The sequence below is a fragment of the Marinococcus sp. LNHM3E3-2.2 genome, assembly GCF_056034385.1.
This window is the reverse complement of the sequence record NZ_JBQLIC010000006.1, coordinates 57672-113969: the sequence shown is the minus strand read 5'-3', so window position 1 is coordinate 113969 and position 56298 is coordinate 57672. Positions and strand designations below refer to the sequence as shown.

Genomic DNA, 56298 nt, shown 5'->3' with positions numbered 1-56298 from the left:
CACGGTTTAAAGCCGTGTGATTTTGGTTTGAGTGATTACACGTGCATGAGCGGTGATAAGCGGCTTTCAGTTATAATTACCTATATTCCTCTTGCATTTCTGTCCAAAAGCGTGTATGGTCAATGGTGAATTTGGATACTGGTTTGCGTAAATTATGGAAATGAAGACAAATTTGTCTGAAATTCTGATCACAATGAGGGATAATTGGTTATGTTGATTAAGTATAAACAATCCTATAAAAAAATAGCGATGGGGCTTCTTTCGTACATGCCGGAAGAAAAGGATGTAAAAAAGCTCCAGGAAACGGTCCAGCAGTATGAAGAAACAGATGACTGGCAGCTGTTTATGTGGAAGGAAGACGATGATATTGTCGGAGTCGTCGGTCTGCGATACACCGAAAACGGAGAAGCAGAGCTTCGCCATGTATGCGTGAATCCATCCTACCGGGATGAAGGGATCGGCAAAAAAATGGTGCAGGCGGTCAGAGGGCGTCTCGACCAGGACCTGGTTGCGAGCAAGGAAACGGTCCAGTTCCTGCAGGTGTGCGATGAACACCAAAAGGATATTCTGGAAAATGAAGTGAACTAATACCCACCCGCCGGTACACGGCGGGTTTTTTAATGGAAATACGCAGAAGATGTGATTACAGACCGCCGCTCCGGCGCTGCTTATCCCGGATGCGGAGCTGCTTATCGCGTTCATGAACGATATCGGTGCGGTCACGGAGCACGTGCTTGTGGACGAGATCCGTATCTTCAAGCGGAGAGGCCTGCAGCCAGGGAATGTTTTTTTGTTCACACATACGGATGCACTCGGCTTCGAGTTCGGAATCCCTCATCGGCAGGTTCATGTCCCGGAACGGCTCTCCGAGATGTTCGAGCTGCTCCTCGATAGCCTGCAGAAGCCTCTCGGCGTCGAGCCCGAGTGCCTGCAGACGGTGCGCAAGCGGCCCGAGAATCACGCCGGCGTTTTTCAGGCACTTGGAAGCACCGGTAAGATTTCCCCTCCGCTCGTGGTACAGACCAACAGCGATCTGAATCAGTCCGGGCCATACAGGGTCACGCTCTCCGGAAGGGGCTTCTTTCCAGTGGTCCTCAAGTATTTCGTGGCATTCAAAGTAATCGCGGGTGCTGTGAAATTCGACAAGAAACAGAATGTAGGCGTCTGGATACATACGGCGGTTTCTCCTTTCAAAAATCATTGATAGAACTGATTGTATCAAAAACGTACGGGGAAAACGCATGCCCTGCTTACAGCGGATATGATATACTTGCAACAGCACTCAACAAGTGATGAAGGATGGGAACTATGTCCGAGCAGTATAAAGTGAAAATTGATCAATTTGAAGGGCCGCTTGATGTGCTGCTTCATTTTGTCCAGCAGGCGGAGATGGATATTCAGGATATTCCGCTCGCTGCAATCACGGATCAGTATTTGCAATATGTCCGGACCATGCAGGAGCTTGAGCTCGATGTGGCGGGGGAGTACCTCGTGATGGCCGCTACGCTTTTGCAGATCAAAAGCCAGACCCTGCTGCCTGTGACGGCTGATGAGGAGGCCTGGATTGAGGAAGAAGACCCGAAGGAACAGCTGATTGAGCAGCTTGAAGAATACAGGCGCTATAAAGAAGCAGCCGGGAAGCTTCAGCAAAAAGAACAGCAGCAGCAACAGGTGTACAAAAAACCGCTTAGCGAATGGAGTACCGGTGAAGAAAAGGAAGAAAGTCTTCCGGAGGGGCTGACGGTGTATGATATGGTGGCAGCTTTTCAGAAGATGAAGGAACGGGCGAAAAACGCCCATCCTCCGCAGGCCACTGTCCGGGCGGATGAATATTCGGTGGAAGACCGTATGACAGAGGTAATGGGAGAAGTCGAACGACTCGATGCCTGTTCGTTTTACCAGCTGTTTGAAGAAACAAGAACCAAGCCGCAGATGGTGGTAACATTTCTTGCTCTGCTCGAGCTAATGAAACAAAAGCAAATTCGCTGCGAGCAGGCGCACAATTTTGATGATATAACGATTCAACTGGCAGAAAAGGTGAAGGTATGAAAAAGGAAAAAACGATTGAGGGGAAGCTGGAATCGCTGCTGTATATTAGCGGGGATGAAGGCCTGGAGGCAGAACAGGCCGCCCAAGCCCTCGGTTTAGAAAACGAGACTGCCCGCGAACACTTAATCTCCTTAAAGAATGCCTGGGCGGAGCGGGAAGGCGGGCTGCAGATTACCCAGGCGGAAAATACATTTTTCTTCGCCACGGTGCCCGGGGCGGCGGAAGCGATTGAGCAGTTCAGTGAGCAGCAGAACCGGCAGACGCTCAGCCAGGCAGCCCTGGAGACACTTGCTATTATTGCGTACAATCAGCCGGTACTGCGGGCAGACATTGACCAGGTGCGCGGAGTAAAATCGGACCGGGCGCTGCAGACCCTGCTCACCAAAGGACTCGTCAAAGAATTTGAGCGTACCCAGAAGCCGGGGAGACCGATGTCCTTTGTAACGTCCACCCGCTTTTTAGAGTATTTTGGACTTGAAACCCTGGAAGAACTGCCGCCGCTCGAGGATGAAGAACAGCCGGAACAGGCGGATCTGTTTTTCCGGGAACTGTATCAAGATGAAGAATAAGTGAAAAGCGCTGATAAGCGCTCTGCTTCCTGGTACAGTGACTTAGTGGCGGCGTGGACAGTTTCCCAACTGTCAGCGCCGTTTTGTGCGTTTGACACAAATACCGTTTTCCAGCTGCTCGTACCGGTTTTCCAGTACGAATCAAGGTATGTACGGTAGCGCTGGAAAAATTGCCGCAATTCCTCTGCTTCGCGGGACGAAAAGGCAGTGTGAAGCTGTTTTTCCGAAAAATGCAGAGCGTGCTCGGACTCCCGGACAGCCCGTGGGTGCGGTGCATTGAACTGCCGGAACAGAGCATCTTTCACCGTTATGAACCGTATGTAGATGTCCTGCTCGACGGAGGCCGTATAGGCCTGGGTCCGGGTGATTTCTGCTGCGGTCTCGAGCCGGTTTATACGCAGGTCCACTTCCCGCAGCTGTCTGTATGTACGGTAGGTGCGGACAGCGGACCAGGCGGTTATACCGGTAAGAAGCAGCAGAGCGGCATAAAGAATCAGAAAATGAAATGTCATGTGGAACGCTCCTTTCTCCGTATTGTAGCGGAAGCAGGACGAAAATAAAATAAGCAGAAAAAACTGTATGAGGAGGCCTATTTATGGAAAGATTACAAAAAGTGATTGCCCAGGCCGGCATCACTTCAAGAAGAAAAGCAGAAGACTATATTACGGACGGCCGGGTAAAGGTGAACGGCAAAACTGTCAAAGAGCTTGGCAGTAAAGTCGGTATCAATGACCAGGTGGAAGTGGACGGCATTCCGCTCACGAAGGAAGAACCGGTCTATTATTTACTATACAAGCCGAAGCAGGTTATTTCCGCGGTAGCGGATGATAAAAACCGCAAAGTGGTCACCGATTTCTTTCCCGAAGTAAAGGCGCGTATTTTCCCCGTCGGCCGGCTGGATTATGACACTTCCGGGCTGCTGCTTTTAACTAATGACGGCGAATTCGCCAATAAAATGATGCACCCAAAAAGCAATGTAAAAAAGACGTACATCGCAAAGGTGACGGGCAAACCGTCCGCAGAAAAGCTGCAGCTTCTCCGCCACGGCATCGAGCTTGACGGGGTAAAAACGGCCCCTGCAAAAGTGAACGTTAAATCCGCCAACAAAAAAGGCAACAGCTCGATTATTGAAATTGTGATCCATGAAGGAAGAAATCATCAGATCCGCCGCATGTTCGAAAAGATCGGACACCCGGTGGAAAAGCTGAAGCGCGAGCAGTACGCCATGCTCGATCTGCTCGGAATGAATCCAGGGGAAACCCGTCCGCTGAAGCCAAAAGAAGTTAAGCAGCTCAAGGATCTGGCCTAAAAGTTCATCAATGTTTCAGACCTGCCGCTTGGAATCTCAGTCTGGCGGCGGGTAAAATGAATGCATAAGCTTTTTAAACAGGGAGAGGATTTCATGGACCAGCAGACAACAATATTAGTCGTAGACGATGAAGCCCGGATCCGCCGGCTTATCCGGATGTATTTGGAGCGCGAAGATTTTTTAATTGAAGAGGCGGAAAACGGGGAGGACGCTCTTGCGATGGCCCTGGAAAAGGATTACGACGTTATCCTGCTTGATTTAATGCTTCCCGGCATGGACGGCGAAGAAGTATGTGAACAGCTGCGTGAAACAAAAGCGACGCCGGTTATTATGCTGACAGCTAAAGGGGAGGAATCCAACAGAGTACAGGGATTTGAAGTAGGGGCTGATGACTACATCGTCAAGCCGTTCAGTCCACGCGAGGTAACGCTGCGCGTAAAAGCGCTGCTCCGGCGTTCATCGTCCACTAAATACATGAAGCCGGAAACATCTGCCAATGAAGTGCTCGTTTTCCCGCATTTAACGATTGATAACGATGCCCACCGGGTAACGGTGGACAATAAAATCATCGGGCTGACGCCGAAGGAGTACGAGCTGCTGCTGTATCTGGCCCAGTCGCCGGACAAGGTATTCTCCCGGGAGCAGCTGTTGAAAGACGTATGGAAATATGATTTCTTTGGGGACCTCCGGACAGTGGATACGCACGTAAAGCGACTGCGTGAAAAGCTTAATAAGGTTTCTGAAGACGCTGCAGACATGATATCAACAGTTTGGGGCGTTGGTTATAAATTCGAGGTGGAGCAAAAGCAATGATCTGGCGCAGCGTCGTCGGAAAGCTCTGGCTGACTATACTGGGACTGTTAACGGTAGTCCTGTTAATTCTTACCATCCTGCTGCTCCAGTTTTTCGAACAGTTTAATATTTCGGAAGCAGAAAACCAGTTAACGAACAATGCTGAGATCATTGCTACATCGCTGCAGGAAGAAAATACCCTGGAGAGCTCGCAGCCGGTCATTGATCAAATTGCCGGCACGTACAATTCGGAAGTGATGGTGTTTATCGATGGAGACCTCTGGTACGGCTCTGGGGGCGGGGACGGTCTGGCAGCCGCTGATATTCAGAACAGCAATGAACTCGGCCGGGTGGCCGGAGAACGCGAGCAGGTTACGGTTCACGACACCTTTTCCATGGATGGCGGCGAAGATGAGATTTTTGCTGTTGGTGAGCCATTTACCACAAATGACGGCCGTGAAGGGGAAGTGTATGTGTATCAGTCGCTCTCGGTCATTGAAGAGACCACCGGGGAAACAAAGCAGATAATTCTGCTTTCAGCCGGTATTGCGATTATTTTAACTACCGTTTTTGCTTTTTTTCTGAGTACCCGTATTACAGCACCGCTCCGGAAAATGCGTGAGCTTGCCCTCAATGTGCTGAAGGGGGATTTCGACTCCAAGGTGCCTGTAGTCAGCAACGATGAGATCGGGCAGCTTGGCAACGCATTTAACCGGATGCGCCGGGAATTGTCGCATAACCTCACAGCGTTAAATCAGGAAAAAGAACAGCTGAGCCGCATTCTCCACAGCATGGCTGATGGGGTGATCACCTTTGACCGGGGAGGGACGATGGTGCTGACTAACCCCCCGGCGGAATACTTCATCCGCTTGAACCAGCTCGAGGATAAAAAGGAAGCGAGTTCACTTCCGGCGGAAGTTACCAGCCTGTTTGAAAAAGCAGTGGAAACAGAAATGGAACAGCTTGATGAGTTTGAGGTACAGGGGCGCAGCTTTGCGGTGCTGGTCACCCCGCTTTATGGCAACGAAGACGTACGCGGGGCGGTAGCAGTAGTCAGGGATATGACAGAAGAACGTCGGCACGATAAGCTGCGTAAGGACTTTATCGCCAACGTATCCCACGAGCTGCGGACACCGATCAGCATGCTCCAGGGGTACAGTGAGGCCATCGTGGATGATATTGCAGCGACAGAGGAAGAAAAGAAAGAAATCGGACGCATCATTTACGATGAATCGCTGCGCATGGGGCGTCTGGTGAATGAACTGCTTGATCTTGCCCGGATGGAAGCCGGCTACCTGAAGCTCGAAAAAGAGGAGGAGGAAGTGACATCCTTCTTTCAGCGGGTGGAACGGAAATTCCAGGGACTTGCTGATGAGTCTGAGGTGCAGCTTGATCTGGATCTGCATGCCCCGGAACCATACGCCTATATTGATGTTGACCGGGTAGAGCAGATTCTGACAAACCTGGTTCATAATGCGATTCGTCACACCGAAGCAGGGGGAGCTATCACTATCAGGGCTGTGAACGGGGAATCGCTGCATATGGAAGTCAGCGACACAGGCAGCGGAATCTCAAAAGAGGACCTCCCATATGTATTTGAACGTTTTTATAAAGCAGACAAAGCAAGGACGCGGGGCAAGGGAGGCACCGGGCTCGGACTTGCCATAGTTAAAAATATTGTCGACGCCCATCACGGGGCTATTGCAGCAGAAAGTGAGCCGGGGGAAGGGACGACGTTTTATATTGATCTGCCGAATAAGTAAAGCCAGAGGAGCGGTTCAGCATGAAAGCTTGGTACGAAGAGCACTTTCAGGAAGACTATTTGCGGGTGTACGACCACCGCGATGAAACAAAGGCGGCCAGTGAATTAAACACGATCATGGAAAAAGTCCCATTGACGCCGGGCGCCAAGGCTATTGATCTTTGCTGTGGAAACGGGCGTCATGCCCGCTGGCTCGCGAGAAAAGGTGTGGATGTTACCGGCATCGATCTCTCGCCGGCACTCCTGAAAAAAGCAATTGAATTGACGAACGGACTGGCGGTGCAATACCAACGGGGTGATATTCGCAACGTGCATATCCGGAAAGAATACGACTTGGCTTTTAATTTGTTTACAAGCTTCGGCTACTTTCCGGACGATGAGGAAAATGAGTTAATATTCCAGCAGGCGGCCTCTGCGTTAAAGCCGGGTGGATGGTTTGTTTTTGATTATTTGAACCCCGAGTATATTAAACAGCATATTGTTCCCCGGGATGAGACGGTGAAGGATGGACTGAAAATTTATCAGGAGCGGAGCATTCAGGATGAATTTGTTGTAAAGCGCATCAGTATCGTAGAAGGAGATTCCACCAGAAGATACATGGAAAAAGTGAAAATGTATCAGGAAAGCCAGCTTCGCAGCATGATGGAAGCGCACGGACTGAAGATCCATGCTTTTTACGGTGATTACGATGCTTCTCCTTTTCAATTCGAAACTTCCCCAAGGCAGATATTTATCGCCCAGCTTGCAGAATAATAAGCAGGAAGGAAGAACATGGATGAAATTCAAAGCACTGATGATGATAATCCCGGCAGCAGGGGCGCTTGCTGCCTGCAGCACTGATGAAGAAAGCGGCAGTCAGGGCGGGGACGGGGACAGCAGTAATGAAAATACGGAAGCGATTGAAGTTACGGACGCTTCCGGAGAAACAGTGACGCTCGACGGGGCGCCTGAAGAAATTGTCAGTCTGATACCGAGCAACACAGAAATAGTTTATGAGCTGGGAGCGCTCGACCGGGTCGAAGCAAGAACCGATGCGGATACATATCCGGAGAAAGTTACAGACATCGAAAGCGTTGGTTCAGGCCTTGAACCAAATATTGAAGAGATTATTTCCATGGAGCCGGACGTGGTGCTTGCCCACGCGTCCTCCGGCATTGAAGACTCTCTTTCCCAGGTGGAGGAAGCGGGCATTCCGGTAGTTACCGTCCCGGACGCGCAGTCGTTTGAAGCTGTATATGAGAGCATCGAATTGATTGGGAGCACCATCGGAGAAGAAGAGGAAGCCGCTGAAGTTATCGATGGAATGAAAGAAGACGTCTCAGAAGTAAAGAAAGCGACCGAAGAAGCAGATACTGACCGGCAGGTGTATGTGGAAGTAGGGGCCTCCCCTGATCTGTATACCGCAGGAAGCGGCACGTTTATTGATGAAATGCTTGCTGCTGTCCATGCTGGGAACGCTGCCGGCGAATTGGAAGGGTGGTCGATGGTGAGTGAGGAAGAAATCATTGACGCTTCCCCGGATATCATTTTAACGACGTACCCGACCGAAGAGGAGCCGCTTGAAACGATTGCTTCAAGAGAAGGCTGGGAGACTCTGCCTGCAGTGGAAAATGAAGAAGTGTACGCATTGAGCAGCGATAAAGTGAGCCGTCCGGGTCCACGTCTTACTGAAGGGCTTAAAGAAATGGCAGAAAGAATTCATCCGGATGCGATGGCTGAGAACTAATTACGCCAGCGCGTATCTTCTGATGCTCGCAGCGTTTGCCGGGGCGCTGGTGCTCGCTGTTTCCATGGGGAGCGTAGCGGTACCTTTGTCTGTAAGCATCAAAGCGGTAGTGAGCCAGTTTTTTCCATTTCTTCCTATCTCACTTGAAACAGAAACCGGTGCTGCAGCGATTATTCAGGAGGTGCGGCTGCCGCGCGTACTCCTGGCGTCCGCAGTAGGAGGGGCTCTGGGGCTCGCCGGGGCTGTTTTTCAGGGACTGCTGCGGAACCCGCTTGCCGATCCTTATACGCTCGGCGTTTCCTCGGGATCTTCGCTCGGGGCGGTGGCCGTATTGTATTTCGGATGGCAGATACCCCTGCTTGGCGGATTTACCCTGCCGGTAGTCAGCATCGTCTGCGGTTTTTTAACGCTTGTTGTCCTGCTTCTTTTTGTTTATTCCGTGGAACGGGCCGTGCGCACTGAAACGATGATTCTTGCGGGCATTATCATCACCGCATTTCTCAGCGCGTTTATGTCGCTTTTGATTGCGTTCAGCGGAGAAGAACTCCGGCAGATTATTCAGTGGCTGCTTGGCAGCGTGAGCCGCAGAGGATGGGATTATTTTCAGCTGATTATTCCGTTTCTGCTGGCAGGAGTGCTGCTTCTGCTTCCGCATGCCCGCGCCCTCAACGCGTTTGCGTTTGGGGAGGACAGTGCTTCCTCGGTAGGGGTGAACGTACCGAGGATAAGGCTGCTGGTTTTAATCGGCGCATCCGTACTAACAGGAGGAGCGGTCGCTGTTTCAGGCACTATTGGGTTTGTAGGGCTCGTGATTCCGCATATGATCCGGCTCCTGTGGGGCCCGGATCATAAACATCTGCTGCCGCTGTCTTTTGGCGGCGGAGCAGTGTTTTTAATGCTGGCGGATTTGATTGCACGCACGGCGGCTGCTCCGGCAGAGGTGCCGGTCGGGGTGATTACGGCACTGGCTGGAGCTCCTGTATTTGCTCTGCTTTTATTTTATCAGCGAAGAAGGCGGTGGCAGTAATGGCAGAAGTCCAGGTTGAAAGCGTAACTGCCGGTTACGGGAAAAGCAGTACGGTCGTTGAGCGTATCTCCTTTAACGTTGAGGCTGGGGAGATGATCGGCATCGTTGGCCCGAACGGCAGCGGAAAGTCTACACTGCTCCGCGTGATGGCCGGTCTGCATGAGGTGTCGTCCGGAAGCATCCGGTATAAAAACAAACCTCTGAGCTCGTTCACTTCTTCGGAACGGGCTAAGACTGTCGGCTACCTGCCGCAGTTTGACGAACTGACAGCAGCCTATTCGGCGCGCCAGGTCGTAGAAATGGGAAGGTATGCGTATCAAAAAGGCCTGTGGCCGGCAGCAAGCAATAAAGAGGATGAACGAGTCATTCAAAACGCGATGCAGCAGATGCACGTATGGTCCAAAAGATTTCATTCGTTTCACGCTTTAAGCGGTGGTGAAAAACAGCGGGTGCTGCTTGCAAGACTGCTTGCGCAGGAACCGGAATGTCTGCTGCTTGATGAGCCGACTAACCACCTGGATATACACTATCGCATTGAATTGTTAAACTACATTCGCAGCTGGGCTTCGGAACAAAACCGGACTGTGGTAGTCGTAATGCACGATATTCAGGCGGCTGCTCTATACTGCGACCGGGTGCTGATGCTCTCAGAGGGCCAAACGGAAGCGTTTGATGAACCGGCGGCTGTTTTTACCGAAAAACGGCTGTCGGAAGTGTACCAGGCTGATATTCATGTCAGCCTGCAGCATGAAATAAAAGCACCAGCCGTGCACTGGCGACCGCCACAGCCGGAAGGTAATGACCCGGACGCACCGCTTTCATGGTCGGAAACAGCGTATCAAGCCGAAGCAGTTTCACGTTCAGCTTTAAACGTGTACGCTCCTTCGTTAAAAAAGCTGGTTTATGGAGCGGTGCTTTCAGTGGACAAAATAAAAGGTGCTGTGCATATTTTCACTGACGAAAGCCGCAACAAGCGGCCGGCCCATACCATCCAATGCTCCCCAGGGATGCAGGTATGGAGAAAAAGCGCAGGCAGCCGGGAGGCTGTTTTTGGCTCCGGACAGTCATGCTTTTTGTGGATCCACATGGCCGAAGGCTGGCCAGCCGAGGAGGTTTCATCTTTACAGCTTTACATACAAAGAAAGGCCTTTGAATGGATGTATGACCGCGGGTGTACCGGGCTTTCCCACGGGAAGCTCAAAGAGATTATGGTGACAGCACCGATAAAGAAGAATGAAGCATTCCCGGAAGAACAGTTACATTGGCACTACCTTCACACCGGAAAATTGATAGAATCATTGTTAGATGAATATAATTCGGCTTCCGGATAGAAAGGGTGAAAAACATGAAGCTGTATACCAAGCAGGGAGACCGCGGAGACACCTCCGTGGTAGGCGGAAAAAGAAACAAAGGCGATGCGAGAATTGAAGCGTTTGGAAGCTTTGAAGAAGTAAACGCATTGATTGGCAAGGCACGGCTGATGGCGGCGGAGGAAAAAAGCGGATCAGATCTGCAGAAGGATCTTGAGCGTATTCAGCATGAATTATTTGACTGTGGCAGTGATACAGCTGACATTCGCCCGGAAGCTATAAAGAAGGTCACAGCTTCAACGGTGGAATGGCTCGAGCACCGGATTGACCAATATACGGAGGAGGCCCCGGCGCTGAAAAAATTTATTCTTCCCGGAGGCACGCCGTTATCGGCAGAGCTTCATCTTGCCCGTACCGTCTGCCGGCGGGCGGAACGGGAGCTTGTTCGCGCAGGCGAAGCTGAAGACGTGCCCGCCCCGGTGCTTATGTATATGAACCGTCTGTCGGATTATCTGTTCAGCGCCGCGAGAATTGCGAACAGCCGGACGGGGGCAGTGGACGTTGAATACGAACGAAGCGCAGAAGTATTTACGACTGAGCAGGATAGGGAAAATAAGAAATGAAGCAGCTTCCGGCACAGACTATTCAAACACAGCTCAGTGGTGAAGATATTTTCATTGACGTCGGGCTGCTCCGCTGGCTGAATGAGCAGAGCGGGCCAGTAGAACGGGACAGCTGGCTGCTCTCTGCATGTTTGTTTTTTCTGACCCGTCTGAGGGTGCATGGACGTATCCGGCTTGATGAGGAAGGGCATATTCACCGGCGTTTCTGGAAGGTTATGGAGAAATCGCTGAAATTGGAGAAGCACGGTAAGCATATCAAAACGAAACATATTTTTATCTACTGCTTTTTGGAGCAGATGGCTATGCAGAAGCAGTGGATTCAAAAAGACGGGAATTATGCATTTATTACCCGGAGCGGCGATATTTTTTTGAACGAAAACCGGGAAAAGCAGCTTAACGAGCTGCTTGGCTATTTGTGGCCGAAAGCATAAAAAAGTGACAGCGGCGGGCCCGGAGCTCGTCTTTTTTTATCACTAAACGAATTTAAATTGAAGATTTCAATAAAACTGAATATATTTAAGACAGCTAGAAGCGATTCACCGTTAATGCAGCGGAGCATTACAGATCCGGAAAGGAGGAGTTTTCCTATGATGGTTACCTGTCAGCGGCTGGAGCACGATGGGGCGGGAGTAAAGCAGATGAGGAAATTGAACGAGCTTTATGCTGAAGCGTTTGAAGAAAAGGAGATGTACACGGGGCACAAGCCTTCGGATGCCTATCTTTTGAAGCAGCTTTCAAACGACAGGGTAATTGTCTGTACAGCGGCCTGTGGCGAGCAGATTGTAGCCGGCCTTACGGCTTACGTGATGAATAAAATGGAAAAAGAAACATGTGAAATCTACATTTATGATCTCGCTGTGGATGCCCGGTTTCGCCGGCAGAAAATCGCCACAAATCTATTAATCTTTTTCATGAAGGAAGCGGAAAACCTTAATGCTTCCGCTGTTTTCATTCAGGCAGACAAGGAAGATGCGCCTGCTGTGGCTCTATACGAGTCAATGGGAGAAAGGGAAGAAGTGTACCATTTCGATATTTATTTAAAAAAAGAGATCAGGTAGAAGAGCAGCTGTACAAAAAAAGACGCGCCCGCGGGCACGTCTTCTTTGTGTTACTGCTACAGTTCAATCGTATCGGCCAGGGAAATTTCTTCAATGGACGTTAAATCTTTTACGACATCCTGGTTGGCTTCACGGTCAACGGCGAGCATCATGATGGCTTCGCCGCCTTCTTCGCGGCGTCCAACCTGCATGGTGGCAATGTTGATCTGATGCCTTCCGAGAATTTGTCCCATCTTACCGATAACCCCCGGCTTATCCGTATGCTGGATATAAATGAGGTGGCCGGTCGGATAGAAGTCGACATTAAAGTCGTTAATGCGTACGATGCGCGGACCGTATTCCTTCACATAGGTGCCGTACAGCGCAAACGAACGGCCTTCGCCTTCGACGGTCGCCTGAATCAGGTTGGAGTAGCCAAGCGACTGGGAGCCGAACTGCTCTCCATAGTCAATGCCCCGTTCCTTGGCGATCGTGGAGGCATTCACATCATTGACCGGTGCGTCAATGCGGCTCTGGAGAAAGCCGGCGAGAAGGGAGCGGGTCAGAATAGATGTTTCAAGGTCGGTGACATTGCCACTGTAGCGCACGTTCAGCTCCTGAACGGGCGTTTTTACGCTCTGGGACATGATATTACCCATGCGGCGGGCAAATTCATAGTACGGGCGTATCGCTTCAAACTTTTCTTTCGACATGGTCGGGAGGTTAATGGAGTTTAAGGCCGGCAGCCCCTGCAGAAACTGAAGCACCTCGTCGGAAACCTGGGAAGCAACGTTTAACTGGGCTTCTTTTGTTGAAGCCGCAATATGCGGTGTGCTGACGACCTGTTCAAATGCGATGAGTGGATTTTCATTCGCCGGCTCCTCTTCGTAAACGTCAAGAGCCGCGCCTGCCACATGGCCGCTTTCAAGATAATGAACGAGGGCGTCTTCATCAATAATCCCGCCGCGGGCGCAGTTTAACAGCATTACTCCGGGCTTTGTTTTGCCAAGGTTCTCCTGGCCAAGCATGCCTTTTGTATCTTTGGTGAGCGGCGTATGAACCGTGATTACGTCCGCCTCTCCGAGCAGCTCTTCGAAGTCCCGGAGGTCAACGCCCATTTCGTTTGCGCGTTCTTTTGTCAGGAACGGATCGTATACGATAACGCTCATTTCAAAGCTCTGGGCCCGCTTGGACAGCTCCGAACCGATACGGCCGAAGCCTACAATGCCAAGCGTCTTTCCGCGAAGCTCCGTACCCTGGAAGCCTTTACGGTTCCATTCACCGGACTTTAATGAGGCGTTCGCCTGCGGAATTTTACGGGCGAGCGAAGCCATCATGGCAAATGTGTGCTCGGCCGTGGAGATGGTATTGCCGTCCGGGGCGTTGATCACAACAATCCCCCGTTTGGTAGCGGCATCAATGTCAATATTATCCACTCCAACACCGGCGCGGGCTACGATGCGGAGGTTCGGCATGGAATCCATTACTTCCGCAGTGACGGTCGTACCGCTCCGGACGAGCAGGGCATCAAAAGAATCGAGTCCTTCTGCCTCATCAACGTGCTGCTGAACGCACTGTACCTGATTGCTTTCAAGCAGCGGCGATAGGCCCTCGCTGCTCATCGAATCGGATACAAGCACACGAAACGTCTGATTTCTGGTCGCTGTTTCTTCTTCGTTCATAGTTTTCTGCATGTTACTCCACTCCCTTGTTCGTTCATTCACAAAAAGTCCGTTGACATTTTGTGCTTTAAATGCCCAATTGTATTTCTCTGGAGGACAAATGTCTACGCGTAGTTGGAAAGAACTTTATCATACTCCAGTACAGGTGTCAATTTACCTGACGCCGCTGAACATACGAAAAGAGACTGGTATTCAGCCTCTTCGGTTTCGTGCATGTATAAAAAACCGGCGGCAGCAGAAAAATATCCCGCTGCCGGCCCGTTTGATAATTACTGGTTGTTATAACGGTCGATGGATTCCTGTACAAGCTTAGCTGCTTCTGCTTCGTTTTCCCAGCCGCCGATTTTAGTCGTTTTCTTTTCAAGCTCTTTGTACGTCTGGAAAAAGTGGGAGATTTCATCTAGCTTGTGCTGCGGTACATCATCAAGCGTAGTTACTCCTTCAAAACGTGGATCCTCCGTTGGTACAGCGAGCAGCTTCTGATCCTCGTCCCCGTCATCGATCATGTTTAAATAGCCAATGACCCGGGCGTCAATGACGCAGCCTGGAAATGTTGGATTGGTAACGAGTACAAGTACGTCAAGCGGGTCTCCGTCGAGCGCCAGCGTGTCGTCGATGTAACCGTATTCTGCTGGATAAAACATCGGAGAGAAAAGCACGCGGTCGAGTTTAAAGACACCTTTATCTTTATCAAATTCGTATTTGTTCTGGCTGCCTGTCGGAATTTCAATGAGCACTTCCACTTCTTTGTTTTCTGCCAAGGCAATCTCCTCCTTCAATATGTATAGTAAACATCTCCTGCATTATAGCAGGAATGATAGACGGAAGAAAGGCAGGGAACAGAATCTGTAAAAAAACCCCCAGCAGCCTGGGGGCACGGTGCTTATTCGAATTTAAACGGGTCACCGCCGAACGGTTCCTCCGCTACTTTGATGGAATCGGTCGGGCAGCCTTCAAAAGCGTCGATCATATCTTCTTCAAGGTCGTCCGGAATGCTCTCTGTACCCTGGTTATCATCGACGATGTTTTCGGCCAGACCTTCCTCATCGTAATCGAAAATATCGGGAGCTGCTGCCCCGCAGGCACCGCAGGCGATACATGTATCTTTATCAACAATGGTGTATTTCGCCATCTGTGTCCCTCCATGTGATCGGATATCTATAAACTTATGCGCTTGATTGAAGAGCGTCGTAAGGTCTATTCCATATTGTATTTCTTCGTGATAAACTTTTCAACAGATATGAAACGCCCCACACAGCCTAACTTGTGGCATTTTGATGAACGAATAGAAAGGAAGAGGCGTATTGCTGTTTCAAGAGGCGATGATCCTGATAGCATTAAAAAGGCTCCGCGGAGAACGTACAGACGCTTCTGCCTATCACCTTTTGTCTGGAAAGCGGTCCTCCCAGACGATCACAGACGCCAAGTGGTTTCAATCGAAGGACCTGTTCGGGGCCCTGGCCAGGCTCGACAAACCGCAGTTTGAACACATTACCGCCTCTTTTTATCAACGCGGCTGGCTGGAGGCCGGAGGAATCCCGGGTGCAGAGGCTGCCGCTGCTATTGAACCGTGGGAGAAAATACTGGAAGAAGCAGGCTTTGACGGTTGGGCGTACCGCGACACGGGACGGCAGTTTTGGAGAAGGATTGCTCTGTTGATTCAGACACTCTCCCACCTGTATCAGCAGAAAAAACAGTTTGTGCCTATTATCCAGGATGTATCAGCACAGGAGTGGGTAAAACAAAAGCTGTCGGCATGGGGAGCGGAAAGATACACTGCCATGAACAGGTTATATGAAGAAATAAAGAGCTGCTTGCATGAACTGAAGGAGATACAGGCATTTATATTTGTATACAAGCTGACGGGAGCGGAAACTCTCGGTAAAACGACAGATCAGATAGCGCGTATCCAGGGCATGGAAAAGGCCGAAATTGAGTATTTGTTTCAGGGAACGGTGCACACCTTAATAAAAAAAGCGGAGAGCCGGCCGGGCACTGTTCTTTATGAATGCCTGGATGCCGGAGGAAATCCTCAGCTTACCGTTACAGCTGAAAAGACGCTTGATTTTATAAACAGGGGACTGTCACTCGAAGAGGTCGCCCGTGCCCGCCGTTTAAAGGAGAGTACCATTGAAGACCATTTTGTGGAAATTGCCGGCGAGGTCGAAGGATTTTCCATTGACCATCTGGTTCCACGAAAGCAGCAGGAAGCCATACGCCGGGTGGCTGCTTCTCTTGATACGTTTAAGCTGAAGGCGCTGAAAGAACAGCTGGGCGGGGACGTGACATATTTTGCGATCCGGCTTGCACTGGCGAAAGGAGGGGAAAAAGGTGAGCGGAAAAACAGAAGCGCTGAATAAATACTTTGGCTTTCCTTCTCTGCATGAGTACCAGGAGCCGATCGTGGATGCGCTGCTGGCAGATACGGACACCCTGGCCGTCCTGCCGACTGGAAGCGGCAAGTCCATCTGCTTTCAGCTGCCCGCTTTAATGAAGAGCGGCCTGACGATTGTCGTTTCCCCGCTTTTGTCTTTGATGGATAATCAGCTCCAGGAGCTGCGGGCAAGACATATTAAAGCAGCCGCCGCCTACAACAGCTTTATGAGCCCGGAGGAGAAATCCCGGGTGCTCAGCCGGCTTTCGTCGTTAAAGCTTTTGTATATATCTCCAGAAGCTCTCTCCCTGCCGTTTATTGTAGAGCGGCTGAAGAGTGTAAAAGTGTCAATGATGGTAGTGGACGAGGCCCACTGTATTTCCCAGTGGGGGCACGAGTTCCGGACGGATTATCTGAAAATCGGGCCGGTTCGGCAAGCACTGGGACGTCCCTGTATGGCAGCTTTCACGGCAACGGCAACCCCGGAAGTGCAGCTTGACATAAAAAACCAGCTGCAGATGAAAGCGCCGGAAGAATTCATTCATTCGGTGGATCGTGCAAATATTGCTCTGTTTGTCCAACGGTGCACGAGTGAGCGGGAAAAGAAAAGAGAGATGGTCGAGCTCGTTCAGAAGGCTTCCGGTCCCGGACTGGTTTACGTATCGAGCCGGAAAAAATGCGAAGAGCTTAAAGCGCTGCTCCAGGAAAAAACCTCCCACCGGGTGGAGGCTTATCACGGCGGTCTTGAAAATGAGGCCAGGCTGATGATCCAGCAGCAGTTTTTACACGGCGACCTGGACGTCGTAGTGTGCACAAATTCCTTTGGTATGGGACTGAATAAAGCTAACGTCGAATTTGTTCTTCATTATCATTTTCCAAAAGATGCAGAATCGTATATTCAGGAAATCGGAAGAGCTGGAAGGGACGGTAGACAGGCATGGGCGGCGGTGCTCTACCTGGAGGAAGACATCATTATTCCGCAGATGCTGATGGAAGCAGAGCTCCCCCCTGTGAATGAGCTCGGCTCCGCATTGGCTGCGGCAGCCCAAAGCAGCCGGGGAGAAATAACAGATAACCTGATAAACAGAATGGGATGGACAGAAACTGCTGCCCGTTTTCTTACTTACTATTTTGAAAAATACCCGGGGAAGCCTGAGGCAGAGCTTCTGGAAGAGCTGGAAAAGCAGGTGCAGCAGCGATCGTTTGAAAAGCAGAAAAAGCTGAAGGTTATGATACAATGGTTAGAAAATAACGAAGACTGCCGGAGACGTTTATTACTGCAGGTTTTTGGGGAAGCGTTAATGAAACGTCCCGAACCTTGCTGCGATATGTGCGGGCACAGGCTTCCTTTTCGTGAGCATCAGGGAGCAGAGAAAGAAAAAGAAACAGCCCCGTGGGAAATACGACTGGAGGAGCTGTTTTTCGGAAGGGAGAGAGCGAAGCATGAATAAAACACGTATGGAAAAGCGAAACGCCGGTACGGAGGAAAATGCAAAGCATCCGGATGCAGATCGGAGCCGCCTCAGCCGCCGTCGTGGCAGTGCAGGCGGGGAGACTTCGGGTGAAGAGGAGCACCAGGAGGCTTTAAGGCGTTCACGCTACTCCGGAAAAGAGGAAGAGCCGGAGGAAGAAGAGAGTCCAATGCTGACTCTTCCCCATACGCTGTTGGCCGCATTTATATTGATTGTCATTACCGCCCTGGCATCCCCGTTCATCATAAGTATGTTTCAGTAGAAATGAACGCGGCAGAAGTTTCTGTCAGTGGTGAAGATAAAAGAAGGCCGACAAAACAGGCAATCACGCCAAAAATCATTAATACAAACGGCCAGGTGAGCGGTTTTTTTCTGAACAGAAAATATAAAAGCAAAAAAAAGCCTCCTCCAAATAAAGCGGCTCCTGCTAAAAAGACAATAAGATCCATCGTTTAAATACCTTCTTTCCGGTCAGTTTTTCCCTTACATAAGTATAGCGGAGATAAACGGTATACGTATACTCGTTTTTAAATTGTCCGGAAACGTTCAAATTTTATAAAGGAAAAGAGGGGTTCCATCATGAAAAAATGGCTGCTGGCTCCTCTTCTTTTTTCTGTGCTGTATGCCGGCAGAGTCCTGCAGGAAACATGGCAGAATAAAGTAAGAACTCATGAGCTGGAATATAAAAATCTGCCGCCGGAGGTGGAGGGCTCCTCCATTTTTTTCATCACCGATATTCACCGCCGGCGGGTATCGCCTGCATTATTCGGGCAGCTCGAACGGAAGCCTGATCTGGTTATTATTGGCGGCGACCTGACCGAGCTGGGCGTGCCAGCCGAACGTATCAGACAGAATCTCCGCCTGCTCCGCAGTCATGCCCCGGTCGTGTTTATCTGGGGAAACCACGATCTGCAGGTGGGCCGCAGATGGCTTAGGCCGCTTCTGCATCAGGAGGGGATCGAAATTCTTGAAAAAAATAAATACACGTTAAAGGAAAGTGATTTTACGATCGCTTCCTTCGGAGAGGAACGCTTTTACGAATCCTACCGTAATCCGGCACTTGTGCCAGAGGCAGACCTACTTATTGCCCACAATCCGGAAGCGTATTACCGGTACGGCCCTTTTTCCGAACGGGCGGTGTATATGCTTACTGGGCATACCCATGGCGGTCAAATCCGGCTTTTCGGCTGGGGGCCGAAATTAAAGGGGGGCTGGTACGATGAAAAATACCAGGCTTTGTTTATCAGCAACGGCTACGGCACGACCAGCATACCGATGCGCCACGGTGCCCCGGCGGAAACGCACCTGTTTGTGCTGAGAAACAGTCATTCCAACAGTGAATAAAGGAGTATGAATATGAATGAGCAAGTAATTATTATTGGGGGCGGGCCTTGCGGTCTGGCAGCAGCGATCGCATTAAAGCGCCGGGGAATTGATGCAGCTATTATCGAAAAGAAAAATATTGTCCACAGCATTTATGAGTACCCCGTACACCAGACGTTTTTCAGCTCTGCGGATAAACTTGAAATCGGCGGCCATCCTTTTCCGGTTGTAGACCGAAAGCCCCGGCGCCAGGAGGCTTTAGTTTATTACCGCAAAGTAGCAGAAGCGGAAAAACTGCGTATTTACAATTACGAAGAAGTGCAGACGATCCTGGAAACGGAGGAAGGTTATCTGGTGCAAACTGAAACGCTGCAGGGAGGAATCCGGGAGTGGAAAGCTCCTCACGTTATTATAGCCACCGGCTACTATGATAATCCAAATCACATGGGCGTGCCTGGAGAAAGCCTGCCGCATGTAAAGCATTACTTTGAAGAAGCCCATCCTCATTTTAACCAGAAAATCGTTATTATCGGCGGGAGAAATTCAGCTGTAGACGCTGCTCTTGCTCTTGAGCAGGTGAACGCTCAGGTGACGGTTCTCTACCGGGGAGAGGAGTATTCTAAAAGCATTAAGCCGTGGATCCTCCCCGATTTTCAGGCAATGGTCCGGCGCGGCGCAGCCCGGATGGAATTTGAAGCAGACGTGGTGCGTATTGAGCCCGATCAGGTTGTTTATGAACAAGGGGGCGTCTCCCATTCTGTGCCGGCTGATTTTGTTTTCGCCATGACCGGCTATCATCCATCGAGAGCTTTTTTCCGCCAGCTCGGTATTGCTGTTGATGAACAGTCAGGCCGTCCGTTCTTTGATGAGGAAACGATGGAAACAAACCGGGAAAACGTTTATATTGCCGGAGTTATAGCCGCAGGAGATGAAGCGAACGAGATATTTATCGAAAACGGACGCTTTCATGGAGAGAAAATAGCGGAAAATATAGCACGAAAAAAAGCCACTTCGTTTTAATAAACTGGTGGCTTTTTTAATGTGCAGGGGATGCTACTCAATGTGTTCAAAGCAGTCGCGGATAGCTTCGAGCGGCCGTTTTTCATCGAGGGCAGCGAGCAGCTTCAGGCGCGCCTTCTGGCCGTTCAGCCCGTTCGTAAAAATAACGCCCTTTTGCTTCAACTGGTAGCCGCCTCCTTCATAGCTGTAGGTAGCCTGGACGACACCGCTGTGGCAGCGGGAGACAAGGACCACAGGCACCTGTTTGGCAATCGAATCCTCAAGCAGTGGCACGATGGTTGGAGGAATGTTGCCCTGGCCGAATGCTTCGATAATAATACCGTCAAGCGGCTGGTCAAGCAGCGGGGAAAGCAAAGCAGCATCCATGCCGGCTGCCATTTTTAAAAGGAGGACCTTCTTATTCATATGGACCGGCGAAAAATGCTCGCGGCTTGCCGGGTAGTGATGGATAAATATTTCGTTGTTAGTCACAAAGCCGAGCGGACCGTATTGCGGACTCTGAAATGTGGCAATATTGGACGAATGGGTTTTTGTCACGTTTTTTGCAGAATGGATTTCTTCGTTTAAAACGACGAGAACTCCGATGCTCCGGGCTTTCTCGCTTGCGGCAGTACGGACCGCTGCCAGGAAATTCTGGGGGCCGTCAGCGCTGATTTCATTGCTTGAACGCATTGCGCCTGTCACTACCACCGGCAGGTCTTTGTCATGAAAAAGATCGAGCGCATATGCAGTTTCTTCCAAGGTGTCGGTTCCATGCGTAATGACGACACCGTCATATGTATCCTCGGAAAGCTTTTCAAGCATATGCTCGTGTAAGGAGAGCATGTGCTCCGGAGTAATATGAGGAGACGGGAGATGCAGGAAATCGCTCGTAACAATCTCAGCAATTTGATTGGCAATGCGGCTCCAGTGGCTTAAAGGGTTGTGAAGCCCCGGCTCCACGCCGCTTTCTTCTGTCTGGGTCATGGCGATCGTGCCGCCTGTGTGGATAACTAGTATTTTTTTCATTTCAATTCCTCCTCGTCGGCCCGGCTGTGGCTGGCATTATTCTTTTACGAATTTGAACATAGCATGATACGATACGTTTAACAAGAGAGGGTGAGAACGAAAGGTGATCGCACTGATTATGGCGGCCCTGGCGCCGGCTGTTGCTTTACTGATATATTTCACATTAAAACGCCGGGCGGACGTGGAGCGGAGGCTGCCGGTCATCCGTGCGTTTGTCATAGGGGTACTGATTGTATTCCCGGTGCTTGTGATCGAACATGCGCTTGAAACAGAAGGGGTAAGCATGCCGCTTTTTGCGGCGCAGTATACCCAGGCGGCCTTGCTAGAGGAAGGCATCAAGTTTTTCCTCCTGTATACGTTTGTGCTTCGATTTGCTCCGATTAAAAATACTTACGACGGTGTTATTTACGGGCTTTCCCTGTCGCTTGGCTTTGCTTCGCTTGAAAACATCCTGTACTTAATTGCAAACGGCATAGAAACGGCTGTTACCAGAGCGCTGCTGCCAGTGACGGTGCATGCGCTCCTGGGTGTGATTATGGGTTATTATGCGGTATCAGCGAAACGCGCCTCCTGTCATGGTAGGCGCCTCTTCTCTTTTTTTCTTGCTCTTGCGATTCCGCTTATCTTCCACGGGCTGTACGACTATATATTAAGCGCTTCTTTAGGCAATATTCTGTATTATCTTATCCCGTTCATGCTATTTTTGTGGTGGTTTGCGTTGTCGAAAGCAAATAAAGCCAATGCGAAATAACAACTCGAAAGGACGAAGCTACTATGTCAGAAGACCGCCGTTACCGCGTTGTTATCCGCTGTCCAAAATGTGGGGAAAAGTACATTCTACGCGGCAGAAAGAACAAGGCCGGGGAAATGGAAACAGGTTTTCGCCGCTGCGTCTGCGGCAATGAAAACCAGCTGCATGTTGATATTGCACCGGAATAAAAAGGTTACTTGCAATATCGATTCGTTTCATGTACTTTGGAAAGTAATCATATAACGTTTCTTATCAAGAGAGATGGAGGGATCGGCCCTTGGAAGTCTCAGCAACCAGCCGCAGGTGAAGCGGTCAGGTGCTAACTCCTGCAAGCTGTGCTTGCGAGATGAGAAGAAGTATTGCATGCCAAGGTCTTCTTCTGTCTAAGGAAGAAGGCCTTTTCGTACATTTAATGCATTAATTTTACAGAAATGAGGGCTGTGACATGTCAAAGCAACTGCAGATAGAAACCATCCTGGCACAACTGGGTAATAATTCCGACCCGCGGACCGGAGCGATCAATCCTCCTGTTTATTTTTCCACAGCGTATAAACATACAGGTATAGGAGAATCGACGGGATACGACTATTCCCGGACGGCCAACCCGACGAGGGACCTGCTTGAAAACGGTATCGCCGCGCTTGAAGGAGGTAAACACGGGTTTGCCCTCAGCTCGGGGATGGCTGCGATCCAGACGCTGTTTGCGATATTTGAAACCGGTGATGAAGTGATTGCAACAAGCGATATTTACGGAGGCACGTACCGTCTGTTCGAAGAAGGATGGCGGCACTGGGGCGTCACGGTTACATACGGTGACCCGAGGGATCTCGAAGCATTTGAACAGCTGATAACAGATAAAACAAAAGCGCTGTTTATCGAGACGCCGACGAACCCGCTGATGCAGGAAGCGGATCTGAAGGAGCTTTCGCTGCTCGCGAAAAAGCACGATGCCTGGCTTATTGTGGACAATACGTTTTATACGCCAGTGCTTCAGCGCCCGATAGAAGAAGGGGCGGACATTGTGGTGCACTCGGCTTCGAAATATTTAGGGGGACACAATGACTTGATTGCCGGACTGATTGTATCCAATGTGGACGAGCTTTCTGAAAAAATTGGGGCACTTCAAAACGGCATGGGTACAATTTTAAGCCCGTTTGATTCCTGGCTGCTGATGCGGGGGATGAAAACCTTAAAACTACGCATGAAGCAGCATACAGAAAACGGCACAGCCATCGCAGAGTATCTCAGCGGTCATGAAAAGGTAACAGACGTGCTTTACTCGGGCCGGGGTGGAATGCTCTCCTTCCGTCTTGAAAACGAAGAGTGGGTGGATTCATTTTTACGAAACATTAAAATCATCACGTTTGCAGAAAGTCTGGGCGGGGTTGAAAGCTTTATTACGTATCCGGCAACACAGACACACGCAGATATGCCGGAAGCGGTACGGGTTCAAAACGGCGTTGATAACCGTCTTCTCCGCTTCAGCATCGGCATAGAGGATAAGGACGATTTAATTGAAGATCTCGAACAGGCGCTCAGAGCGCTGTAACTCATAAGCACAAGCAGGAGAGGGGCAAGGCTATGAACGTACTCGAAAAACTCGATTCCTCGATTTTGATCGGCGACGGGGCAATGGGCACGTATCTTTACCAGAAAGGCTATAAGGGCTCGTTTGAAGCTATGAATTTAACGGACCCTGAGGCTGTGGAGCATGCTCACCGGGAATACGCAGAAGCCGGGGCGGATATTCTCCAGACAAATACCTACGCGGCGAACCGGGTGAAGCTTGAAGGCTACGGGCTTGAAGATAAAGTGCAGGATATTAACCGGGCCGGCGTGCGGCTGGCTAGGAAGGCTTCCGGCGGCTCGGCTTATGTATTTGCTACAGTCGGAGGGATTAAAGGCGTTCAGGTGAGCGAACATTCAGATGGGTTTCTAAATCAGGCGCTGCAGGAACAGGTGAATGTCTTTTTGGCGGAACCGGTGGATGGTCTGCTGCTCGAAACGTTTTACGACCTCCCCGAGCTTCTGCAGATCGTCCGTTACATCCGCAGTAAAGATGAAGAGATTCCTGTTATTGCCCAGGTGGCACTTGGTGATGTCGGCGTCATGCATGGGGGAGTGCAGATCACTGAAGCCTTCAGCCGGATCGAGGATGCCGGCGCTTCAGTGGTCGGACTCAACTGCAGGATGGGCCCGTATCATATATTGAAATCGCTTGAGCAGGCGGAATTAACCGGACGGGCATATTATTCGGCTTATCCTAACGCCAGTCTTCCAAACTGGTATGACGGTCGTTACGTGTACCAGTCCAACCCGGAGTACTTTTATAAGCAGGCTTTCCGCTTTAAAGAACAGGGCATCCGTCTGATTGGCGGCTGCTGCGGAACGACGCCTGAGCATGTCCGCATGATAGCGGAAGCTGTTAAACACGACGTTCCGGAAAAGACGAAGCGCCCGGTAAAGGTAAAAGCTCCGGCGGCTAAGGCGACAGCCGATAAGGAACCGGTTGTGCCCCTCCATGAAAAAGTGAAAACTGAGAAAACGGTCATCGTAGAGCTTGACCCACCGAAAAAACTGAAAACAGGAAAATTTATACGCGGATCCCAGGCGCTTCATGACGCAGGGGCGGATGCAGTTACGCTTGCCGATAATTCCCTTGCTTCCCCGCGGATTGACAATCTCGCTATGGGGGCAATGCTCAAGCAGCAGACCTCTGCCAGGCCACTTTTGCATATCGCCTGCCGGGACCGGAATCTGATCGGCCTGCAGTCCCATCTGCTGGGGCTTCACACAATTGGCGTGCGGGACCTGCTGGCGATTACCGGCGATCCTTCGAAGGTCGGGGATTTTCCAGGGGCGAAGTCTGTATATGATGCGAACTCCGTATCCCTTATCTCTCTGATACGGGAAATGAACGAAGGGCGGCTGTTTTCCGGGAAGTCCCTTGGAGAAAAGACGAATTTCTCCATCGGGGGAGCGTTTAACCCGAATGTGCTTCATATTGATAAAGCTGTAAAAAGGCTGGAAAAGAAAGTGAATGCAGGGGCGCATTATTTTATGAGCCAGCCGGTGTATGACATTGAACGGATTGAAACGATCCATGAAGCGGTCAGGGGACTAGGAGCGCCCGTGTTTATCGGCATCATGCCTCTTGTGAGCGCGGGAAATGCAGAGTTTCTTCACAATGAGGTTCCGGGGATTCAGTTAACCGGGGATACGCGGAAGCGGATGGCGGCCTGCGGGAACGATTCCGAAGCAGCCCAACGGGAAGGCATCGCTATCGCAAAAGAACTGATTGATGAAACGCTCCGCTATTTTAACGGTATTTATTTAATCACACCGTTTCTGCGCTATGAAATCACGGCCGAGCTGACAAAATATGTACGGGAGCAGGCTGGTGCCGGTGCCACAGAAATTTAACACTGTTTCTTTTTATCCGATATATATAGTAAAAGGGGTTTTAGCTATTGTACGAGATTGGAAGCGTTTGGCATCTGCATGAAAACATAAAAACGAAAGAACCACATGACAACGATACCCAATATAAATCCCAGCTGCTTGATGCAGATGAACATACGTTCACGATTGCTATGCCTGCAGAAAAAGAGACTGGTAAAATTATTTCCTTTCAGGCAGGCAGAGCAGTTCATGTATGGTTTGTCGGGGAGGATAGTGCTGTTTATTCGTTTCGTTCTAAAGTGCTTTCCCGTCAAAAAGGGCACATACCAGCCCTGATCATTGAACGGCCTGCAAAAAAGGAATGGCAGCGGGTGCAGCGCAGAAATTATGTACGCGTGGAAACAAGCGTCAATACAGCTGTACACGGCCATTACCGTCCATTCACTACGGTGACGGTAAATGTGAGCGGCGGTGGATGCATGATCGTCGTGCCGCCAAAAGCAAAGCTGCTTGAAGATGAACAGGTGCAGATCACGCTCGCTTTCCCAATGGAGGACGGGGCGATGCATTACCTGCATTGTACTGCTGCGGTTAGAAGAGTGCTGGAAAAAGAAGAGCGCCGGCCGAAGAGGGCAAGCATGGAGTTTTTGGATCTGGCCGAAAAAGAGCGTCAGGCAGTAATACGATACTGCTTTGAACGGCAGCGCTCCGCAGCGAAACATGAAAAACGAATCGGAAGCTAGTATGTTAGACCGCCGAAGCGGTCTTTTTCTGTTTGTAAAGTACCGGGAAATGAAAAGTTCGGCAGGTGCCATATATGCAAACGGGACGAAATATGTTAGTTTTGAAAATGATGAGCAGATGCTACATGTTCAACAATCTAATGGGCGGGGTGCAGGAGGATGAGGAAAATCAATATTGCTATTGACGGGCCGGCCGGTGCTGGGAAAAGCACTGTATCGAAAGGATGTGCCGTGCAGCTTGATTATACATACATCGATACAGGAGCAATGTACCGGGCGCTGTCGTTAAAGGCGCTGCGCACAGGCACGCCCCTGGACGACGGGAGAAAAATGACGGAGCTGTTAAAAGCCGCCAGCATCCGTCTTGTCGGTAACCCGAAGGTGAGCGAAGTATACCTCGACGGGGAAGACGTGTCTGAAGCTATCCGTACGAGCGAGGTGGACAGCGTTGTATCTCTGACCGCGGCCCACCTTGGTGTACGTGAGGAAATGGCTCTGAAGCAGCGCCGGCTTGCGGCAGAAAAAGGGGCGGTGCTCGATGGCCGGGATATCGGCACTACCATTCTTCCGGATGCGGAATTAAAAATATTCCTGGTTGCTTCAGCAGAAGAGCGTGCACTTCGAAGGTACAAGGAGGTGCAGGAGCGTGGCACCCCGGCGGATTACGATGAAATTTATGAAGCGATCATTCACCGGGACGAGTTCGATAAAGCCAGGGAGCATTCTCCGCTAAAAAAAGCAGAGGATGCTGTGGAGATTGATACGACTGCTCTTACCATCCCGGAAGTTATCACCAGGATCACAGCGCTCGCAGAAGAGAAGGTGAATCAGTCTCATGATGTATAATATCGTAAAGTATTCTGCCTATTTTCTTGCGGTTATTTTTATGCGTGTCCGGGTGACCGGAAGAGAGAACGTGCCGAAGGAAGGGCCGGTTCTGATCTGTTCGAATCATATCAGCAACTTTGATCCGCCTCTGCTTGCCACTCATATTCGCAGAAAAGTGCACTTTATGGCTAAAAGCGAATTGTTTAACAAAAAAATTCTGGGTTTTATTATGTATTTTGTCGGAGCGTTTCCCGTCCGCAGAGGCGTGGTAGACCGAAAGTCATTAAAACAGGGAATTCAATTTTTAAACGAGGGACAGGTTTTATGTCTTTTTCCTGAGGGTACTAGGAGTAAAAGCGGGGAAATAGGAAAAGGATTAACCGGCGCCGGTTTTTTTGCTCTCCGTTCAGACGCAGCAGTAGTTCCGGTTGCTATCAGCGGCCGTTACGGTCTGTTCAGGCGTGTGAATGTAGTGATAGGCCGGCCGGTGCCCATGCAGGACCTTCGGACGAATAAAGCGAAAGCTGAAGAAGCGACCGAAGTAATCATGGAAGAAATTAAAGCCGTTCATCACCAGGCAAAGACAGGCACCAGCCAGCTGCAGTCCGGTTAACACTTCAAAATCCCCAAAAACCCCATAGACAGGATTTAAGGACACTGAAGGAGGCAATGGTCAATGGCAGATGAAATGAACAACGAACTTGAAGGTATGAAAGAGTTTAACGTGGGAGATATCATTACTGCCACAGTAACAAAGGTAGAGGAAAAACAGGCGTACGCGGATGCCGGTTATAAAGTGGATGCGGTTATTCCGATCAGCGAACTTTCAAGCCTGCACGTAGAAAAAGTAGACGATGTGCTCAAGGAAGGAGATCAGCTCGAATTCAAAGTAACAAAAATGGAAGATGATGAGCTGGTTCTCTCCCGCCGGGCAGCACTTGCTGATAAATCCTGGGGCGAGCTTCAGGAAAAGTATGAATCCGGCGATGTTATTGAAGCCCAGGTGGCTGAAATTGTCAAAGGCGGGCTTGTGGTCGATCTAGGCGTGCGTGGCTTTATCCCGGCTTCGCTCGTGGAAAGATATTATGTGGAAGATTTTTCAGATTATCAGGGAAAAACATTAAGACTAAAAATTGCAGAAATAGATCCGGAAGAAAACAAGCTGATTTTATCTCAGCGTGCCGTTCTGGACGAGGAGGCCGAAGTGAAGAAGAAAGAAGTGCTTGAAAACTTGAATGTAGGAGATACGGTGAAAGGAACAGTGCAGCGCCTGACTAACTTTGGCGCATTTGTGGATGTCGGCGGTGTCGACGGTCTTGTCCACATTTCGCAGATGGCTCATCACCGTGTAGAATCACCAGGAGAAATCGTTAACGAAGGCGATGAGATCGAAGTAAAAATCTTAGCTGTTGATCCTGACAGCGAAAGAGTTTCTCTGTCGATTAAAGATACCCTTCCTGGACCATGGACAACTATTGAAGGACAAATCGAAGCCGGAGATGTTATTGATGGTCAGGTAAAACGACTGGTCAGCTTCGGCGCATTTGTTGAAGTGGCTCCTGGAGTGGAAGGTCTTGTCCACATTTCCCAAATCGCGAACCGTCACATCGGAACGCCGGGAGAGGTGCTTGAAGAAGGGCAGGCAGTTACAGCAAAAGTACTTGATATTAATCCTGCCGAGCATCGTATTTCCTTAAGCATCAGAGAACTTGAAAATCCTGAAACCAGTGATTCGAAAGTTCAAAGCGAATACGAAGCACCGGAAGAAGATCACGCTGGCTTCTCCCTTGGGGATATGGTCGGCGATCAGTTGAAAAAATATAAAAAGTAAGGAGATTTGCTTGTGTCGCGGGCTAGGCGGAAACAGGATCACATTGAATATGCTTTATCCACAGGTTTTTCAGCCGAAAGCAGTTTAGATGACATTCAATTTGTCCATCAAAGTCTGCCTGACTCAGCTTCTCTTTATACAGATGCATCAGTAGAAATCGGCGGACTTTCGTTAAGTTCGCCGATTCTTATTAATGCAATGACGGGTGGAGGCGGCAGTGAAACAGCTGCTGTTAACGCGTCACTGGCAGAAGCTGCAGCAGCAACTGGCGTTGCTATGGCAGTCGGATCCCAAACATCGGCCATCAAAAATGAGCAGGAATCCTATACATACAAAATCGTACGGGAAAAAAATCCTGACGGTGTTATTTTTGCCAATACGGGAAGTGAAGTAAGCGTGGAACAGGCTGTCCAGGCGGTTGAAATGATTCAGGCTGATGCTCTTCAGATTCATTTGAACGTCATTCAGGAGCTTGTTATGCCTGAAGGGGACAGGGATTTCCAGGGAGCCATGGACCGAATTGAACGTATTGCGAATGAGCTTTCTGTTCCGGTAATTGTAAAAGAAGTAGGGTTTGGCATTTCTTTTGAAACGGCAGCCAAGCTGCGCAGCTCCGGAGTAGCCATTATTGACGCGGGGGGCAGCGGAGGGACGAATTTTTCCATGATTGAAAACAAAAGACGGGATCGTCCGTTTGCTTTTTTCGATCAATGGGGTATCCCTACAGCGGCGGCCATCGCCGAAACCGTACACGCCTGGCACCCTGGCAGCGTGATTGGCTCAGGAGGCGTAAGACACGGCCTGGACGTCGCAAGGATTATTGCACTTGGAGGCAGTGCCAGCGGAATGGCAGGCGCCGTCCTGCGGGAAGCGAAAGAAAGCGGAGCAGAGGGCGCCGCTTCTTTTCTCCGGCAGATACAGGAGGAACTGAAAACAGTAATGACAGCGGTCGGGGCTCAAAACATTCATGAACTGCAAAAGGCTCCCATTGTTCTGCGCGGAGAAACGGCCCACTGGCTGAAAGAGCGCGGCATTGACACTTCTGTATACAGCCGGCGTTCGATATAAATTAAGTGAAAGCAACCAGGCGCATTTTTCGTGCCTGGTTTTTTCCTTGTTTTACCCGCTGGATACAAATTTGGGGGAGAGGGACGGATCTGTTTCATGTTATGATAATGAAGATAGATTTAGAGACAGAAAGGAATCAAAATGATGGTAAAACCTACAGTCGCCATTGTCGGCAGGCCAAATGTCGGCAAATCAACAATATTTAACCGTATTATCGGAGAACGAATGGCTATCGTCGAAGACGAGCCGGGTATTACAAGAGACAGGCTTTACGGGGAAGGTGAATGGCTGCATCGCTTCTTTCACGTGATTGACACCGGAGGCATCGAACTGAACGATGAACCTCTGCTCACTCAAATTCGGGAGCAGGCTAAGCTTGCTATCGATGAGGCAGACGTCATTATTTTTATCGTGAACGGGCGGGACGGCATTACGGCTTCAGATGAAGAAGTCGCAGATATTCTGCTTCGATCCAAAAAACCGGTCATCACGGCCGTGAATAAAATAGACAACTATGAAATGCGTGAGCAGATGTATGAGTTTTACTCCCTTGGACTCGGAGAAGTATTTCCGATTTCCGGCTCGCACGGGCTTGGCCTTGGTGATCTGCTTGATGAAGTACTCGAACGGTTTCCCGTGGAGGATGAAGAAGAAAAGGACGATGACACGATTCATATGGCAGTCATCGGCCAGCCGAACGTGGGGAAATCCTCTCTCGTGAACGCAGTGCTCGGAGAAGAACGGGTAATTGTGAGCGAAATTCCCGGTACAACGAGGGATGCGGTGGACACGGAGTTCGAAAAAGACGACCAGAAATACAGCATCATTGACACGGCAGGAATGCGCCGGCGCGGAAAAGTGTATGAAAAAGCAGAAAAATACAGTGTTCTCCGGGCGATGCGTGCCATGGAACGGGCTGATGTAGCTGTTGTCGTTCTCGACGGCGAAGCAGGCATCCGGGAGCAGGACAAAAAAGTAGCAGGCTACGCACACGACTCCGGCCGGGCTATCGTTATTGTAGTTAACAAATGGGATGTAGTGGAAAAAGACGACAAAACGATGCACCGGTTCACCGAAGTAATCCGGGAGGAGTTCCAGTTCCTGGACTATGCACCGATCGTTTTCCTGTCTGCCAAAACGAAGCGGAGAATGCAGAACCTGCTTCCGGTAGTGCGTCAGGTGGCTGAAAATCATCACGTACGGGTGCCTACCAACGTACTAAATGAAGTTATTATGGATGCGGTGATTATGAACCCGACCCCAACTCACAGTAACAAACGCCTGCGTATTAATTTTGCAACACAGGTCGCCTCAGGCCCTCCGGTTATTGTGTTGTTTGTAAATGACCCGGAGCTGCTGCATTTTTCATATCGCAGGTATTTGGAAAACAAATGCCGCGAAGCTTTCTCGTTTGAAGGCACACCGCTTCGAATCGTGGCCAGAAAGAAAAACGAATAGCAGACGGAAATGGTTTGGTAAGGGGAGAGTGCAATGGGAGTAATTCTTGCAGTTGTGATTGGCTATCTAATCGGCTCAGTTAGTTTTAGTTATCTATTTGTACAGCGTATAAAAAAGGTGGATGTCCGTTCTGTTGGAAGCGGCAATGCCGGTGCCACCAACACCCGCCGGGTCCTGGGCACGAAATGGGCGGTGGTGGTGCTGCTTTTGGACGTGCTGAAGGGAATGGTGGCCGTCTGGCTCGGCTTCTTTTTTCAATGGGCAGCCTCGGGCCTGCTGCCAGGATTTTTGTCGTTAAGCCAGGTGGAGGGCCTGGCTCCCGCTCTTGGCGGTCTTGCCGCTGTGCTTGGGCATAACTGGCCGGTCTATTTCGGCTTCCGCGGCGGTAAAGGCGTGGCCACGGCCATCGGAGTTATCAGCGTACTCGTCTTTTTTCCGGCAATCTATGTCGGAATCATAGCGATTGCAGCTATTGCAGTTACCGGTTACGTGTCTCTTGGTTCTCTATTGTTTGCTGTTTTGACCCCGGTTGCGGTTTTCTATACCCAGTCCACCAACGGACATCCAGAGACCTATTTGTATTTAACCGTTTTCCTCGGCCTTCTTTCGATATGGAAGCACCGTACAAATATCGTCCGCCTGCTGCGTGGCAATGAAAGCTCATTGTATAAAAAGAGCAGTGAAGGATAAAAGGAGTTAAAAGCATGAAAAAACAGGCAGCTGTTATCGGAGCAGGGAGCTGGGGAACGGCCCTGGCTTCTGTGTTAGGAAAAAATCAGCATGGGGTGCGTCTTTGGTGCCGCAGAGAAGCGCTGGCTGAAGAAATTAACACCACACACAAAAACGAAGGCTATTTAAAAGGGATTGTACTGCCGGAAAATATAGTGGCTACAACGGACATAAAGGAAGCAGCAGCAGAGGCTTCCTTTATTGTTCTTGCGGTCCCGAGCGGAGCCGTCAGAAAAATCGCCCGGGATTTAATGCCGTATCTTCAGAAGGACACTATAGTTGTACACGCGGCTAAAGGTATTGAGCCTGAATCGTTTTTAAGGGTATCGCAAATTCTCGAAGAAGAGTGGGCCGGTCTTTCTTTTCAGGGAATGGCAGTACTTTCAGGGCCAAGCCACGCAGAAGAAGTGGCAGAGCAGCAGCCGACCACTGTCGCAGTGTCCGGCACGTCTGAGTACGTACAGACCCGTGTCCAGGAGCTGTTTATGAATCAGGCTTTCCGTGTATACACCAACGATGATTTTCTCGGTGTCGAGCTTGGCGGGGCACTGAAAAACATTATTGCCCTCGGCATCGGTCTTACGTCAGGACTTGGATACGGTGATAACGCAAAAGCTGCCTTAATGACAAGAGGGCTGGCGGAAATCACCCGGCTCGGGACCCATCTGGGTGCATCTCCGCTCACTTTTACCGGGCTTTCGGGTCTTGGGGATTTGATCGTTACATGTACAAGTGAACACAGCCGGAACTGGCGGGCTGGAAATCAAATCGGCTCAGGTAAAAGCCTCGAAGACGTTCTGGAGCAGATGGGGATGGTTGTGGAAGGCGTGCGCACTACTGAAGCTGTCTACCACTGGTCCCGTTCGCTTGGAGTGGAGATGCCGATTACAGAAGGATTGTACAAAGTACTGTTTGAACACGTGCCGCCGGAAAAAATGGCGAAATCCCTGATGGAGCGTGGGAAGAAAAATGAGAAGGAGCACTCCATCATGCTGCTTGATGATAATAATTAATGCGCCGGTTACGTTTAAAGGCGCCCCTTTTGCTTTCTAAAAGGGCTTGTGCTAAAATTTTTCAAGACAAACAGCAGCGGCAGAAGGCAGCAGAAGTTGATTGGAGGACTTACGGTGGCTAATTTCGATCACGAAAAAATAAAAGAAGGTGTCAGGCTGATTCTTGAAGGCGTTGGTGAAGATGCCGGCCGTGAAGGCCTGCTTGACACACCGGATAGAGTAGCCCGTTTATACCAGGAGGTTTTTGCCGGGCTGCATGAATCAGCAGACGAGCATTTAAAAACCGTATTTGGGGAAGATCACGAGGAACTGGTGCTGGTAAAAGACATACCGTTTTTTTCGATGTGCGAGCATCATTTAGTTCCTTTTTTCGGTAAGGCTCACGTAGCCTACATCCCGAAAGGCGGCATGGTGACAGGCCTCAGTAAGCTGGCCCGGACCGTAGAAACGATTGCGAAACGTCCGCAGCTTCAGGAACGTATCACCTATACTATCGCAAACGAAATTGTTTCGACGCTTGAACCTCACGGGGTGATGGTCGTGCTTGAAGCAGAACATATGTGTATGACCATGCGCGGCGTGAAGAAACCGGGATCTATGACGGTAACTTCCGCAGTGAGAGGAACATTCGAAGGAGATCAGGCGGCAAGGAGCGAGGTTCTGTCGCTTATTAAGCACTGATCCCGGGCAGATAAAAACGAGGCGCCTGCAGAGAGCGGGCGCTTTACCATGAGAACAAAACGAAAACAGGGAGGGTCTTAAATGCAGAATGGAGATGATTTTATCGTCATCCGTGCAGAAGAAGACGGTGTCAACGTCATGGGCTTGACCCGCGGCAAGGACACCCGTTTTCATCACTTGGAGAAATTAGATGGCGGAGAAGTGCTCATCGCCCAGTTTACCGAACATACTTCTGCGATCAAGGTGCGCGGCAACGCGGTTATACAAACGAGCTACGGCGAAATGAAGGCAGGCAGCGGGGAAGATTAACTTAATCTTTCTTGGAAACAAAGAGGCTGTGCTATAATTGGGTAGCATAGAACGCAAGAAATGAAATCACCAGCATTTAAGGGGTTGGGGGAAGCGGCATGAACAACTACTGGACACCATGTGCAGAGGAAATAAAAAAAGAGTTTCAGCGCCTGACCCAGCACTCGTATATTGAGGAGAAAATCGGGCTGCCGGAAGCGCACGAAGAAACGATCCACCTTCTGCTTGAGGCATTAAGCGAAGCAAAAGTGCCCCGGGAACGGATGGTGGAACAAATTGCAGCTGTACTGCTCGTTCAATCGGCGTTTAAAGCTCATGAACAGATTCAGCTGCATAACGACGGCGATGACAAAAAAATAAGACAGCTGATGATTCTGAACGGGGATTTGATGAGCAGTCTTTACTACCGTTTGCTCAGTACTGCCTTTCATCAGGAAATCCTTCTTGTTTTTACATCGGCAATCCGAAGCATGAATGAAGCGAAAATGAAGCTGCATTTTGGTGAGTGCCGGAACCATACTGATATGCTTCAAACACTTAGAACGTGTGAAGCGGGCATTGTGGAAGCGGTTATCCATTTTTACGGACGCCCGTATCTTGCAGTGGCTTCCTCGTCTATTTTTGCCTTGAAAAGGCTGCTTCATGAATGGGAATGGTTTGGCCGTACCGAAGAATTTTCGGCCTGTGCCGCCCAGGTGCAGTACTGGGAAGGCCAATCGCAGAGCGCACAGCAAATATTAAAACAATTAATCGATCAAGAACACAGCTTTTTTCATCAGCAGGTTGAAAAAGACGAACAGCTCTCTGATACGCTGCAATCGTTAATGGATGAATGGATAGCTGTAGGTATTGAGTAAAAAGGGGTTTCAATGATGGCTACCCAAAAAGAAAATAAAGTGTATCAGGTATTCCAGTCTATTTCAGGAAACTACGACCATATGAACAGCGTGATCAGCTTCCGGCTGCATAAGCGCTGGCGGAAAAAAACCATGAAGCAGATGAGCGTCCGCCGCGGCTCAAAAGCGCTCGATTTATGCTGCGGCACGGCAGACTGGACGATTCAGCTTGGTAAAGCAGTAGGAAAAGGCGGCAGCGCCACCGGCATCGACTTCAGTGAAAAAATGCTTGAAGTCGGCCGGGAGAAAGTGCACCGGGAACAGCTCGGAAACATTGATTTAATACATGGCAATGTAAACAGCCTGCCGTTTCCCGATAACTCGTTTGATTACGTAACGATAGGCTTCGGCCTCCGGAACGTATCCGATTATCTGCGGGTGCTTAAGGAAATGCAGCGGGTGCTGAAGCCTGGCGGTACCGCTGTGTGCCTGGAAACGTCCTGGCCGGAAAACAGCGTCGTGGAAAAATTTTATTCCTTTTATTTTCAATCAGTTATGCCGGTGATAGGAAAAGTATTGATTAACCGGTACGACGAATACCGCTGGCTCCAGGAATCGACGATGGCCTTTCCGTCGAAAGAAACGCTTGGGGTTATGTTCATGGAAGCAGGGTTCAGCCAGGTGCAGATATCTCCTTTTTCTGCCGGCACAGTCTGCGCCCATATCGCCCGCAAAAAATGATAAGATGACAGTGATAAGGAAGTTGAACCAATGAGTAAAATTAAAACTATTTTAGAAATGATAAAATTCGAGCATACCGTATTCGCCCTCCCGTTTGCGTTTTTGGGAGCGGCGCTCGGCGGCCTGATGATCAACGGCTCCTGGCCCTCCATTGCTGACTGGATCTGGATTACACTGGCAATGTTTGGTGCCCGCAGCGCTGCAATGACATTGAACCGCCTGATCGATGCAGAAATAGATGCCCGCAATCCGCGAACGGAAACACGAGCCATTCCTGCAGGGGAGGTTTCACGAGGTCAAGCCATTTTGTTTGTGCTTGGATCTTTTTTTATTTTATTTGTCGCTGCGTTTCAGTTAAATATGCTGGCAGTCTATCTTCTGCCAATTCCTGTATTTTTTATGACGCTGTATTCCTACACGAAGCGCTTCACCTGGCTCTGCCATGTGTTTTTAGGAGTAACCATTGGGATCGCTCCGCTCGGCGGATGGGTAGGAGTGACCGGCACGCTTCAGCCGGAGGCATTTTTGCTGTTTACGGCGGTGGCGATGTGGATTGGCGGATTTGATATTATTTATGCGACTCAGGATGCGGAGTATGATAAGCGTGTCGGGCTGAATTCCATTCCGGCCCGGTTCGGAATTGCAAAAGCTCTTTACATCTCCCGGGGTTTTCATCTCGTCAGTCTAATTTCCCTTCTGGCACTGTATCTGCTTTCGCCGCTCAGCTGGTTTTACCTTGTGGGAGTTGCCGCGGCCGCTGCAATCATGATCTACGAACATTCGCTGGTGAAGCCTTACGATTTGTCGAAGGTCGGGGTCGCCTTTTTTCCTATGAATGGGATTATCAGTATTGTGATATTAGTATTTACCCTTGGAGATATTTTAATGTAAAAATATGTACACCTGCGTAAGGAAGATGTATACGATTTGGAGAGATGGTTATGTCCATAACAATGGGAGAAATCGCTTATACGAATGCAAAACCGTTTTTTTATTATCTTGACCGGCAAAAGCTAGAGCAGGAAGGGGTGCGGTTCGAACAGGACGTACCCGCTTTACTGAACCGAAAGCTCGAAGAACAAAAGCTGAGCGGAAGCGCTGTATCTTCGTTTGCTTTTGGGTCCAGTACGCGTGCTCTTTCGCTTCTGCCTTCTCTTTGTGTAGCTTCTGCCGGCAAAGTACGGTCCATTTTGTTCTACTCCCGTTATCCTCTTGATGAGCTTACGGGCAAGCGGATTGCTTTGACATCGACGAGTGCGACAAGCGTGCATCTGCTGAAGATCATTCTGCAGGAATTCTATCAGGTGACAGAGGCGGATTATCAAACGCAGGCACCGGACCCGGTGAAAATGAAAGAGAAGAATGACGCTTACCTGTTAATTGGCGATGATGCGATCAAGGCTTCCTGGGAGGAAAGTGACTGGTTCCGTTACGATCTCGGTGAGTTGTGGTATGCTCATACCGGTCTGCCGATGGTTTACGCTGTATTTGCCGTTCAAAATGAGTCGTTCCATCAAGCCGGAAGCATATGGTCCACGCTCTATCAGGATTTTTTACAAAGCCGCCGCACAGCGCAGCAGGACGATTTTGCCGGAATGGCCAGTGATTACAGCCATCGGCTCGGAGGCAGCAGGACGTATTGGCAGGAATACTTCCGGGGACTTCATTTCACGCTTGGGGCCAGGGAGCAGGAAGGCCTGCTTTATTATTACCATCTCGCTTATAAGTATGGATATTTAAATGAAGCAGTTGAAAGTTTAGATATTTTGCAGCCGGGAGACGAGGTGCATTATTTATTTTGAAGGTGAATAAGATGAAGCTGATGGATCTGTACAGAGATTTAAAACCGGATATTAAAGTGATCGAAAAAACGCTGGAAGAAGCGGTAGATTCGAAACACGCCGTCCTGACTGAAGCGTCAAATCACTTATTAAAAGCTGGAGGCAAACGAATCCGGCCGGTTTTAGTGCTGCTCAGTGCGAAATTTGGAAATTATGATATTGAACATATCAAACATGCTGCCGCTTCGCTTGAACTGATACACATGGCTTCCCTCGTCCATGACGATGTGATAGATGATGCCGAGCTGCGCCGGGGTGAGTCTACAGTTAAGGCGGCATGGGATAACAAAGTAGCGATGTATACCGGTGATTATATCTTTGGAAGTGCTGTTGAGCGTGCAGCCTACTACCGGGATCCTGTTATCAACCGGATTATCTCAAAGACGCTGATCGAAATATGCGTCGGCGAGATCGAGCAGATCCGGGACCAGTACAACTGGGAGCAGCCGCTGCGGACGTACCTGCGCAGAATCCGGAGAAAGACCGCAGTTTTGATTGCGGCCGGCTGTGAACTCGGTGCTGCAAGCGCCGGAGCATCAAAAAAGACGCAGCGCCAGCTTTACCGGTACGGCTATCACCTTGGTATGTCCTATCAGATTATCGATGATATTCTCGACTTTACCGGAAGCGAAAAAGAGCTTGGAAAGCCTGCCGGTGGCGACCTGAGACAGGGAAATGTAACGCTGCCTGCGTTGTATGCTATGCATCAGAACCCGCAGCTGCAGGAAAACATTAGTACAGCCATTCAGGAAGAAACCGTCGATGAAGAGCAGGTCACCCGCATTCTTTCGGAAATCAACAGTTCCGGAGGCATCGAATATGCAAAAACAATGAGTGAGCGGTATCTCGAGAAAGCCTACGAAGCTATTGCCACTTTGCCGGACATAGAGGCAAAGGATTCTTTAAAGGACATTGCTGCATATATTGGCGGCAGAAAATATTGATTCTCCCCGTCCAGGCGGTAATTGCTAACGCTTTCAACTTTTGCTATACTAATTTTGGTAAATAGTAATGGATGGGGGAAGAAATATGACGAGTGAACGCACGTTTGTAATGGTAAAGCCGGACGGAGTCCAGCGCGGGCTGGTTGGCAGAATTGTTCAGCGTTTTGAAGAAAAAGGACTGAAAATCGCCGCCGGTAAATTTATGCACATTTCACCTGAATTGGCCCAAACGCATTACGAAGAACATAAAGAAAAACCTTTTTTCAATGATCTGGTCGGTTTTATTACGTCGGGCCCAGTGTTTGCCTTAGTGCTCGAAGGCCAGGACGCCATACATATTTCCCGGCTGCTGATTGGGAAAACTGATCCAAAAGAAGCACCGGCAGGAACGATCCGCGGCGATTATGGCCATGTGAAGGAGAAAAACGTTATCCACGGCTCAGATTCCCTCGAGAGCGCAGATCGGGAGATTGGTTTGTTTTTTGAACCGGAAGAAGTGCTCGACTATGAACGTTCCATTGATGCCTGGCTGTAAAATAAGATTAAGCTGGTACGCTTTTGGGAATACACTCTTATAGACAATTCAAGATAAGGGTGATAACTAATGATGTATTTACTTGCAATACTTTTGCCGCCGGTAGCGGTTCTGCTCGTCGGCCGGCCGTTTCAGGCATTTATCAATTTTCTGCTGCTCCTGCTTTTCTGGGTGCCGGCATCCATTCACGCCTGCTTCGTTGTGGCGGATGCCAAAGCGGAAAAACGGGCGAAAAGATATTAATCTAAAGCGTGTCCCTTCAGGGGGCCGCTTTTTTTATAATTAGTCAGGATACGCCTTCCACCTGTTGATCAAGTGAAAATTCCCTTTCTGCTGGTCGATATAATGAAAAAGATCTTTGGGCGGAACCTGAAGAAACAGGGCCGCCGTGATATAATAATACTCAGCAAAGTGGGGATACTATGACAAGCAGACAACATACAGCAGTGGAAAATCCAATGAATGATGATTACGGTCTATTCGTGCAAAAGATGAAGGGTCTGACCGGCCTGGATCTGCACTTATACAAAGAGGCGCAGATGAAGCGGCGGCTGCTATCCTTTTTACAGAAAAAAGGTTTTCATTCGTTTACAGATTTATTTGACCGGGGGCTTCAAAAAGACGAAGCGCTTTTGAAGGAAATACTTGAGCGGATGACTATCAATGTTTCCGAGTTTTTTCGTAATCCTTCCCGGTGGGAGGTGCTGCAGACATCGGTTCTTCCCGAAATACTTAACAAACGCAGCAATCTGCACATATGGTCTGCAGCGTGTTCTACAGGTGAAGAACCATACTCGCTCTGGATGATGATGAAAGAAGCATTTCCGGGGGTTTCCTTTTCCATTACGGCGACAGATATTGACACCAGTATTCTTGAAAAGGCGCAAATGGGTATCTATTCGAGCCGGGCCGTAGAAAACGTGCCGCCGGCGTATCTGCAGAAATATTTTGAAGCGAGTCCGCCGGCCTACCAGTTTGATACAAAAGCGGCTGCCCGTGATATTCGCTTTAAAAAGCAGAATCTGCTTGCGGACAAACCGGTGGGGGATGTAGATGTTATCATTTGCAGAAATGTGATGATCTATTTTACAGAAGAAGCTAAGGATTATATTTACCAGCAGTTTTACAGTGCGCTGCGCCCGGGGGGCGTACTGTTTGTCGGAAGCACGGAGCAGATGTTTCATCCGGAAAAGTATAAGTTCGAGCCGGCCGGAACTTTTTTTTACCGAAAAAGCTAAGCTTTTTAGGAAGATGAAAGCTGGCAGTTTCACTAAATAGAGGATTATGTTATCATTTACTGCATAAAAGCACTAAAGAGATACGTATGGAGCAAAGGGGAGAGAAGACGCATATGAGATTTTTAACCGCAGGAGAATCACATGGACCACAGCAGACAACGATAGTTGAGGGAGTCCCGGCGCAGATGGAGCTTCTTGAAGAAGATATCAACCAGGAGCTTGCCAGACGCCAGGGCGGATATGGCCGGGGCCGCAGAATGCAGATTGAAAAAGATAAAGTTAAGTTTTTAAGCGGGGTCCGGCATGGAAAAACGACCGGAGCGCCGATTACGATGGTCGTCGAAAATGACGATTTCGTGCACTGGGAAAAGATTATGGGCACCGAACCGCTCTCCGAAGAGGAAGCGGAAAAAGTGAAGCGGAAAATTACACGTCCCCGTCCCGGGCATGCAGATCTGAACGGGGCTATTAAATACGGGCACCGTGACATGAGAAACGTGCTCGAGCGTTCCTCGGCAAGAGAAACAACTGCGCGGGTAATGGCAGGGGCGCTGGCGAAAAAAGTTCTCAAAACCTTCGGAATAGAAGTAGGCGGCCAGGTTCTTACGATAGGCGGTATCCATTCAGCAGAGACGTCTTATTCCTCCATGCAGGAGCTTCAGGAAAAATCAGAAGCCTCTCCGGTCCGCTGTCTTGATCCAGAGGCGGAAAAACAAATGATGGAAGCGATCGACAAGGCGAAGGCAGATGGCGATTCCATTGGCGGTGTCGTACAGACCGTAGTGGAAGGCCTGCCGGTGGGTCTCGGCAGTCACGTGCAGTACGATCACAAGCTTGACGGCAAAATCGTCGGTGCGGTTGCAAGCATTAACGCTTTTAAAGGGGCTGAAGTAGGTATCGGCTTTGAAGCGGCAAACCGGCCGGGAAGCCAGGTGCATGATGAAATTGTCTGGGACGAAAAGAACGGCTATTACCGGAGCACCAACAACCTTGGCGGATTTGAAGGCGGGATGACCAACGGTATGCCGGTAGTTATCCAGGGCGTGATGAAGCCGATTCCGACCCTCTATAAGCCATTGCAAAGCGTAGATATTGACTCCAAAGAACCGTTTAAAGCGAGCATTGAGCGCTCGGACAGCTGTGCAGTGCCTGCTGCTTCGGTTGTAATGGAAAACGTTGTGGCGTTTGAAGTCGCCGTTTCCTTTTTGGATATGTTCGGTACAGATAATGTGGACCGTATCCGCCGGAACTTTGAAGAGTATGTACAGGAAGCCAAGGATTTTTAACTAATGGAAACTGTTCAGATACAGGCGGAGAAGAGAAGCTACCCGGTCATAATCGGGGAAGGACTGCGCTATCAGCTTGCAGATCTTTTAAAGGAAACTACGGCAGGCAAGAGCCGCTTTCTCCTCGTCGTAGACAAGACCGTGAACACTCTCTACCGGGAAGAGACAGAAGGCCAGCTCGCCAGGCTGCTGCCCGTAAGCACCTATGTGATGCCTTCAGGTGAGCAGTCTAAATCGGTGGAAGAGCTTTCCCGGCTGTGGGAATTCGCGGCAGAAAACGAAATGGACAGGAAGGCGGTCTTTGTGGCGCTCGGCGGCGGAGTGGCCGGTGATTTGACCGGCTTTGCGGCAGCCGGATACATGCGGGGTGTAGACTATATTCAACTGCCGACTACTCTTCTTGCCCAGGACAGCAGCGTAGGTGGAAAGACGGGTATTAACCTGAAAGCAGGCAAAAATCTGGCCGGCGCTTTCCATCCGCCTCTGGCTGTCATATATGATACTGCGACGCTGCATACCCTGCCCGACGCGGAGTGGCGCTCCGGCTTTGCCGAAATGATCAAGCACGCCTACCTTGACGGGGAGGCCTTTTTACAGGATTTGAAAGCCCGTGTACAGAGCGTGGAGGACATGAAGTCACCGGAGGTTGCTTCGTGGATTAAACGGTCGATTGAAGTTAAAGCGCGTATTGTCGAAGAAGACGAACGCGAGCAGGGAGTGCGGGCGTTTTTAAATCTTGGGCACACCCTTGGCCACGCCCTGGAGAAAGAAATGGGCTACGGACGCATTACTCATGGAGAAGGAGTGGCCGCCGGCCTGTGGTTTGCTCTTGCGGTAAGTAATAACGAGAGCGCAGGCGACTGGGAGCTGGAGAAAGAAAAAGCATGGCTCGAGTCGCTGGGTTATCCGGTGGACGCCCCGGGCGGGCTTTCGGCGGACACATTAGTGGAATCGATGAAAAGAGATAAAAAAGCTTCCCACGGGGATATCCATTACGTGCTGCTTGAGAAGCCGGGGAAACCGCTGACAGCAAAAGTGGAAGAAAACACGATCAGGCAGCTGCTCGATCGCTATTACAAATAGGCAGGTGACAACAGTGATACGAGGTGTACGGGGAGCAACAACGGTAAAACAAAACCGCGCAGAAGAGATCTGGGAGGAAACCGGCCGGGTACTTGAGGAGATGATTGCGGAAAATCACATTACCGCGGACCAGGTCTCGCATATTTGGTTTACGGTCACTTCTGATCTTAACGCTGCTTTTCCGGCAAAAGCAGCGAGGGAGATTCCTGGTTGGGAGTTTGTACCGGTAATGTGTGCACAGGAAATCCCGGTGCCCGGGAGCCTGGAGCGGTGCATCCGCGTAATGATGACTGCGGACGTGAATGTACCTGCAAAAGATGTGAAGCATATCTTTTTGAACGAAGCGGTGGCGCTTCGCCCGGACCTGGGTTTGACAAAGCAAAAGGATTCCTAGTAGGATAAGTATAAGTTTAGAGCATCGACAGTTAAGGTATAGATGAGCGCTGCCATCGGAGGCAGCATAGAGAGTTAGAAGAGCAGAGGCAGAATAGCAGAGAATAGAAGATACCTGACAATACATTTAACCAAAAAATCCTGCGAAGTTATATGCAGGGTTCTCTTCTATCATGCCTCTCTGTCCGCAGAGAGGTTTTTCTCGTGTTCTGGCATGCTTTTCCGATCAAAGGAGGAAAAACCGTGACCAAAACAACGAAGCAAGCATTCACTGACGAATGTGCGTTCCACCGCACAATTCCCTATATGGAGCATTACTTTTCCGACACCCTCACCCCCATCGATGTGTTTCGCCACTTTCAGGAAGATGCGGTATATCTGCTTGAAAGTAAAGACGAAGCCTCTCCGTGGTCCCGTTACTCGTTTGTCGGGCTTCATCCTTCCTACCGGATTGTAGAGCAGGGAGGGGAGTTTCGTCTCGAGAAAACGGACGGCACCCTCATACTTACAGCTTCTGATCTGGAGGCCTGCATGCAGCAGGCGACAGACTATATTGATCCTTCGCTCCCGGAGGTGGATCTCCCATTTAAAGGCGGAGCTGTTGGGGCCCTCTCCTACGATGCCGTGGAATTGTTCGAGCCAAAGCTTGCCCCGGAGAGCGCCCCGGAATCACGTATACACTTTGTGTACTGCCGCACGATTATGGCGCTCGATCAGACGAATAAAGAGCTGACAATCATTTATTACGATGAACATACAGATAAAGAGCCTGAGAAACGTTTTGACGAAGCAAAGGCAACGGTGGGAAAGCTTCAAAAGAGTTTGCAGAACGGAAATTCCGGCTCCGCCATGTATCCGCCGCTGGAAAAAAACACAGCAGTGGACTTCAGCCGGGTTCAATCCAATTATTCGAAGGAAGACTTCATGGAGGCAGTGGAGAAAATTAAAGAATATATTGTAGCCGGAGATGTATTTCAAACAGTGCTATCCCAGCGCTTTGAGCTTCCGACAACGGTAAGCGGCTTTGACCTTTACCGGGTGCTCCGCATGATCAACCCGTCGCCGTATTTGTTTTATTTGCGTCTCGGGGAAACAGAAGTGGTAGGAAGTTCTCCGGAACGACTCGTGCAGGTGCTCGACGGCCACGTGGAAATTCATCCGATTGCCGGGACCCGCAAGCGTGGAAAGACTGACACAGAAGATAAAGCACTCGAAGAAGAGCTGCTTGCCGATGAAAAAGAGCGGGCGGAACACTTTATGCTCGTTGACTTGGCCAGAAATGATGTTGGCCGGATTGCTTCCTACGGCACGGTGGAAACGCCGGTGCTGCTTGAAACAGTCCGCTTCTCACACGTCATGCATATTATTTCCAAAGTGACAGGAAGACTTTCCCCGTTTGTTTCCCCGGTTGCGGCTCTTCAGTCCGCTTTCCCGGCCGGAACCGTTTCCGGAGCGCCGAAAATCCGTGCGATGGAAATTTTAAAGGAGCTCGAGCCGACAAGGCGCGGTATGTATGCCGGGGCTGTCTGCTATATGGGCTTTGACGGCAACATTGACTCCTGTATTGCCATCCGGACTATGCTTGTGGAAAATCAGACGGCAAAGGTCCAGGCCGGTGCCGGTATCGTTGCCGATTCGGACCCGGCATCGGAATATGAAGAAACGCAGAATAAAGCAGCAGCTCTTCTTCGTACAGTAGCCGCTGCCGAAGCAATGTTCACCGATGAGAAGGGAGAGAATATTCATGCTTAAGGCACTGTTGAATAAATGTATTGAGGGGCATACACTGAAAGAACAGGAAGCAGAACAGGCAATGGACTTTATTATGCAGGGAGAGGCTACGCCGAGCCAGATTGCCGGCCTTATTACCATTATGCGGTTTCGGGGCGAAACGGTGGAAGAGCTGACCGGCTTTGTCCGCAGTATGCGCCGCCATGCGCTGTCTTTAGAGCATGAGGAGCCTTCTCTTCTCGATACTTGCGGCACTGGCGGCGACGTAAGTTCAACGTACAATATTTCCACCGCCTCTGCGATTGCGTTAAGCGGAGCGGGTATTAAAGTAGCTAAGCACGGCAACCGCTCGGTATCATCCAAAAGCGGCAGCGCCGATGTGCTTGAAACACTGCAGGTGCCTGTACAGTCAGGACCTGATGAGGCGGTAAAAGCCCTGCAGGAAAAAGGGCTGGCCTTTCTGTTTGCCCCGCTGTACCACGTAGCGATGAAGCATGCAGTCACCCCGAGAAAAGAACTGGGTTTTCGTACAATCTTTAACGTGCTCGGTCCGTTAACAAATCCGGCAAACGCTGATATTCAGGTGGTCGGTGTGTTTGACCGGGAATACGGGGAGAAGATGGCCTACGTACTGAAAAACCTGGGTGCAAGCAGGGCTTTATTTGTTACCGGCAGAGACGGACTTGATGAAATGACGATTTCAGACAGTACGTACATTACGGAGCTTCGGAATGGTGAAATTATGAAATATGAAATTACACCCGAAGAGGCAGGGCTGAAGAGATCTCCCGTCGAAGAGGTGCAGGTGGAAACAGCAGAAGAAAGCGCAGTGCTGATCGAAAATATTTTTAACGGCTCAGAAACCGGTGCTGCAAAAGACATTTTACTATTAAACATGGGTGCTGCATTTTACGCTGCCGGCCGTGCAGAAACAATCGCAGACGGCGTGCAGCTTGCGGAAGAAGTCATCCGCGGAGGCAAAGCCGAACAGCAGCTGCAGCGCCTGCGGGGAAATGAGGTTAATTCAACGTATGCTTGAAAAAATACTGCAAACTAAACAGGAAGAACTTTCCCGGATTACGGTGGGCGAGCGTCCGGACGTGCCTTTTTATTCGCTGAAAAAAGCACTGCAGCAGGATCCGCCGAACGTACAGATTATTGCGGAAGTCAAAAAAGCTTCGCCCTCCAAAGGGCTGATACGGAGTGATTTTGATCCGGAAGCCATCGCTCTTGGCTATGAACGGGGAGGCGCCGCTGCTCTATCGGTGCTGACGGATGAAACGTATTTCCAGGGGAGCGGCAGCTATCTGACAGCGGTCAAAAAAATCTCCGCTCTGCCTGTACTGCGAAAGGACTTTATTATCGATGCCAGACAGGTGGAGGAAAGTGCGGCGATGGGGGCAGATGCTATTTTACTGATCGCAGAGGCCATTGCTCCGGAAAAGCTGCACGAATTATACCAGCAGGCCTACGAGCTCGGGATGGAGGTGCTTGTAGAAGCACATTCGCCTGAAAAGCTGCACGAACTTCTCCATCAGTTTACGCCGGAAATTATCGGTATTAATAACCGTGATCTCTATACGTTCCATACAGAACTTGGGCAGACAGGAAAAGCAGCTTCGTTCATACCGGAAGGCAGTGTGCTTGTGAGCGAAAGCGGTATCCGTACAAACGAAGACCTCGATTATGTACAGCTGCTCGGGGCAGAAGCGGCGCTCGTCGGAGAATCACTTATGAGACAGCCGGATGTACGTGAAGCGTTATTAAAACTGCGGGGAGTGAGCGACCATGCCTCCACAGACGCCGATGTTTAAAATGTGCGGCCTGCATTCCGAAAATGATGTGCGGCTTGCAGCTTCTTCCTCTGCCGCTTTTGCAGGGTTTGTATTTGCCCCGGGGAAACGGGAGGTAGAGCCGGGAGCCGTTCGCGAATGGCTGCAGACTCATCCGCTGCACGGTAAAAAGATAACAGCCCTGTTTGTGAATGCACCGGTGCGAAAAGTGATTGCGACCGTTGAAGAAATACAGGCGGACGTGATTCAGCTGCACGGCGAGGAACCGCCGGAAGAAGCGGCGGTGATCCGCCACCGCACAGGGAAGGATGTTTGGAAAGCCCTGCCGCATGGAGAATACACTCATCAGCAGATCGATGCCTATGCGGATTACGTTGATGGTTTTATCATCGACGCCAAAGTCGATGGCCGGTTTGGAGGCTCAGGCGAATCCTTCGCCTGGGAGCACGTGCCTGGCTATATTAAAGCCGGAAAAGCCCACCGACTTCCGTTATTTATTGCAGGAGGAGTCCGCCCGGAAAATGTTGAAGACCTGCTTGCTTATCATCCGGCGGGCATTGATATTTCCAGCGGACTCGAAAAAGACGGAGTAAAGGATGCCGGCTTATTAGAACAATTAGAGAAGAGGTTGAATAGCTATGCAGCAGATATATCCCGATGAACACGGACGGTACGGGGATTACGGCGGAAAGTATGTGCCGGAAACGCTCATGTATGCACTGGAGGAACTTGAAGAAGCATTTAACGCGGCCTGGGAGGATGAATCCTTTCACGAGGAGTACCAGGACATTCTGCGTGAATATGCTGGCAGGGAAACCCCGCTGACGTTCGCGGGCCACCTGACGGAGCATCTGGGCGGAGCGGAAATTTATTTAAAACGGGAGGACCTGCTTCATACCGGTGCCCATAAATTAAATAATGCCATCGGCCAGGTACTTCTGGCCAGACGGATGGGGAAATCAAAAATTGTTGCAGAAACAGGCGCCGGCCAGCACGGTGTGGCGACAGCGACCGTCTGTGCTAAGTTTGGGCTGGAGTGCAAGGTGTTTATGGGCGAAGAGGATATGGAACGGCAGGAACTGAATGTCTTCCGTATGGAGCTTCTGGGAGCGGAAGTGCTGCCGGCCTCTTCCGGAAACAAAACTTTAAAGGACGCCACCAATGAAGCCATCCGCTACTGGGTAACAAACGTGGAAGATACGTTTTATCTGATCGGTTCGGTCGTTGGCCCGCATCCCTATCCAATGATTGTCCGGAACTATCAGCGGATTATTGGAGATGAAACCAAACGGCAGATGCAGACGCGGTGCGGGGCTCTTCCGGATGCGATTGCAGCATGCGTGGGAGGCGGAAGCAATGCGATCGGCATGTTTTATCCGTTTCTTGAAGACGACGTAAAGCTTTACGGTGCGGAGGCTGCCGGCATGGGCGTGCATACAGCTATGCACGCAGCAACCATTACGAAAGGCACCCGCGGGGTGATCCACGGGTCGCTGACGTATTTAATCCAAGATGAGAACGGACAGATTATTGAGCCGTATTCCATTTCCGCTGGACTGGATTATCCGGGCATTGGACCGGAGCACGCCCATCTGGCTGAAAGCGGCCGCGTGGAATACACGGGTGTGACAGACGAAGAATCCCTGGAAGCACTTTCGCTCTTAACAAAGAAAGAAGGCATTCTTCCGGCGATTGAAACCTCCCATGCCCTTTACCTGGCGTTTGAAAAAGCCAAACAGATGGACAGAAGTGAACGAATCGTTATCTGCCTCTCGGGTCGTGGAGATAAAGACGTTGAAACGATCCGCCGTCGTATGGAAGGGGAGAGCAGTGATGAATAAAGCAACAAATGTGCTAACAGTGGAAGAAGCGGCAGCGCAGGCTCCGTACCCTTTGTTCGTGCCATTTATTATGGCAGGGGACCCGCATGAAGAAGCGACGATTTCGATTGCTCTTTCGCTTCAAGAGGCAGGCGCCCACATTTTAGAGCTCGGCATCCCGTATTCTGATCCACTGGCTGACGGTCCTCTGCTGCAGCGTTCAGCCCAACGCGCCCTTAAAGGTGGTATGAGCCTGAAAGGGGCTCTGCGCATGATTCGGACGATGAGAGAACGTGGACTGACAATTCCGGTGGTCGTGTTTTCCTATGTGAATCCGGTGCTGCGCATGGGAGAAGAGACGTTTGTCAAAGAAGCGGCATCTGCCGGGGCAAACGGGGTGCTGATTCCGGATCTTCCCATGGAAGAGAGCAGTTTTATCAGTGAGCTTGCCAGGGAAAAGGGACTGTCGGTCATTTCACTTGTGGCACCGACATCTGCCCACCGCATTGAAAAAATTGCCTCCCAGGCCCAGGGTTTTCTGTACTGCGTTTCAAGTCTTGGCGTAACTGGTACGAGGGATGCCTTCCCGGACGAAGCCTATGCGTTTATCCGCAAAGTGAAAGAAGCAAGCACGGTGCCGGTTGCTGTCGGCTTTGGCATATCCAACCGCCGGCAGGTGGAGCTGCTTGACGGTGTGAGCGACGGCGTTGTCGTCGGCAGTGCGATTATGAAAATCGTCGAAGAACAGCAGGAGGCACTCGTTTCGGCCGAAAAAACAGAGCGCGAGCAGGCGCTGAACGAAATTAAAACCTTTGTCTCCGAGCTAATTTCGTCGTAAGATAGTAATCAGCATAGAAAGACGAGGTGACAAAGTTGTATATTAAAAAACAAATCAAAGGCATGACGCCTTACCAGCCGGGGAAACCAATTGAAGAAGTGAAACGGGAGCTCGGACTGACTACCGTCCATAAAATGGCTTCCAATGAAAATCCATACGGTGCTCCGCCGCAGGCTAAACGGGCAATCGAGGAAGCGGCCGCCGATCCGGAAATTTATCCGGATGGTTATGCAGCTGAGCTGCGTCAGGCAGTGGCCGAAGAGCTGAATGTTGGAGAAAAACAGCTGCTGTTTGGAGCCGGCTCCGATGAAGTTATTTTAATGCTCTGCCGGGCCATGCTAGGTCCGGACACAAATACCGTTATGGCAGTGCCGTCGTTTTCGCAGTACAAGCATAATGCAGCCATTGAAGGAGCAGAAATCCGTGAAATTCCGGCAGTGGACGGGGAACATCAGCTGGAAGCTATGCTTGAAGCGATTGATGAACAGACACGTATTGTCTGGGTATGTAATCCGAACAATCCGTCCGGAGCCTATATTAATGATGAAGCGTTTGTGGCATTCCTTGACCGGGTGCCGGAAAACGTACTGGTGGTTTCAGATGAAGCTTACATTGAATATGTGACTGCAAACGATTATCCGGATACGCTGAAGCTGCTGCAGGAATACCCGAACCTTCTTCTTTTGCGTACCTTTTCAAAAGCTTACGGCCTGGCATCACTCCGGGTTGGCTACGGCGTGAGCCACGAAGAACTGATTCAGTCCCTGGATCCGGTCCGGCCCCCGTTCAACGTGACAGCTGTGGCCCAGCGGGCGGCAACGGCCGCCTTGAAGGACCGCGCCTTTATTGAAAAGTGCCGGGAGAAAAATAAAACCGAACTCGATAAAATGACGTTTTTCTGCGAAGAGCACGGACTGGACTATGTGCCTTCCCAGACCAATTTTCTGCTGATTCATACAGGAGTTGCGGGAAGCGTTGTTTTTGACGAAATGCTGAAAAAGGGAATTATCATCCGTTCAGGAGAAGCCCTCGGCTATCCGGAATCGATCCGTGTAACGATAGGGACCGAAGAGCAGAACGAAGCTTTCCGCCAGACGCTGAGTGAAGTGCTTGAACATCAGCAGGCCAGGCTTTAGCGGACAACACCTGGAATCCGGCTCCGCTCGGGGCCGGGTGTTTTTATGTATGGAAACAAAGAGAGGCCTGGAGGGAAACAGATGCAGAAAAAAGCAGCAGTTATCGGGCTGGGACTGATCGGAGGCTCAATTGCCCTCGCCATCAAACAGGAACATCCCGATGTTTATATTACAGGAACAGATGTAGATGAAGCCCAGACCAAGCTCGCGGTATCCTTGAGTGTTATTGACGAGGCAGTCCCGGACCTGGAAAAGGCTGTAAAGGAAGCAGACCTGGTGGTGCTTGCCACTCCGGTTGCCACCACGGAGAAATTGCTCGTGCAGCTCGCCGGAATGTCTTTAAAGCCCGGGGCCATCATTACTGATGTCGGAAGCACAAAAACATCGATCTGCGAGCAGGCAGACGTTCTTTCAGAAAAGAACGTTCATTTTATCGGCGGCCACCCAATGGCCGGATCACATAAAAGCGGTGTCCATGCCGCCCGGGTCCGTCTGTTTGAAAACGCCTACTACGTGCTGGTGCCAAATGGTCCTGGGTCCTCTGAAAAAATTGGTGAAATCAAAGATTGGCTTCAGGGCACGCAGGCAAAGTTTATAGAGCTGTCCTATGAGCAGCATGATCTGCTGACGGGCGTCATCAGCCATTTTCCGCATATCGTAGCATCGGCACTCGTCCATCAGGTGAAGGGAATGGAGGACGAACAGGCCTGGGTGACAAAGCTTGCAGCCGGCGGGTTCCGGGATATTACGAGAATCGCTTCAGCCAGTCCGGAAATGTGGACCGATATTCTTCTGAAAAACAATGACGTGATGCGGCAGCTGATGGAAGACTGGAAGCAGCAGATGAGTGCCATTGAACAAATGCTTGCTGCGGGGGATAAAGAGCAGATATATCAGTTTTTTGAGCATGCAAAATCCTATCGTGACGGTCTGCCTGCAAAAAAGCAGGGAGCCATACCATCCATTTATGATCTGTTTGTCGATGTGCCGGACCACCCCGGCGTTATCTCGGACGTAACCGGAATTCTTGGACGTACCGGCATCAGTATTATCAACATACGGATCCTTGAAACGAGAGAGGACATCATGGGCGTGCTGCAGCTGACCTTCCGTACGGAAGAAGACCGGCGGGCCGGTATGCAGCAGCTCGAAAAGCACGATTATGAATCCTACATCGGTTAACGGAAAAAAAGAATGAAAAATAGGAGAGAAGCATTGACAACGCTTACAATTACGTTATACTAATATTAGCGTATGGTTTCTCTCCACTCCTATCCATACTCTTTATCTTAAAACTAGCCGATGTGGCGGCACACCTGATGAGTAGACATCAGGTGTTTTTTTTGTTTTTGTAAACGTTATCATAATGGGCGGGGGGAGGTTTTCTGTTCGTCACAGCGGGCAATGTTTGCTATAATTACACAGTGCTAAACGAGATTTACCTGGAAGAAAGGTTGTTGACGGCGTGAATTTAGAAACGATCCTCGAAACGATAAGAAACGGCGATACGGAAAAAGGGCTCGAAGAGATGGAGAAATACAGCCACTCTGCGAACGATCAGGAAAAATACGATATAGTGGAAATGTATCAGGAGCTGGGCCGCTCAGATAAGGCCCAGCCGCTGATTGAAGACCTGCTCGGACGCTATCCCGATGAGGGGGCACTGCTGACGACAGCAGCCGAGAATGCGATTGATATGGACGATGAAGATGAAGCGATTGAATGGCTGCTCGAGGTGAAGGAGTCAGACGAAGAATATCTGCGGGCGCAGCTGCTGCTAGCTGATTTGTACCAGATGCAGGGGCTCGATGAAGTAGCGGAGCAAAAGCTGCTCGATGCCCTGAAGCTGAATCCTGAAGAGCCGGTGCTGCTTGCCGCCGTTGGAGATTACTATTTATCCCGGGGGGACTACGCTAAAAGCATTCCTTATTTGAAGCAGGCTGAAGGCGCCGGGTTTAAGTTTCCGGATGGCAGCCTGAGCCTTCGTCTCGCTGAAGCATACAGCGTGACCGGTTCGTTTGAGGATGCGCTGAGTTACTACGAGGCTGGACTGAAAGAACATACTGAGCTTCACGCTTTGTTTGGATACGGCTATACGGCGCTTCAGGTCAGCGATTATCAGCTGGCTGCAGAGAAATTCGAAGAGCTCCGCAACATGGATAAAGATTTTGTGGCACTCTATCCATATCTCGTGCGAAGCTACGAAGGGCTCGAAGACCATGAAAAAGCTCTGGAAGCAGCAAAGGCTGGCATTAAAGAAGATGAATACAATGAAAATTTATATACTGAGGCCGGAAAGCTGTATATGGCGCTTGGCAATGAAGAAGAAGGAGAAAAACATCTCAAGGAGGCACTTGCTTTAAATCCGGCACATCTTGAAGCAGCGAATGCGCTTCTCAGCATGTGGATGGAGCAGGAAGAGCCGGAGGCGATGATTGACCTGATTGATCATTTATACGAAATGGGAGAGCCGGATGTGCGTTTTCAGTGGTATTATGCCCGCGCTAAAAACCTCCAGGACGAACCCGCCGAAGCGAAAGAAAAATATGAAGAAGTGTACAGCGTATATCAGGAAAACGAAGTATTCCTTGAAGAGTACGGTCGTCTGCTGCTTGAACTCGGCTACCGGGAGAATGCGCTGAAGCACCTGGAGCAGGCTTCAGCCCTGCAGCCGCACAATACAGAGCTTCAGCTTTTGCTTGAAGACCTTCGCATGAGTGAATAAAGACACGAATCTGGTGTCTTTTCCTACATATTGAACGAGGCGGATGATATCGTGAAACAGCTACTTGGATGGTTTGGAACACCTTACGTGTTAATCCCTCTTTTTATCATTAACGCGCTCGGCACTATCTACGGCTACATTTGGTACGGTCAGCAGCTGCAGCAGACGCCGGCTGTGTTTCTGCCCTTCGTCCCGGACAGTCCGACGGCAAGCCTGGTTTTTACGATCGTTCTCGGGCTGTACATTATCGGCAGAAGGAGCGGACTGGCGGAAGCATTCGCTTTTATAACGCTTGTAAAGTACGGGCTTTGGGCGGTGGGGATGAACGTGTTTTCCGGCGTAGCCGGGGAGACGCTCAGCTGGCAGCACTACATGCTTATTGCCTCTCACGCCGGCATGGCACTGCAGGCTTTTTTGTATCTGCCTTACTACCGGGTAAAGCTTTGGCATATAGGAGCAGCAGCGGTATGGACATTACATAATGATGTGATTGACTACGTTTTTGGAATGTATCCCTGGGTCTCGGCGTCGCTTGAGCCGTACATTTCCTTAATCGGCTACGGGACATTCTGGCTGAGTATTATTTCTGCAGGGGTTCTGCTCTGGTGGAGACTCAGCCCCGGCCGGAAAGAGCTTCGGCTCATGGAGGAATAGAGCAGAATCTTTGACATTATACCCCCATCTGCATACAATATAAGTATATATAAATGGAGGGATGAGAAAAAATGGGAATGCTTCTGTTATATTTAGCAGTGCTTATCCTCATTCCGCTTTGGGCACAGTCCAAAGTGAAAAAAGCATACAAAAAATATTCGAATGTAAGCAATTCGTCCGGGATGACAGGTGCCTCCGTGGCAAAGAAAATCCTGGAGGAAAACGGCATCTATAACGTACGCGTAGAGCCAACTAAAGGAAAATTAACGGATCATTATGATCCTTCGAAAAAAGTCGTCCGCTTGTCGGAGGATAACTATTACAATTCGACAGTAGCGGCTCAGGCGATCGCTTCCCACGAGGTAGGGCACGCGATTCAGGATGCGGAAAACTATGCGTTTTTACGATTCCGTTCCTCGCTGGCTCCAGTGGCTTCGACTGGCTCCAACCTTTCCTTCTTTTTAATTCTTGCCGGTATTTTACTGCAGTCGACCGGCATGTTTCTGGCGGGCATCGTGTTTTTCTCGGCCGCTGTTCTGTTCCAGGTTGTCACCCTTCCGGTGGAGTTCAATGCGAGCAGCCGCGCCATGAATCAGATCGTTGCGACCGGTATTATCAGTAACAATGAAGAGCGGGAAACGAAAAAAGTGCTCGATGCTGCTGCATTAACGTACGTTGCAGCCGCTCTGGTAGCCGTGCTGGAACTGGGGCGTTTTATCGCCATGTTCCTCATGACGAGCGAAGAATAGCAAAAAACACCTGTACCGGTCACCGGGCAGGTGTTTTTTATGTGTTGCGGCTGATGAAAATACATGGCTGAGACGCCTTATTGCAACGGGTTTTTGTTTTCATCGAGAGTGAACCCCTCACCGATAACATCCTGGACATCGTTAACTGTAACAAAGGCATGAGGATCCACCCGTTCAACAAGGTGCTTCAGACGCATCAGCTCGTTTTTGCCAACGACGCAGTATAGAATCTCTTTTTCCTGACGGGTGAAGCTGCCCTTACCGTTTAGTATAGTTGCTCCGCGGTTCATCTCCTGCAGAATGGCGTCAGCTACTTCCGGAGCCTGATCGGAAATGATCATAGCGGCTTTTCCGGAGTACGCTCCCTGCTGAATGAAGTCAATGACGCGGGCAGCCACGAACACAAACACGAGTGTGTACATCGCTTCCCGGTAGTCTAAATACAGGAGGGAAGCGGTTATTACAACAGCATCAAACATAAACAGCGAGCGTCCCATTGTCCAGCCGAATACGTTACTCGCAAGCTTGGCGATAATGTCAGCTCCTCCGGTGGTTCCGCCGTACCGGAAAACAATGCCGAGGCCCGAGCCGACAAAAACGCCGGCGAACAGGGCCACAAGAACAAGATCATCCTGAAGCGGCAGATGGAGAAGCTCGACCTCCTGGAAGAGCCATAAAAATAAGCTGACTGCCGCCGTGCTTATTAACGTATAGATGAAGACGTGCCGGCCGAGCAGACGCCAGCCCAGAATCAGGACGGGAATGTTCAGAACGAGGTTGCTGAAGGCAGGGTTGATATTGAATAAATTATAAAGAATTAGGGTAATACCAGTAAAGCCGCCGTCCGCTAGCTGGTTTTGCATGTTAAAATAGACAAGTCCAAAACTCATAATAGCAGAGCCGAGCACGACAAAAAAGATATTGCGGGTATGTATCCAAATGTTCATGATGGTTCCTCCTCTCCGGCCGGAAAGCTTGTATCAACCGTTACATTATAGTAAAGCCCGGGGCAAGAGGCAATCTATGTTTGTCAAACCGAATGGATTTTTATACGATTGAAAGGAGGACGCCGGAATGGCCGGGGAACCAATGACGATGAAAGAAATGCAGGAGAAAGTGGATGCCTTCATCGGCCAGTTTGAAGAAGGTTATTTCAGTCCGCTCGCCATGCTTGCAAGAATGACCGAAGAAACGGGAGAGCTTGCCAGAGAAATTAATCACTATTACGGTGAAAAGCCGAAGAAAGAAAGCGAAGAGCATAAATCACTGGAAAAGGAAATGGGTGATCTGCTGTTTGTGCTCATCTGCTTTGCCAATTCGCTTGATATTGATTTGGATGAAGCGTTTCGTATCGTAATGGAAAAGTTTGAAACAAGAGACCAGGATAGATGGACGAAAAAGGAGAATGACAAATGACTGAATCAATCCGCGTTATCGTTGCCGGACCGAGAGGAAACATGGGTAAGGAAGCTGTACATATGATTGAAGCAGCGGAGCACCTGCATCTCGCCGCTGTGGTGGACCATAAATACGAAGGCTCGCTGTTGTCGGAAATCGAAGGCATGCCAAAATCCGGGGCCCGCGTCTATACGGACGTTGACCAGTGCCTCGGCGAAGTCGAAGCAGAAGTGTTTGTAGATCTGACCACGCCGGAAATTGGAAAGATACATACAGAGAAAGCACTCGACTACGGTCTTGCACCGGTCGTTGGTACTACCGGCTTTACCGATGAAGACCTCGAGCGCCTGCGTCAGAAAGCAAAAGAGCAGCAGCGGGGAGTGCTTATTGTACCAAACTTTGCTATCGGCGCTGTTCTGATGATGAAAATGTCGCAAATGGCTGCAGCCTACTTCCCGGATGTTGAAATTACTGAATTGCACCATGACCGAAAGCTTGACGCCCCGTCCGGCACCGCAGTGAAAACAGCAAAGCTGATTCAGGAAAACCGCACCAAAAAAACGCAGGGGCACCCGGAGGAAAAAGAAACGATGCCGGGGGCGCGCGGAGCAGAGCTCGACGGCATGAGGATTCACAGTACGCGCCTTCCGGGCCTCGTGGC

Annotated in this window: 63 protein-coding genes and 1 riboswitch (1 of these 64 cut by a window edge); of the genes, 56 read left to right on the top strand and 7 right to left on the bottom strand. The window is 50.1% G+C overall.

Annotated elements, in window-relative coordinates:
• Window positions 1-210 precede the first annotated feature (210 nt).
• Complete coding sequence (locus ACTRXF_RS10075; RefSeq protein WP_474262178.1) at window positions 211-588, top strand: GNAT family N-acetyltransferase; 378 nt, start codon at window positions 211-213, stop codon at window positions 586-588.
• A 55-nt stretch (window positions 589-643) separates the two neighbouring features.
• Here the strand turns inward: ACTRXF_RS10075 and ACTRXF_RS10070 are convergent, their stop codons facing one another.
• On the bottom strand, window positions 644-1174 hold the full coding sequence (locus tag ACTRXF_RS10070) for a DUF309 domain-containing protein (protein WP_474262177.1): 531 nt from the start codon (window positions 1172-1174) through the stop codon (window positions 644-646).
• Between the two features lie 134 nt (window positions 1175-1308).
• Here ACTRXF_RS10070 and ACTRXF_RS10065 point away from each other — a divergent pair, with 134 nt between their 5' ends.
• Together ACTRXF_RS10065 and scpB are read left to right on the top strand one after the other, a co-directional pair.
• Window positions 1309-2049 (top strand): segregation/condensation protein A, encoded by a 741-nt coding sequence (locus ACTRXF_RS10065; RefSeq protein WP_474279026.1) that lies wholly within the window; start codon window positions 1309-1311, stop codon window positions 2047-2049.
• Window positions 2046-2618: an SMC-Scp complex subunit ScpB gene (gene scpB, locus ACTRXF_RS10060; protein ID WP_474279024.1), complete on the top strand. Its 573-nt coding sequence runs from the start codon at window positions 2046-2048 to the stop codon at window positions 2616-2618. The genes ACTRXF_RS10065 and scpB overlap by 4 nt, the downstream gene beginning before the upstream one ends.
• Here the strand turns inward: scpB and ACTRXF_RS10055 are convergent.
• Entirely contained in the window at window positions 2603-3130 is a 528-nt protein-coding gene (locus ACTRXF_RS10055) for a hypothetical protein (RefSeq protein ID WP_474279022.1), read from the bottom strand. The two genes, scpB and ACTRXF_RS10055, sit on opposite strands and share 16 nt — an antisense overlap.
• Before the next feature lie 83 nt (window positions 3131-3213).
• Between ACTRXF_RS10055 and ACTRXF_RS10050 the strand changes: the two genes are divergently transcribed.
• The 10 genes from ACTRXF_RS10050 (at window position 3214) to ACTRXF_RS10005 (ending at window position 12225) form a co-directional block, all read left to right on the top strand.
• Window positions 3214-3927 (top strand): pseudouridine synthase, encoded by a 714-nt coding sequence (locus tag ACTRXF_RS10050; protein ID WP_322525178.1) that lies wholly within the window; start codon window positions 3214-3216, stop codon window positions 3925-3927.
• Window positions 3928-4020: 93 nt separating this feature from the next.
• Window positions 4021-4740, top strand: a complete 720-nt coding sequence (locus ACTRXF_RS10045) for a response regulator transcription factor (RefSeq protein ID WP_474279020.1) — start codon at window positions 4021-4023, stop codon at window positions 4738-4740.
• Complete coding sequence (locus ACTRXF_RS10040; protein ID WP_474279018.1) at window positions 4737-6482, top strand: ATP-binding protein; 1746 nt, start codon at window positions 4737-4739, stop codon at window positions 6480-6482. Before ACTRXF_RS10045 ends, ACTRXF_RS10040 begins: the two co-directional genes overlap by 4 nt.
• Before the next feature lie 20 nt (window positions 6483-6502).
• Complete coding sequence (locus tag ACTRXF_RS10035) at window positions 6503-7234, top strand: class I SAM-dependent methyltransferase (protein ID WP_474279016.1); 732 nt, start codon at window positions 6503-6505, stop codon at window positions 7232-7234.
• 22 nt (window positions 7235-7256) lie between these two features.
• On the top strand, window positions 7257-8207 hold the full coding sequence (locus tag ACTRXF_RS10030) for an ABC transporter substrate-binding protein (RefSeq protein WP_474279014.1): 951 nt from the start codon (window positions 7257-7259) through the stop codon (window positions 8205-8207).
• Window positions 8188-9234, top strand: coding sequence for a FecCD family ABC transporter permease (locus tag ACTRXF_RS10025; RefSeq protein WP_474279012.1), 1047 nt, complete (start codon window positions 8188-8190; stop codon window positions 9232-9234). Before ACTRXF_RS10030 ends, ACTRXF_RS10025 begins: the two co-directional genes overlap by 20 nt.
• Window positions 9234-10565 carry an ABC transporter ATP-binding protein gene (locus ACTRXF_RS10020; RefSeq protein WP_474279010.1) on the top strand — a complete coding sequence of 444 codons (1332 nt, stop codon included), beginning with the start codon at window positions 9234-9236 and terminating at the stop codon, window positions 10563-10565. The genes ACTRXF_RS10025 and ACTRXF_RS10020 overlap by 1 nt, the downstream gene beginning before the upstream one ends.
• Before the next feature lie 14 nt (window positions 10566-10579).
• Complete coding sequence (locus ACTRXF_RS10015) at window positions 10580-11167, top strand: cob(I)yrinic acid a,c-diamide adenosyltransferase (RefSeq protein WP_474279008.1); 588 nt, start codon at window positions 10580-10582, stop codon at window positions 11165-11167.
• The gene (locus ACTRXF_RS10010; RefSeq protein ID WP_474279006.1) at window positions 11164-11598 is read left to right on the top strand and encodes a hypothetical protein; all 435 of its coding nucleotides are present in this window, start codon (window positions 11164-11166) and stop codon (window positions 11596-11598) included. The genes ACTRXF_RS10015 and ACTRXF_RS10010 overlap by 4 nt, the downstream gene beginning before the upstream one ends.
• A 156-nt stretch (window positions 11599-11754) precedes the next feature.
• Entirely contained in the window at window positions 11755-12225 is a 471-nt protein-coding gene (locus tag ACTRXF_RS10005) for a GNAT family N-acetyltransferase (RefSeq protein ID WP_474279004.1), read from the top strand.
• Window positions 12226-12281: 56 nt separating this feature from the next.
• Here ACTRXF_RS10005 and serA read toward each other — a convergent pair whose 3' ends face one another.
• The 3 genes from serA to ACTRXF_RS09990 all read right to left on the bottom strand — a co-directional run bounded on the left by serA (window position 12282) and on the right by ACTRXF_RS09990 (window position 15018).
• Complete coding sequence (gene serA, locus ACTRXF_RS10000; RefSeq protein ID WP_474279002.1) at window positions 12282-13898, bottom strand: phosphoglycerate dehydrogenase; 1617 nt, start codon at window positions 13896-13898, stop codon at window positions 12282-12284.
• 257 nt (window positions 13899-14155) lie between these two features.
• On the bottom strand, window positions 14156-14647 hold the full coding sequence (locus ACTRXF_RS09995; RefSeq protein WP_022792297.1) for an inorganic diphosphatase: 492 nt from the start codon (window positions 14645-14647) through the stop codon (window positions 14156-14158).
• 122 nt (window positions 14648-14769) lie between these two features.
• On the bottom strand, window positions 14770-15018 hold the full coding sequence (locus tag ACTRXF_RS09990) for a ferredoxin (RefSeq protein ID WP_022792296.1): 249 nt from the start codon (window positions 15016-15018) through the stop codon (window positions 14770-14772).
• Between the two features lie 172 nt (window positions 15019-15190).
• Here ACTRXF_RS09990 and ACTRXF_RS09985 point away from each other — a divergent pair, with 172 nt between their 5' ends.
• The 5 genes from ACTRXF_RS09985 (at window position 15191) to ACTRXF_RS09965 (ending at window position 20075) form a co-directional block, all read left to right on the top strand.
• Complete coding sequence (locus ACTRXF_RS09985) at window positions 15191-16246, top strand: YpbB family protein (RefSeq protein ID WP_474279000.1); 1056 nt, start codon at window positions 15191-15193, stop codon at window positions 16244-16246.
• Entirely contained in the window at window positions 16218-17711 is a 1494-nt protein-coding gene (locus tag ACTRXF_RS09980; protein WP_474278998.1) for a RecQ family ATP-dependent DNA helicase, read from the top strand. Before ACTRXF_RS09985 ends, ACTRXF_RS09980 begins: the two co-directional genes overlap by 29 nt.
• On the top strand, window positions 17704-17994 hold the full coding sequence (locus tag ACTRXF_RS09975) for a hypothetical protein (protein WP_474278996.1): 291 nt from the start codon (window positions 17704-17706) through the stop codon (window positions 17992-17994). The genes ACTRXF_RS09980 and ACTRXF_RS09975 overlap by 8 nt, the downstream gene beginning before the upstream one ends.
• 317 nt (window positions 17995-18311) lie before the next feature.
• Window positions 18312-19076: a metallophosphoesterase gene (locus tag ACTRXF_RS09970; protein ID WP_474278994.1), complete on the top strand. Its 765-nt coding sequence runs from the start codon at window positions 18312-18314 to the stop codon at window positions 19074-19076.
• 12 nt (window positions 19077-19088) lie between these two features.
• Window positions 19089-20075 carry a YpdA family putative bacillithiol disulfide reductase gene (locus ACTRXF_RS09965; protein ID WP_474278992.1) on the top strand — a complete coding sequence of 329 codons (987 nt, stop codon included), beginning with the start codon at window positions 19089-19091 and terminating at the stop codon, window positions 20073-20075.
• A 33-nt stretch (window positions 20076-20108) separates the two neighbouring features.
• On the opposite strand, the gene ACTRXF_RS09960 is transcribed toward ACTRXF_RS09965, so the two are convergent.
• Window positions 20109-21083, bottom strand: a complete 975-nt coding sequence (locus tag ACTRXF_RS09960) for an asparaginase (protein WP_474278990.1) — start codon at window positions 21081-21083, stop codon at window positions 20109-20111.
• A 103-nt stretch (window positions 21084-21186) separates the two neighbouring features.
• On the opposite strand from ACTRXF_RS09960, the gene prsW reads away from it, so the two are divergent.
• The 36 genes from prsW to ACTRXF_RS09780 all read left to right on the top strand — a co-directional run bounded on the left by prsW (window position 21187) and on the right by ACTRXF_RS09780 (window position 54239).
• Complete coding sequence (prsW, locus tag ACTRXF_RS09955) at window positions 21187-21834, top strand: glutamic-type intramembrane protease PrsW (protein ID WP_474278988.1); 648 nt, start codon at window positions 21187-21189, stop codon at window positions 21832-21834.
• 23 nt (window positions 21835-21857) lie between these two features.
• Window positions 21858-22022, top strand: a complete 165-nt coding sequence (locus ACTRXF_RS09950; RefSeq protein ID WP_176967630.1) for a hypothetical protein — start codon at window positions 21858-21860, stop codon at window positions 22020-22022.
• A 58-nt stretch (window positions 22023-22080) separates the two neighbouring features.
• Window positions 22081-22187: riboswitch (SAM riboswitch) on the top strand.
• A 92-nt stretch (window positions 22188-22279) separates the two neighbouring features.
• Window positions 22280-23383, top strand: coding sequence for a methionine biosynthesis PLP-dependent protein (locus ACTRXF_RS09945; RefSeq protein WP_474278986.1), 1104 nt, complete (start codon window positions 22280-22282; stop codon window positions 23381-23383).
• Window positions 23384-23415: 32 nt separating this feature from the next.
• Window positions 23416-25257: a bifunctional homocysteine S-methyltransferase/methylenetetrahydrofolate reductase gene (locus ACTRXF_RS09940; protein WP_474278984.1), complete on the top strand. Its 1842-nt coding sequence runs from the start codon at window positions 23416-23418 to the stop codon at window positions 25255-25257.
• A gap of 47 nt (window positions 25258-25304) precedes the next feature.
• On the top strand, window positions 25305-25979 hold the full coding sequence (locus ACTRXF_RS09935) for a flagellar brake protein (protein WP_474278982.1): 675 nt from the start codon (window positions 25305-25307) through the stop codon (window positions 25977-25979).
• Between the two features lie 159 nt (window positions 25980-26138).
• A complete protein-coding gene (gene cmk / locus ACTRXF_RS09930) occupies window positions 26139-26825 on the top strand; it encodes a (d)CMP kinase (RefSeq protein ID WP_474278980.1) in 687 nt (228 codons plus the stop codon).
• Window positions 26815-27420 carry a lysophospholipid acyltransferase family protein gene (locus tag ACTRXF_RS09925; protein WP_322525154.1) on the top strand — a complete coding sequence of 202 codons (606 nt, stop codon included), beginning with the start codon at window positions 26815-26817 and terminating at the stop codon, window positions 27418-27420. Before cmk ends, ACTRXF_RS09925 begins: the two co-directional genes overlap by 11 nt.
• 63 nt (window positions 27421-27483) lie before the next feature.
• Window positions 27484-28638, top strand: coding sequence for a 30S ribosomal protein S1 (rpsA, locus tag ACTRXF_RS09920; protein WP_091611240.1), 1155 nt, complete (start codon window positions 27484-27486; stop codon window positions 28636-28638).
• 12 nt (window positions 28639-28650) lie between these two features.
• Window positions 28651-29706: a type 2 isopentenyl-diphosphate Delta-isomerase gene (gene fni, locus ACTRXF_RS09915; protein ID WP_474278978.1), complete on the top strand. Its 1056-nt coding sequence runs from the start codon at window positions 28651-28653 to the stop codon at window positions 29704-29706.
• Between the two features lie 144 nt (window positions 29707-29850).
• Window positions 29851-31164, top strand: a complete 1314-nt coding sequence (gene der, locus ACTRXF_RS09910; RefSeq protein ID WP_474278976.1) for a ribosome biogenesis GTPase Der — start codon at window positions 29851-29853, stop codon at window positions 31162-31164.
• 33 nt (window positions 31165-31197) lie between these two features.
• Window positions 31198-31854 (top strand): glycerol-3-phosphate 1-O-acyltransferase PlsY, encoded by a 657-nt coding sequence (gene plsY, locus ACTRXF_RS09905; protein WP_474278974.1) that lies wholly within the window; start codon window positions 31198-31200, stop codon window positions 31852-31854.
• Between the two features lie 14 nt (window positions 31855-31868).
• On the top strand, window positions 31869-32906 hold the full coding sequence (locus ACTRXF_RS09900; protein WP_474262150.1) for an NAD(P)H-dependent glycerol-3-phosphate dehydrogenase: 1038 nt from the start codon (window positions 31869-31871) through the stop codon (window positions 32904-32906).
• Between the two features lie 114 nt (window positions 32907-33020).
• Entirely contained in the window at window positions 33021-33587 is a 567-nt protein-coding gene (gene folE / locus ACTRXF_RS09895; protein ID WP_322525149.1) for a GTP cyclohydrolase I FolE, read from the top strand.
• A gap of 81 nt (window positions 33588-33668) precedes the next feature.
• Window positions 33669-33896: a trp RNA-binding attenuation protein MtrB gene (mtrB, locus tag ACTRXF_RS09890; RefSeq protein WP_091611224.1), complete on the top strand. Its 228-nt coding sequence runs from the start codon at window positions 33669-33671 to the stop codon at window positions 33894-33896.
• 98 nt (window positions 33897-33994) lie between these two features.
• Window positions 33995-34753 (top strand): heptaprenyl diphosphate synthase component 1, encoded by a 759-nt coding sequence (locus ACTRXF_RS09885; protein ID WP_474262149.1) that lies wholly within the window; start codon window positions 33995-33997, stop codon window positions 34751-34753.
• A 15-nt stretch (window positions 34754-34768) separates the two neighbouring features.
• Window positions 34769-35473, top strand: a complete 705-nt coding sequence (locus tag ACTRXF_RS09880; RefSeq protein ID WP_474278971.1) for a demethylmenaquinone methyltransferase — start codon at window positions 34769-34771, stop codon at window positions 35471-35473.
• A gap of 30 nt (window positions 35474-35503) precedes the next feature.
• Window positions 35504-36364 (top strand): UbiA-like polyprenyltransferase, encoded by an 861-nt coding sequence (locus ACTRXF_RS09875; RefSeq protein ID WP_474262145.1) that lies wholly within the window; start codon window positions 35504-35506, stop codon window positions 36362-36364.
• A gap of 50 nt (window positions 36365-36414) precedes the next feature.
• On the top strand, window positions 36415-37275 hold the full coding sequence (locus tag ACTRXF_RS09870) for a menaquinone biosynthesis protein (protein ID WP_474278969.1): 861 nt from the start codon (window positions 36415-36417) through the stop codon (window positions 37273-37275).
• An 11-nt stretch (window positions 37276-37286) separates the two neighbouring features.
• Window positions 37287-38258 (top strand): heptaprenyl diphosphate synthase component II, encoded by a 972-nt coding sequence (gene hepT / locus ACTRXF_RS09865; RefSeq protein ID WP_474262143.1) that lies wholly within the window; start codon window positions 37287-37289, stop codon window positions 38256-38258.
• Window positions 38259-38343: 85 nt separating this feature from the next.
• The gene (ndk, locus tag ACTRXF_RS09860) at window positions 38344-38793 is read left to right on the top strand and encodes a nucleoside-diphosphate kinase (RefSeq protein WP_474278967.1); all 450 of its coding nucleotides are present in this window, start codon (window positions 38344-38346) and stop codon (window positions 38791-38793) included.
• 69 nt (window positions 38794-38862) lie between these two features.
• On the top strand, window positions 38863-39036 hold the full coding sequence (locus tag ACTRXF_RS09855) for a YqaE/Pmp3 family membrane protein (RefSeq protein WP_462866522.1): 174 nt from the start codon (window positions 38863-38865) through the stop codon (window positions 39034-39036).
• A 179-nt stretch (window positions 39037-39215) separates the two neighbouring features.
• Window positions 39216-40031 (top strand): CheR family methyltransferase, encoded by an 816-nt coding sequence (locus tag ACTRXF_RS09850; RefSeq protein ID WP_474278965.1) that lies wholly within the window; start codon window positions 39216-39218, stop codon window positions 40029-40031.
• A gap of 113 nt (window positions 40032-40144) precedes the next feature.
• A complete protein-coding gene (gene aroC, locus ACTRXF_RS09845) occupies window positions 40145-41317 on the top strand; it encodes a chorismate synthase (RefSeq protein ID WP_474278963.1) in 1173 nt (390 codons plus the stop codon).
• A 3-nt stretch (window positions 41318-41320) separates the two neighbouring features.
• Window positions 41321-42400, top strand: a complete 1080-nt coding sequence (gene aroB, locus ACTRXF_RS09840; protein ID WP_474278961.1) for a 3-dehydroquinate synthase — start codon at window positions 41321-41323, stop codon at window positions 42398-42400.
• 13 nt (window positions 42401-42413) lie between these two features.
• Window positions 42414-42794 carry a chorismate mutase gene (gene aroH, locus ACTRXF_RS09835; protein ID WP_474262139.1) on the top strand — a complete coding sequence of 127 codons (381 nt, stop codon included), beginning with the start codon at window positions 42414-42416 and terminating at the stop codon, window positions 42792-42794.
• Window positions 42795-43036: 242 nt separating this feature from the next.
• Window positions 43037-44545, top strand: a complete 1509-nt coding sequence (gene trpE / locus ACTRXF_RS09830) for an anthranilate synthase component I (protein ID WP_474278959.1) — start codon at window positions 43037-43039, stop codon at window positions 44543-44545.
• Window positions 44538-45563: an anthranilate phosphoribosyltransferase gene (trpD, locus tag ACTRXF_RS09825; RefSeq protein ID WP_474262137.1), complete on the top strand. Its 1026-nt coding sequence runs from the start codon at window positions 44538-44540 to the stop codon at window positions 45561-45563. The genes trpE and trpD overlap by 8 nt, the downstream gene beginning before the upstream one ends.
• Window positions 45556-46338, top strand: a complete 783-nt coding sequence (trpC, locus tag ACTRXF_RS09820; RefSeq protein ID WP_474262136.1) for an indole-3-glycerol phosphate synthase TrpC — start codon at window positions 45556-45558, stop codon at window positions 46336-46338. The genes trpD and trpC overlap by 8 nt, the downstream gene beginning before the upstream one ends.
• Window positions 46313-46978: a phosphoribosylanthranilate isomerase gene (locus tag ACTRXF_RS09815; protein ID WP_474278957.1), complete on the top strand. Its 666-nt coding sequence runs from the start codon at window positions 46313-46315 to the stop codon at window positions 46976-46978. Before trpC ends, ACTRXF_RS09815 begins: the two co-directional genes overlap by 26 nt.
• Window positions 46956-48158: a tryptophan synthase subunit beta gene (gene trpB, locus ACTRXF_RS09810; protein ID WP_474278955.1), complete on the top strand. Its 1203-nt coding sequence runs from the start codon at window positions 46956-46958 to the stop codon at window positions 48156-48158. Before ACTRXF_RS09815 ends, trpB begins: the two co-directional genes overlap by 23 nt.
• On the top strand, window positions 48151-48975 hold the full coding sequence (gene trpA, locus ACTRXF_RS09805; RefSeq protein WP_474278953.1) for a tryptophan synthase subunit alpha: 825 nt from the start codon (window positions 48151-48153) through the stop codon (window positions 48973-48975). Before trpB ends, trpA begins: the two co-directional genes overlap by 8 nt.
• A gap of 35 nt (window positions 48976-49010) precedes the next feature.
• Window positions 49011-50111 (top strand): histidinol-phosphate transaminase, encoded by a 1101-nt coding sequence (hisC, locus tag ACTRXF_RS09800; protein WP_474278951.1) that lies wholly within the window; start codon window positions 49011-49013, stop codon window positions 50109-50111.
• Between the two features lie 45 nt (window positions 50112-50156).
• Entirely contained in the window at window positions 50157-51293 is a 1137-nt protein-coding gene (locus tag ACTRXF_RS09795) for a prephenate dehydrogenase (protein ID WP_474262130.1), read from the top strand.
• Between the two features lie 283 nt (window positions 51294-51576).
• On the top strand, window positions 51577-52836 hold the full coding sequence (locus tag ACTRXF_RS09790) for a tetratricopeptide repeat protein (RefSeq protein ID WP_474278949.1): 1260 nt from the start codon (window positions 51577-51579) through the stop codon (window positions 52834-52836).
• A 51-nt stretch (window positions 52837-52887) separates the two neighbouring features.
• A complete protein-coding gene (locus ACTRXF_RS09785) occupies window positions 52888-53490 on the top strand; it encodes a DUF1405 domain-containing protein (protein ID WP_474278947.1) in 603 nt (200 codons plus the stop codon).
• Between the two features lie 71 nt (window positions 53491-53561).
• Window positions 53562-54239: a zinc metallopeptidase gene (locus ACTRXF_RS09780; RefSeq protein ID WP_474278945.1), complete on the top strand. Its 678-nt coding sequence runs from the start codon at window positions 53562-53564 to the stop codon at window positions 54237-54239.
• 77 nt (window positions 54240-54316) lie between these two features.
• Here the strand turns inward: ACTRXF_RS09780 and ACTRXF_RS09775 are convergent, their stop codons facing one another.
• Window positions 54317-55186 (bottom strand): YitT family protein, encoded by an 870-nt coding sequence (locus ACTRXF_RS09775; protein ID WP_474278943.1) that lies wholly within the window; start codon window positions 55184-55186, stop codon window positions 54317-54319.
• Window positions 55187-55313: 127 nt separating this feature from the next.
• On the opposite strand from ACTRXF_RS09775, the gene ACTRXF_RS09770 reads away from it, so the two are divergent.
• Both ACTRXF_RS09770 and dapB read left to right on the top strand, forming a co-directional pair.
• Window positions 55314-55655 (top strand): nucleotide pyrophosphohydrolase, encoded by a 342-nt coding sequence (locus ACTRXF_RS09770; protein ID WP_462866500.1) that lies wholly within the window; start codon window positions 55314-55316, stop codon window positions 55653-55655.
• Window positions 55652-56298, top strand: partial view of a 4-hydroxy-tetrahydrodipicolinate reductase gene (gene dapB / locus ACTRXF_RS09765; protein WP_474278941.1) — the 5' portion only. Its footprint extends 157 nt past the window's final position; only the first 647 of its 804 coding nucleotides appear in the window; its start codon is at window positions 55652-55654; its stop codon lies beyond the right edge, outside the window. Before ACTRXF_RS09770 ends, dapB begins: the two co-directional genes overlap by 4 nt.

Bases quoted from the DNA above. Each gene is read 5' to 3' on its own strand.
- ACTRXF_RS10075 (WP_474262178.1), top strand. From the start codon at position 211: ATGTTGATTAAGTATAAACAATCCTATAAAAAAATAGCGATGGGGCTT.
- ACTRXF_RS10070 (WP_474262177.1), bottom strand. From the start codon at position 1,174: ATGTATCCAGACGCCTACATTCTGTTTCTTGTCGAATTTCACAGCACC.
- ACTRXF_RS10065 (WP_474279026.1), top strand. From the start codon at position 1,309: ATGTCCGAGCAGTATAAAGTGAAAATTGATCAATTTGAAGGGCCGCTT.
- scpB (WP_474279024.1), top strand. From the start codon at position 2,046: ATGAAAAAGGAAAAAACGATTGAGGGGAAGCTGGAATCGCTGCTGTAT.
- ACTRXF_RS10055 (WP_474279022.1), bottom strand. From the start codon at position 3,130: ATGACATTTCATTTTCTGATTCTTTATGCCGCTCTGCTGCTTCTTACC.
- ACTRXF_RS10050 (WP_322525178.1), top strand. From the start codon at position 3,214: ATGGAAAGATTACAAAAAGTGATTGCCCAGGCCGGCATCACTTCAAGA.
- ACTRXF_RS10045 (WP_474279020.1), top strand. From the start codon at position 4,021: ATGGACCAGCAGACAACAATATTAGTCGTAGACGATGAAGCCCGGATC.
- ACTRXF_RS10040 (WP_474279018.1), top strand. From the start codon at position 4,737: ATGATCTGGCGCAGCGTCGTCGGAAAGCTCTGGCTGACTATACTGGGA.
- ACTRXF_RS10035 (WP_474279016.1), top strand. From the start codon at position 6,503: ATGAAAGCTTGGTACGAAGAGCACTTTCAGGAAGACTATTTGCGGGTG.
- ACTRXF_RS10030 (WP_474279014.1), top strand. From the start codon at position 7,257: ATGAAATTCAAAGCACTGATGATGATAATCCCGGCAGCAGGGGCGCTT.
- ACTRXF_RS10025 (WP_474279012.1), top strand. From the start codon at position 8,188: ATGCGATGGCTGAGAACTAATTACGCCAGCGCGTATCTTCTGATGCTC.
- ACTRXF_RS10020 (WP_474279010.1), top strand. From the start codon at position 9,234: ATGGCAGAAGTCCAGGTTGAAAGCGTAACTGCCGGTTACGGGAAAAGC.
- ACTRXF_RS10015 (WP_474279008.1), top strand. From the start codon at position 10,580: ATGAAGCTGTATACCAAGCAGGGAGACCGCGGAGACACCTCCGTGGTA.
- ACTRXF_RS10010 (WP_474279006.1), top strand. From the start codon at position 11,164: ATGAAGCAGCTTCCGGCACAGACTATTCAAACACAGCTCAGTGGTGAA.
- ACTRXF_RS10005 (WP_474279004.1), top strand. From the start codon at position 11,755: ATGATGGTTACCTGTCAGCGGCTGGAGCACGATGGGGCGGGAGTAAAG.
- serA (WP_474279002.1), bottom strand. From the start codon at position 13,898: ATGCAGAAAACTATGAACGAAGAAGAAACAGCGACCAGAAATCAGACG.
- ACTRXF_RS09990 (WP_022792296.1), bottom strand. From the start codon at position 15,018: ATGGCGAAATACACCATTGTTGATAAAGATACATGTATCGCCTGCGGT.
- ACTRXF_RS09975 (WP_474278996.1), top strand. From the start codon at position 17,704: ATGAATAAAACACGTATGGAAAAGCGAAACGCCGGTACGGAGGAAAAT.
- ACTRXF_RS09970 (WP_474278994.1), top strand. From the start codon at position 18,312: ATGAAAAAATGGCTGCTGGCTCCTCTTCTTTTTTCTGTGCTGTATGCC.
- ACTRXF_RS09965 (WP_474278992.1), top strand. From the start codon at position 19,089: ATGAATGAGCAAGTAATTATTATTGGGGGCGGGCCTTGCGGTCTGGCA.
- ACTRXF_RS09960 (WP_474278990.1), bottom strand. From the start codon at position 21,083: ATGAAAAAAATACTAGTTATCCACACAGGCGGCACGATCGCCATGACC.
- ACTRXF_RS09950 (WP_176967630.1), top strand. From the start codon at position 21,858: ATGTCAGAAGACCGCCGTTACCGCGTTGTTATCCGCTGTCCAAAATGT.
- ACTRXF_RS09945 (WP_474278986.1), top strand. From the start codon at position 22,280: ATGTCAAAGCAACTGCAGATAGAAACCATCCTGGCACAACTGGGTAAT.
- ACTRXF_RS09940 (WP_474278984.1), top strand. From the start codon at position 23,416: ATGAACGTACTCGAAAAACTCGATTCCTCGATTTTGATCGGCGACGGG.
- cmk (WP_474278980.1), top strand. From the start codon at position 26,139: ATGAGGAAAATCAATATTGCTATTGACGGGCCGGCCGGTGCTGGGAAA.
- ACTRXF_RS09925 (WP_322525154.1), top strand. From the start codon at position 26,815: ATGATGTATAATATCGTAAAGTATTCTGCCTATTTTCTTGCGGTTATT.
- rpsA (WP_091611240.1), top strand. From the start codon at position 27,484: ATGGCAGATGAAATGAACAACGAACTTGAAGGTATGAAAGAGTTTAAC.
- der (WP_474278976.1), top strand. From the start codon at position 29,851: ATGGTAAAACCTACAGTCGCCATTGTCGGCAGGCCAAATGTCGGCAAA.
- plsY (WP_474278974.1), top strand. From the start codon at position 31,198: ATGGGAGTAATTCTTGCAGTTGTGATTGGCTATCTAATCGGCTCAGTT.
- ACTRXF_RS09900 (WP_474262150.1), top strand. From the start codon at position 31,869: ATGAAAAAACAGGCAGCTGTTATCGGAGCAGGGAGCTGGGGAACGGCC.
- mtrB (WP_091611224.1), top strand. From the start codon at position 33,669: ATGCAGAATGGAGATGATTTTATCGTCATCCGTGCAGAAGAAGACGGT.
- ACTRXF_RS09885 (WP_474262149.1), top strand. From the start codon at position 33,995: ATGAACAACTACTGGACACCATGTGCAGAGGAAATAAAAAAAGAGTTT.
- ACTRXF_RS09880 (WP_474278971.1), top strand. From the start codon at position 34,769: ATGGCTACCCAAAAAGAAAATAAAGTGTATCAGGTATTCCAGTCTATT.
- ACTRXF_RS09875 (WP_474262145.1), top strand. From the start codon at position 35,504: ATGAGTAAAATTAAAACTATTTTAGAAATGATAAAATTCGAGCATACC.
- ACTRXF_RS09870 (WP_474278969.1), top strand. From the start codon at position 36,415: ATGTCCATAACAATGGGAGAAATCGCTTATACGAATGCAAAACCGTTT.
- hepT (WP_474262143.1), top strand. From the start codon at position 37,287: ATGAAGCTGATGGATCTGTACAGAGATTTAAAACCGGATATTAAAGTG.
- ndk (WP_474278967.1), top strand. From the start codon at position 38,344: ATGACGAGTGAACGCACGTTTGTAATGGTAAAGCCGGACGGAGTCCAG.
- ACTRXF_RS09855 (WP_462866522.1), top strand. From the start codon at position 38,863: ATGATGTATTTACTTGCAATACTTTTGCCGCCGGTAGCGGTTCTGCTC.
- ACTRXF_RS09850 (WP_474278965.1), top strand. From the start codon at position 39,216: ATGACAAGCAGACAACATACAGCAGTGGAAAATCCAATGAATGATGAT.
- aroC (WP_474278963.1), top strand. From the start codon at position 40,145: ATGAGATTTTTAACCGCAGGAGAATCACATGGACCACAGCAGACAACG.
- aroB (WP_474278961.1), top strand. From the start codon at position 41,321: ATGGAAACTGTTCAGATACAGGCGGAGAAGAGAAGCTACCCGGTCATA.
- trpD (WP_474262137.1), top strand. From the start codon at position 44,538: ATGCTTAAGGCACTGTTGAATAAATGTATTGAGGGGCATACACTGAAA.
- trpC (WP_474262136.1), top strand. From the start codon at position 45,556: ATGCTTGAAAAAATACTGCAAACTAAACAGGAAGAACTTTCCCGGATT.
- ACTRXF_RS09815 (WP_474278957.1), top strand. From the start codon at position 46,313: ATGCCTCCACAGACGCCGATGTTTAAAATGTGCGGCCTGCATTCCGAA.
- trpB (WP_474278955.1), top strand. From the start codon at position 46,956: ATGCAGCAGATATATCCCGATGAACACGGACGGTACGGGGATTACGGC.
- trpA (WP_474278953.1), top strand. From the start codon at position 48,151: ATGAATAAAGCAACAAATGTGCTAACAGTGGAAGAAGCGGCAGCGCAG.
- ACTRXF_RS09795 (WP_474262130.1), top strand. From the start codon at position 50,157: ATGTATGGAAACAAAGAGAGGCCTGGAGGGAAACAGATGCAGAAAAAA.
- ACTRXF_RS09780 (WP_474278945.1), top strand. From the start codon at position 53,562: ATGGGAATGCTTCTGTTATATTTAGCAGTGCTTATCCTCATTCCGCTT.
- ACTRXF_RS09775 (WP_474278943.1), bottom strand. From the start codon at position 55,186: ATGAACATTTGGATACATACCCGCAATATCTTTTTTGTCGTGCTCGGC.
- ACTRXF_RS09770 (WP_462866500.1), top strand. From the start codon at position 55,314: ATGGCCGGGGAACCAATGACGATGAAAGAAATGCAGGAGAAAGTGGAT.